At 61.2% G+C, this 57264-nt stretch carries 55 protein-coding genes (1 of these 55 only partly in view); 29 read left to right on the top strand and 26 right to left on the bottom strand.

All coding sequences use genetic code 11. From position 1 onward, the window contains the following. Positions 1-1291 carry the 3' portion of a type I glutamate--ammonia ligase gene (gene glnA / locus ABSB13_RS04550; RefSeq protein WP_428105842.1) on the top strand. It extends 137 nt beyond the left edge of the window, so the window shows 1291 of its 1428 coding nt (coding positions 138-1428); the start codon falls outside the window, past its left edge; its stop codon occupies positions 1289-1291. Between the two features lie 99 nt (positions 1292-1390). On the opposite strand, the gene ABSB13_RS04545 is transcribed toward glnA, so the two are convergent. From ABSB13_RS04545 to ABSB13_RS04515, 7 genes are all read right to left on the bottom strand, one after another. Continuing rightward, a complete protein-coding gene (locus tag ABSB13_RS04545; protein WP_428105839.1) occupies positions 1391-4012 on the bottom strand; it encodes a DUF3458 domain-containing protein in 2622 nt (873 codons plus the stop codon). A gap of 471 nt (positions 4013-4483) precedes the next feature. Beyond that, on the bottom strand, positions 4484-4672 hold the full coding sequence (locus ABSB13_RS04540) for a DUF3459 domain-containing protein (RefSeq protein WP_428105838.1): 189 nt from the start codon (positions 4670-4672) through the stop codon (positions 4484-4486). A 37-nt stretch (positions 4673-4709) separates the two neighbouring features. Next, positions 4710-5006 carry a HigA family addiction module antitoxin gene (locus ABSB13_RS04535; RefSeq protein ID WP_428105841.1) on the bottom strand — a complete coding sequence of 99 codons (297 nt, stop codon included), beginning with the start codon at positions 5004-5006 and terminating at the stop codon, positions 4710-4712. A gap of 11 nt (positions 5007-5017) precedes the next feature. Continuing rightward, entirely contained in the window at positions 5018-5434 is a 417-nt protein-coding gene (locus ABSB13_RS04530) for a type II toxin-antitoxin system RelE/ParE family toxin (protein WP_428105837.1), read from the bottom strand. A 34-nt stretch (positions 5435-5468) separates the two neighbouring features. After that, on the bottom strand, positions 5469-7067 hold the full coding sequence (locus tag ABSB13_RS04525; RefSeq protein WP_428105835.1) for an alpha-amylase family glycosyl hydrolase: 1599 nt from the start codon (positions 7065-7067) through the stop codon (positions 5469-5471). After that, positions 7064-7309, bottom strand: coding sequence for a putative signal transducing protein (locus tag ABSB13_RS04520; RefSeq protein ID WP_428105833.1), 246 nt, complete (start codon positions 7307-7309; stop codon positions 7064-7066). The genes ABSB13_RS04525 and ABSB13_RS04520 overlap by 4 nt, the downstream gene beginning before the upstream one ends. A 27-nt stretch (positions 7310-7336) precedes the next feature. Further along, a complete protein-coding gene (locus ABSB13_RS04515) occupies positions 7337-7972 on the bottom strand; it encodes a DedA family protein (protein WP_428105831.1) in 636 nt (211 codons plus the stop codon). Positions 7973-8187: 215 nt separating this feature from the next. Here ABSB13_RS04515 and ABSB13_RS04510 point away from each other — a divergent pair, with 215 nt between their 5' ends. The 10 genes from ABSB13_RS04510 to ABSB13_RS04465 all read left to right on the top strand — a co-directional run bounded on the left by ABSB13_RS04510 (position 8188) and on the right by ABSB13_RS04465 (position 16487). Then, positions 8188-9519, top strand: a complete 1332-nt coding sequence (locus ABSB13_RS04510) for a citrate synthase (protein WP_428105829.1) — start codon at positions 8188-8190, stop codon at positions 9517-9519. 156 nt (positions 9520-9675) lie between these two features. Then, positions 9676-10836: a PDZ domain-containing protein gene (locus tag ABSB13_RS04505; RefSeq protein ID WP_428105827.1), complete on the top strand. Its 1161-nt coding sequence runs from the start codon at positions 9676-9678 to the stop codon at positions 10834-10836. A gap of 344 nt (positions 10837-11180) precedes the next feature. Continuing rightward, positions 11181-11414 carry a helix-turn-helix domain-containing protein gene (locus ABSB13_RS04500; RefSeq protein ID WP_428105825.1) on the top strand — a complete coding sequence of 78 codons (234 nt, stop codon included), beginning with the start codon at positions 11181-11183 and terminating at the stop codon, positions 11412-11414. A 101-nt stretch (positions 11415-11515) separates the two neighbouring features. After that, the gene (locus tag ABSB13_RS04495) at positions 11516-12340 is read left to right on the top strand and encodes a class I SAM-dependent methyltransferase (protein WP_428105823.1); all 825 of its coding nucleotides are present in this window, start codon (positions 11516-11518) and stop codon (positions 12338-12340) included. Positions 12341-12396: 56 nt separating this feature from the next. Beyond that, positions 12397-13236: an alpha/beta fold hydrolase gene (locus tag ABSB13_RS04490; RefSeq protein WP_428105822.1), complete on the top strand. Its 840-nt coding sequence runs from the start codon at positions 12397-12399 to the stop codon at positions 13234-13236. 14 nt (positions 13237-13250) lie between these two features. Further along, positions 13251-14414: an acetyl-CoA acetyltransferase gene (locus ABSB13_RS04485; protein WP_428105820.1), complete on the top strand. Its 1164-nt coding sequence runs from the start codon at positions 13251-13253 to the stop codon at positions 14412-14414. 22 nt (positions 14415-14436) lie between these two features. Then, on the top strand, positions 14437-14865 hold the full coding sequence (locus tag ABSB13_RS04480) for a Zn-ribbon domain-containing OB-fold protein (RefSeq protein ID WP_428105818.1): 429 nt from the start codon (positions 14437-14439) through the stop codon (positions 14863-14865). A gap of 13 nt (positions 14866-14878) precedes the next feature. Beyond that, positions 14879-15562 carry a PHP-associated domain-containing protein gene (locus ABSB13_RS04475; RefSeq protein WP_428105817.1) on the top strand — a complete coding sequence of 228 codons (684 nt, stop codon included), beginning with the start codon at positions 14879-14881 and terminating at the stop codon, positions 15560-15562. A 30-nt stretch (positions 15563-15592) separates the two neighbouring features. Further along, positions 15593-16039, top strand: coding sequence for an FAS1-like dehydratase domain-containing protein (locus ABSB13_RS04470; protein ID WP_428105816.1), 447 nt, complete (start codon positions 15593-15595; stop codon positions 16037-16039). A gap of 28 nt (positions 16040-16067) precedes the next feature. Beyond that, complete coding sequence (locus tag ABSB13_RS04465; RefSeq protein ID WP_428105814.1) at positions 16068-16487, top strand: MaoC family dehydratase; 420 nt, start codon at positions 16068-16070, stop codon at positions 16485-16487. Between the two features lie 15 nt (positions 16488-16502). On the opposite strand, the gene ABSB13_RS04460 is transcribed toward ABSB13_RS04465, so the two are convergent. Further along, positions 16503-17042, bottom strand: a complete 540-nt coding sequence (locus tag ABSB13_RS04460; protein WP_428105813.1) for a PH domain-containing protein — start codon at positions 17040-17042, stop codon at positions 16503-16505. 251 nt (positions 17043-17293) lie between these two features. Between ABSB13_RS04460 and ABSB13_RS04455 the strand changes: the two genes are divergently transcribed. Continuing rightward, positions 17294-18583 carry an anaerobic sulfatase maturase gene (locus ABSB13_RS04455; protein ID WP_428105811.1) on the top strand — a complete coding sequence of 430 codons (1290 nt, stop codon included), beginning with the start codon at positions 17294-17296 and terminating at the stop codon, positions 18581-18583. A gap of 476 nt (positions 18584-19059) precedes the next feature. Here ABSB13_RS04455 and ABSB13_RS04450 read toward each other — a convergent pair whose 3' ends face one another. The 5 genes from ABSB13_RS04450 to ABSB13_RS04430 all read right to left on the bottom strand — a co-directional run bounded on the left by ABSB13_RS04450 (position 19060) and on the right by ABSB13_RS04430 (position 23491). Beyond that, complete coding sequence (locus tag ABSB13_RS04450) at positions 19060-20205, bottom strand: ABC transporter permease (RefSeq protein WP_428105810.1); 1146 nt, start codon at positions 20203-20205, stop codon at positions 19060-19062. Positions 20206-20450: 245 nt separating this feature from the next. Then, positions 20451-21002 carry a hypothetical protein gene (locus tag ABSB13_RS04445; protein WP_428105808.1) on the bottom strand — a complete coding sequence of 184 codons (552 nt, stop codon included), beginning with the start codon at positions 21000-21002 and terminating at the stop codon, positions 20451-20453. Then, complete coding sequence (locus ABSB13_RS04440) at positions 21002-21526, bottom strand: hypothetical protein (RefSeq protein WP_428105807.1); 525 nt, start codon at positions 21524-21526, stop codon at positions 21002-21004. The genes ABSB13_RS04445 and ABSB13_RS04440 overlap by 1 nt, the downstream gene beginning before the upstream one ends. A 179-nt stretch (positions 21527-21705) precedes the next feature. Then, the gene (locus ABSB13_RS04435; protein ID WP_428105806.1) at positions 21706-22935 is read right to left on the bottom strand and encodes a CaiB/BaiF CoA transferase family protein; all 1230 of its coding nucleotides are present in this window, start codon (positions 22933-22935) and stop codon (positions 21706-21708) included. A 109-nt stretch (positions 22936-23044) separates the two neighbouring features. Beyond that, a complete protein-coding gene (locus tag ABSB13_RS04430; protein ID WP_428105805.1) occupies positions 23045-23491 on the bottom strand; it encodes a hypothetical protein in 447 nt (148 codons plus the stop codon). 431 nt (positions 23492-23922) lie between these two features. Between ABSB13_RS04430 and ispG the strand changes: the two genes are divergently transcribed. After that, the gene (ispG, locus tag ABSB13_RS04425) at positions 23923-25083 is read left to right on the top strand and encodes a (E)-4-hydroxy-3-methylbut-2-enyl-diphosphate synthase (protein WP_428105803.1); all 1161 of its coding nucleotides are present in this window, start codon (positions 23923-23925) and stop codon (positions 25081-25083) included. Positions 25084-25848: 765 nt separating this feature from the next. Here ispG and fsa read toward each other — a convergent pair. Genes fsa through ABSB13_RS04410 form a run of 3 tightly spaced genes read right to left on the bottom strand, consistent with a single transcriptional unit; the run spans position 25849 to position 28228 of the window. Next, on the bottom strand, positions 25849-26499 hold the full coding sequence (fsa, locus tag ABSB13_RS04420) for a fructose-6-phosphate aldolase (protein WP_424673614.1): 651 nt from the start codon (positions 26497-26499) through the stop codon (positions 25849-25851). Then, on the bottom strand, positions 26496-27050 hold the full coding sequence (gene folK / locus ABSB13_RS04415; RefSeq protein WP_428105802.1) for a 2-amino-4-hydroxy-6-hydroxymethyldihydropteridine diphosphokinase: 555 nt from the start codon (positions 27048-27050) through the stop codon (positions 26496-26498). Before folK ends, fsa begins: the two co-directional genes overlap by 4 nt. A gap of 8 nt (positions 27051-27058) precedes the next feature. Then, positions 27059-28228: an LL-diaminopimelate aminotransferase gene (locus ABSB13_RS04410; protein ID WP_428105801.1), complete on the bottom strand. Its 1170-nt coding sequence runs from the start codon at positions 28226-28228 to the stop codon at positions 27059-27061. 251 nt (positions 28229-28479) lie between these two features. Here ABSB13_RS04410 and ABSB13_RS04405 point away from each other — a divergent pair, with 251 nt between their 5' ends. The 9 genes from ABSB13_RS04405 to ABSB13_RS04365 are packed head-to-tail and all read left to right on the top strand — an operon-like array spanning position 28480 to position 39701. Next, complete coding sequence (locus ABSB13_RS04405) at positions 28480-28995, top strand: cytochrome c3 family protein (RefSeq protein ID WP_428105799.1); 516 nt, start codon at positions 28480-28482, stop codon at positions 28993-28995. A 12-nt stretch (positions 28996-29007) separates the two neighbouring features. Beyond that, positions 29008-31926: a molybdopterin-dependent oxidoreductase gene (locus ABSB13_RS04400; RefSeq protein WP_428105798.1), complete on the top strand. Its 2919-nt coding sequence runs from the start codon at positions 29008-29010 to the stop codon at positions 31924-31926. Then, a complete protein-coding gene (gene nrfD / locus ABSB13_RS04395) occupies positions 31927-33285 on the top strand; it encodes an NrfD/PsrC family molybdoenzyme membrane anchor subunit (protein ID WP_428105797.1) in 1359 nt (452 codons plus the stop codon). Next, positions 33282-33803, top strand: a complete 522-nt coding sequence (locus tag ABSB13_RS04390) for a DUF3341 domain-containing protein (RefSeq protein WP_428105796.1) — start codon at positions 33282-33284, stop codon at positions 33801-33803. The genes nrfD and ABSB13_RS04390 overlap by 4 nt, the downstream gene beginning before the upstream one ends. Next, positions 33800-35020 carry a hypothetical protein gene (locus ABSB13_RS04385; protein ID WP_428105794.1) on the top strand — a complete coding sequence of 407 codons (1221 nt, stop codon included), beginning with the start codon at positions 33800-33802 and terminating at the stop codon, positions 35018-35020. The genes ABSB13_RS04390 and ABSB13_RS04385 overlap by 4 nt, the downstream gene beginning before the upstream one ends. 47 nt (positions 35021-35067) lie before the next feature. Continuing rightward, a complete protein-coding gene (gene coxB / locus ABSB13_RS04380) occupies positions 35068-36045 on the top strand; it encodes a cytochrome c oxidase subunit II (RefSeq protein ID WP_428105793.1) in 978 nt (325 codons plus the stop codon). A gap of 10 nt (positions 36046-36055) precedes the next feature. Then, entirely contained in the window at positions 36056-38533 is a 2478-nt protein-coding gene (ctaD, locus tag ABSB13_RS04375; RefSeq protein ID WP_428105792.1) for a cytochrome c oxidase subunit I, read from the top strand. Beyond that, the gene (locus ABSB13_RS04370) at positions 38530-38859 is read left to right on the top strand and encodes a cytochrome C oxidase subunit IV family protein (RefSeq protein WP_428105790.1); all 330 of its coding nucleotides are present in this window, start codon (positions 38530-38532) and stop codon (positions 38857-38859) included. Before ctaD ends, ABSB13_RS04370 begins: the two co-directional genes overlap by 4 nt. A 23-nt stretch (positions 38860-38882) precedes the next feature. Beyond that, on the top strand, positions 38883-39701 hold the full coding sequence (locus ABSB13_RS04365; protein WP_428105789.1) for a cytochrome c oxidase assembly protein: 819 nt from the start codon (positions 38883-38885) through the stop codon (positions 39699-39701). Between the two features lie 303 nt (positions 39702-40004). Here ABSB13_RS04365 and cas2 read toward each other — a convergent pair whose 3' ends face one another. The 4 genes from cas2 to ABSB13_RS04345 form a co-directional block, all read right to left on the bottom strand. Next, entirely contained in the window at positions 40005-40349 is a 345-nt protein-coding gene (cas2, locus tag ABSB13_RS04360) for a CRISPR-associated endonuclease Cas2 (RefSeq protein WP_428105788.1), read from the bottom strand. After that, on the bottom strand, positions 40330-41319 hold the full coding sequence (cas1, locus tag ABSB13_RS04355) for a type II CRISPR-associated endonuclease Cas1 (protein WP_428105786.1): 990 nt from the start codon (positions 41317-41319) through the stop codon (positions 40330-40332). The genes cas2 and cas1 overlap by 20 nt, the downstream gene beginning before the upstream one ends. Next, complete coding sequence (gene cas9 / locus ABSB13_RS04350; protein ID WP_428105785.1) at positions 41279-44218, bottom strand: type II CRISPR RNA-guided endonuclease Cas9; 2940 nt, start codon at positions 44216-44218, stop codon at positions 41279-41281. The genes cas1 and cas9 overlap by 41 nt, the downstream gene beginning before the upstream one ends. Positions 44219-44470: 252 nt before the next feature. Next, the gene (locus tag ABSB13_RS04345) at positions 44471-45862 is read right to left on the bottom strand and encodes a hypothetical protein (protein WP_428105784.1); all 1392 of its coding nucleotides are present in this window, start codon (positions 45860-45862) and stop codon (positions 44471-44473) included. A 197-nt stretch (positions 45863-46059) separates the two neighbouring features. Between ABSB13_RS04345 and ABSB13_RS04340 the strand changes: the two genes are divergently transcribed. Further along, positions 46060-47100: a hypothetical protein gene (locus ABSB13_RS04340; protein WP_428105782.1), complete on the top strand. Its 1041-nt coding sequence runs from the start codon at positions 46060-46062 to the stop codon at positions 47098-47100. An 8-nt stretch (positions 47101-47108) separates the two neighbouring features. On the opposite strand, the gene dapB is transcribed toward ABSB13_RS04340, so the two are convergent. The 5 genes from dapB to ABSB13_RS04315 all read right to left on the bottom strand — a co-directional run bounded on the left by dapB (position 47109) and on the right by ABSB13_RS04315 (position 50505). Beyond that, a complete protein-coding gene (gene dapB / locus ABSB13_RS04335) occupies positions 47109-47906 on the bottom strand; it encodes a 4-hydroxy-tetrahydrodipicolinate reductase (protein ID WP_428105781.1) in 798 nt (265 codons plus the stop codon). Between the two features lie 57 nt (positions 47907-47963). Then, positions 47964-48230 carry a hypothetical protein gene (locus ABSB13_RS04330; protein ID WP_428105780.1) on the bottom strand — a complete coding sequence of 89 codons (267 nt, stop codon included), beginning with the start codon at positions 48228-48230 and terminating at the stop codon, positions 47964-47966. Positions 48231-48373: 143 nt separating this feature from the next. Next, positions 48374-48652, bottom strand: a complete 279-nt coding sequence (locus ABSB13_RS04325) for a hypothetical protein (RefSeq protein ID WP_428105778.1) — start codon at positions 48650-48652, stop codon at positions 48374-48376. A gap of 808 nt (positions 48653-49460) precedes the next feature. Further along, positions 49461-50081 carry a DUF1054 family protein gene (locus tag ABSB13_RS04320; protein ID WP_428105776.1) on the bottom strand — a complete coding sequence of 207 codons (621 nt, stop codon included), beginning with the start codon at positions 50079-50081 and terminating at the stop codon, positions 49461-49463. Positions 50082-50091: 10 nt separating this feature from the next. Beyond that, on the bottom strand, positions 50092-50505 hold the full coding sequence (locus ABSB13_RS04315) for a GFA family protein (protein WP_428105775.1): 414 nt from the start codon (positions 50503-50505) through the stop codon (positions 50092-50094). Between the two features lie 149 nt (positions 50506-50654). Here ABSB13_RS04315 and ABSB13_RS04310 point away from each other — a divergent pair, with 149 nt between their 5' ends. From ABSB13_RS04310 to ABSB13_RS04290, 5 genes are all read left to right on the top strand, one after another. After that, a complete protein-coding gene (locus ABSB13_RS04310) occupies positions 50655-50951 on the top strand; it encodes a hypothetical protein (RefSeq protein WP_428105773.1) in 297 nt (98 codons plus the stop codon). A gap of 143 nt (positions 50952-51094) precedes the next feature. Then, positions 51095-52084: an arsenosugar biosynthesis radical SAM (seleno)protein ArsS gene (gene arsS, locus ABSB13_RS04305; RefSeq protein ID WP_428105771.1), complete on the top strand. Its 990-nt coding sequence runs from the start codon at positions 51095-51097 to the stop codon at positions 52082-52084. Between the two features lie 415 nt (positions 52085-52499). Then, positions 52500-53024: a hypothetical protein gene (locus tag ABSB13_RS04300; protein WP_428105769.1), complete on the top strand. Its 525-nt coding sequence runs from the start codon at positions 52500-52502 to the stop codon at positions 53022-53024. A 20-nt stretch (positions 53025-53044) separates the two neighbouring features. Further along, positions 53045-53575, top strand: coding sequence for a hypothetical protein (locus tag ABSB13_RS04295; RefSeq protein WP_428105768.1), 531 nt, complete (start codon positions 53045-53047; stop codon positions 53573-53575). Positions 53576-53751: 176 nt separating this feature from the next. Further along, positions 53752-54204 (top strand): C2 domain-containing protein, encoded by a 453-nt coding sequence (locus tag ABSB13_RS04290; protein ID WP_428105766.1) that lies wholly within the window; start codon positions 53752-53754, stop codon positions 54202-54204. An 88-nt stretch (positions 54205-54292) separates the two neighbouring features. Here the strand turns inward: ABSB13_RS04290 and ABSB13_RS04285 are convergent, their stop codons facing one another. Next, positions 54293-55117 (bottom strand): ImmA/IrrE family metallo-endopeptidase, encoded by an 825-nt coding sequence (locus tag ABSB13_RS04285; RefSeq protein ID WP_428105765.1) that lies wholly within the window; start codon positions 55115-55117, stop codon positions 54293-54295. Positions 55118-55725: 608 nt separating this feature from the next. On the opposite strand from ABSB13_RS04285, the gene glgX reads away from it, so the two are divergent. After that, the coding region (gene glgX, locus ABSB13_RS04280) for a glycogen debranching protein GlgX (RefSeq protein WP_428105764.1) at positions 55726-57264 on the top strand (1539 nt) is incomplete at its 3' end.

Genomic DNA, 57264 nt, shown 5'->3' with positions numbered 1-57264 from the left:
CGAAGGGCTGGGCTTCGACGGGTCGTCGATTCGCGGCTGGCAGGCGATCGACAACAGCGACATGCTGGTGATTCCCGATCCGGATACGGCAGTGATGGATCCTTTCACCAAGGATCCCACGTTGAGCATCATCGCCAACATCTCCGATCCGATCACCCGCGCCGACTACACGCGCGACCCGCGTAACATCTCGCGCAAGGCCGAAGCCTATCTAAAGACCACCGGCATCGGCGACGCGGCGTTCTTCGGACCCGAGCCGGAGTTTTTCATCTTCGACTCGCTGCGCTACGACACGACGCAGAATTCGAGCTACTACTACATCGACTCGAACGAAGGTAACTGGAACAGCGGGCGCGAGGGCGCGGTCAAGGAAGGCGCGAACCTGGGCTTCAAGGTCAAGAACAAAGCCGGCTACTTCCCGGTACCGCCGGTGGACACCCTGCAGGACATTCGCACCGAGATGGTGCTGGAGATGGAGCGGGTAGGTATCCGCGTCGAGAAACAGCATCACGAAGTCGCCACGGCCGGCCAGGCTGAAATCGACATGCGCTTTCAGACGCTGACCAAAATGGCCGACTGGCTGACCTGGTTCAAATACATCGTCAAGAACGTCGCGGTGCGCCATGGGATGACTGCCACCTTCATGCCCAAGCCGATCTTCGGCGACAACGGCACCGGCATGCACACCCATCAGAGCATCTGGAAGGGCGACACGCCGCTGTTCGCGGGCAACGGCTACGCGGGGATGTCGGAACTCGCGATGCACTACATCGCCGGCATCCTGCATCACGCGCCGACGATCGCGGCCTTCACCAATCCGGGCACGAACTCGTATCGCCGGCTGGTGCCGGGCTTCGAGGCGCCGATCAACCTGGCGTATTCGTCGCGCAACCGCTCGGCCTCGGTGCGAATCCCGATGTACTCGCCGTCGCCGAAGGCCAAGCGAATCGAAGTACGCTTCCCCGACCCGACCTGCAATCCGTACATCGCATTCTCCGCGATGCTGATGGCGGGGATCGACGGAATTCAGCGCCGCCTCGATCCGGGACAGCCGCTCGACAAGGACATCTACGCACTTACCCCGGCCGAGCTGGCCGAGGTGCCGAGCATGCCCGCGTCGCTCGAGGAATCACTGGGCAACCTGAAGAAGGATCACGAGTTCCTGCTCAAGGGCGACGTCTTTACGGAGGACCTGATCGAGACCTGGATCGATTACAAGATGGCGAACGAAGTCAGCGCGATTCGTCTGCGGCCGCATCCGTACGAATTCGCGCTCTACTACGACGCGTAAGCGCGGACCGTCAATCGTAAGATTGAAGGCGGCGGGCCGTTCCGGCCCGCCGCTTTTTTGCGCGCTGGATTGGATTGGTATGGAAGCGGCTATTTCGACTTAGCCTTGATCGACTGGCTTGTCGCGTGCGAGCGCTTCGACTTTTTCGAGCCGCTCCTGCAGCTTCTTATTGTCGTCGCGAAGCTTGTCGAGGTCTTCGCGCAATCTTTGGCCTTCCTCGACGCGGCTGCGGCCCTCGCCGATCGATGCGATCGCGTCGCTGGCATGGCGCTGCACGCGGCCGTCGAGATCGCGATCGGCCAGGCGCCGCAGCGCGGGTAGCGCACGCGGATCGCCGATCTCGGCGAAAGCCGACGGGATGCGCATCCGCACCATGAACTCGCGATCGTCGGCGAGCGGAGTCATGAAATCGAGAATTTCGGCGCGCCGGTTGTCTTTGAGCGCCGCAAATCGCGCCAGCGCGCCCACCGCGGCTACGCGGGCCCGCGGCGGCCGGCCGTAGGCCGAGAACTCGCGGGCGATATCGATCGCGCGTTCGTCGCGTAGCTCGGCCATTCCGGCTATCGCGTGCGTTCGTATCACTTCGAGATACGAGTCGCGCCCAAGAGCCTCGGACAGATGGGCGAAGGCGCGTTCATCGCGCGTCTTGCCAAGCGCGAGGACCGCCTCGGCCTCGACGAAGTAGCTTGCGTCGCCGGTGGCGACGATGCCGGCAAGCGCGGACGCCGCGCGCGCGTCGCCGCGAAAATTGCCGAGCGCGCGCACGACCGCGCGCCGCGCTTTGGGATGCGGCAGCTTGAGTCCTTCGAGCAGCGCGTCGAGGGCGGCGGCGGTGCGAATTGTACCGAGCGCGGCGGCTGCATCGGCCTGCACGCCCCAGAACTTATCGGTGAGCATCGCGTCGCGGATTGCCGCGCTGGCTTGCGGGCTGCCCTCGACGCCGAGCTCGCGAGCGGCTGCGCCACGGCCAATCGCTTCGGGAGCGTGGCGCAGTTCGGTTTCGAGCGCCTCGCGTCCGCGCTTGTGCTTGAGGGTCTTGAGGATGTCGTGTTCGGGATCGAAGCGCACCGCCTTGGGCGCCTTGTCCATGACAAAATTGAAGACCTGCTCGCGGTCCTTTATTTCCACGCGGTGGCGCGTTTCACGGCCCTGCGCGTCCATCAGCGCAATCGTGACGGGAAAGCTGAACGCGGAAGCGATCGTGTCGCCCGTCTTGTGCGTCTGCTTGACCGTGACGCTGAGCAGTTTTTTCTTGTCGTCGAAGGAACTCGAGACTTCGATTTCGGGATGCCCTTCCTTGTACACCCACTGGTCGAAGAAAAAGTCGAGGTTGCGGCCGGTGGTGTCCTCGAACGCGCGCTGCAGATCCTGCGTGATGACGTTGGCGCCGCGATGCCGGGTGCAATAGAGGTTGAGCGACTTGAAGAACAGATCGTCGCCGCTGACCCGGCGGATCATGTGCAGGACCAGGCTGCCTTTTTCGTAGAGATGGCGATCGAACAATTCGATCGGCGTGCGATACCGGTTGCACACGATCGGCCGGCGGTAGTGGTTGGCGTCCTCGTCGAGATAGCCCTCGCGATCCTGCCGGACATTCCACGCGAACTCGTCGGCGCCGAGATTCTCTTCGCACCAGAGCGCCTCGAAATAAGTCGCGAAGCCCTCGTTGAGCCACGCGTGCGCCCAATCGCGGCAGGTCAGCAGGTCGCCCCACCATTGATGAGCGAGCTCGTGCGCGACCAGCGGATCGCTCTTGAAGTCCAGATGCGCGCGCGCGTCGTGAAGCGTGCTGTCGGTTTGCGTGGTCGCCGACGTGTTTTCCATCCCGCCGAAAATAAAATCGCTGACCGCGACCTGCGCATACTTGGCGTAAGGATAGGGAACGCCGATCACGCGCTCGAAAAACTGGATCATCTTCGGCGTGTTGCCAAACGCGCGGCGCGCGTCGTCCTCGCGGCCGGGTGCAACGTAGTAGGTGACGGGGACGCTACCCGCCCGCTCTTCGATCATCGCGAACTCGCCGGCCGCCAGCGTGATCAGATATGCGGAGTGCGGCACGTCATGACGCCAGTGGAAGGTGCGGGTCTTCGCCGTGGCGTCCGAGGATGTGCCGACCAGCGCGCCGTTGGAAATCGCGGTGAATTGTTCGGGTACGGTGGCGACGATTTCGCTGGTGGTTCGATTGTTGGGGTAGTCGTAGCACGGGAACCAGTAGCGCGAGTCCTCGTCTTCGCCCTGCGTCCAGGCTTGCCGGGGCTTGTTCGGATACTCCGGGTCGGGGCCGACAAAATAGAGTCCGCGGCGCGGCTGACCCGCGTAGTCGATCGCGATCTCGATCTCTTCGCCGGTTCCGATAGCGCGCGGCAGCGCGATCCGCAGCTTGCCGTCGCAGCTCTCGAAGCTGGCGGGTTCGCCACCAGCGCGGAAGGCGCTGGCGCGGACGGCGCGAATCTCCAGCTCGGTGGCGTCGAATTCCAGGCGCTCGAGCGGGCCGGCGATCGCGGAGAGCCGATGGGTCGCGGTGCCGGTGATCTTTTTCGCGTCGAAGTCCAGCCGGACTTCGAGCTTGATATGCTTGATGTTGGCGTCGCGATCGCGCGCCCATTTTGGCTCGACGTGCTGCGGCTGAAACGCGCGTCGTCCACGTGCGAAGCCGACGCTGAAGGCGTCGCGATCGCCAAGTTCCATCGCCAATTGATCGAGAAATCGCGGCTTGTGCATGCCGCTGATGTTATGAACCGAACTGGCGGCGCGCAAACGCCAACGTTCAGCGCTGGTTCAGTTTCGATGAAATGGACCAAATCCCTGTGACTCCTGAAGCCGGGTTTCAGGCCGGATTTTGGGGATGAACTAATTCAGCCTGACCCCGCCGGATTTGGCGTGCTATGCGTACGCTATGGTCAACCGCCAGGATGCCCTGTACTCGCCCGGCTCGCCCGAAATCGGACGACGCCTGCTCGCGGCAGAAATAATTTTTGACGGAACAAAACTACCGGTAGAGCCAAGCCGTCCCAAAACTACTACCGATGGTATAAATTCCTCTTTTCCGCCCTTTTTGATCAATCAGAATCGCGGCCTTTATCGCACCCGTCGCAGTCCTCAGGTTGAAAAGCTGAACCAGTACCCTTCTTTTGCGCGCGCTGATTCGGCGCGATCCTGTGAACCGAACTGGCGGCGCGCAAACGGCAACGTTCAGCCGATTTCCACGATGACGGCTTCGTTCGGGGCCAGCCGCAGGGTAGATTTCGTGGACCCGGCCCGGCCAGCCGCGATCGTGCTCAGCAGGATCATCCCGGCGGGCAAATCGATCTCGCGTGGCTCGGCGCTGAAATTCAGCGCGACGACCAGCCAACTATGCGGCGGACTGATTGCCTCAGGCACTCCCCTGGGTGCGTCCGGTCCGGGGATTTTTTGCGCTTCAGGCAGTCGCCGCGGCGGCGTGACGGCGGACGTGGATTTTGCTTTGGCGCTTGCGCGTGCGGGCGATGTCGTAGGACGACTGCATCCGCATCAGCGTTTCCATTTTCGGGCCGAAGGCCTTTTCGATCCGCAGGGCCATGTCGCCGGACAGGTCCGACTTGCCGTTGAGCAGGGTCGACAGCGTCGGGCGCGAAACGCCGAGCGCTTCGGCGGCAGCGGTCACGGAAAGGCCGAGCGGCTCGATAACTTCACAGCGGATAAATTCGCCGGGGTGCGGCGGGTTCAGCATGCGCATGGTTTCCTCCTTCAATGGTAGTCCTCAAGGTTCAAGTCGCAGATTTCGTTTTCTTCGATGCGCAACGTCAGCCGCCAGTTCGGCGTGACGTGCAGGCTCCAGACGCCCCTGCGGCCGCCGGTCAGCCGGTGGGCTTTCCACACCGGGATCGTTCGCAGTTCGTCTTCGCTTTCCATGTCCTGCAGGAAGGCCAGCATCATACGGAGCTTGTTCACGGTTGCGGCCGACACGCCGTTGGGGCTGCCTTCCGTGTAAAGGCGTTTGACGCCCTTGTGAATGATGTTCCGTATCTTCGTGTGATAAGTGTAGCCTAACGGGCTACACTCGTCAACGGCAGTCGCCGGGTACTGGTTCTCGATATCCCGGCTGTTACTGATCGACTGCTCATAATGCCAGCCGGGTCCGCGTAGATAAGCGCAAAGCGGCATTGACGCAGGTGGCGCGGCGCGCAAACGGCAACGTTCAGCCGATTTCCACGATGACGGCTTCGTTCGGGGCCAGCCGCAGGGCGGAGGTCGTGGACCCGGCCCGGCGAGCGGCGATCGTGCTCAGCAGGATTATCCCGGCGGGCAAATCGATCTCGCGTGGCTCGGCGCTGAAATTCAGCGCGACGACAATATGCTGCGCGCGCGTCTCGCGATGGAACACCAGACAATCTTCGGGCGCGCCATCGAAGGCGTGATAGCCGCCCTCGGTCAGCGCCGGCGTTGATTTGCGGATCTGGATCAGCCGGCGATAGAGCGAGAGCATCGAGTGCGGATCGTTCATCTGGCGCGCGACGTTGATCGCCTCGAAGTCTCCGCACGGCAGCCAGGTCCTCGCGCTCGCGGAGAATCCGCCGTTGCGCGCGCCCGACCATTGCATCGGCGAGCGGCAGCCGTCGCGTCCGACCGGATCGAGTTTGCGATCGGCGGGGATTTCCGCGTCGCGCATCCCGATTTCTTCGCCGTAGTAAATGAAGGGCGTGCCGCGCAATGCAATCATCATCACCGCGGCGACGCGAGCGCGCGCATCACCGTCGCCACCGTACGAGTAGCGCGAGATATGACGCGGGAAATCGTGGTTCGAGAGCGTCCAGGTGGGCCATGCGCCGGGTCCGAAGGATTTTTCAGTCAGCTCGATCGCGGCGCGGAAGCGGCGCGCGTCGTAGCGCGCGAGCAGAAAGCGGAAGTTGAACCCGAGCTGAAGTTCGTCGGGCCGCAGATAGTCCGCCAGCCGTTCCTGCTCGCGCGGCCACGTCTCGCCGACCATCATCCGATCTTCGTAACTGTCGGTGACGCGCCGCAGCCCGCGAATGATTTCGTGAACCTCGGGCCGGTCCGAACTGTACAGCGGATCCTGCGTGCCCTCCGCGTACCATGGGATGTCGGGGTCGTGCTTGACGCGCACCGGGTTGTCGCGGAGCTGGTCGTCCTTGATGAGCCCCTGGATTACGTCGATGCGAAAACCGTCAGCGCCGCGATCCAGCCAGAAGCGGACGACGCCGTGGATTGCCTCGACCACTTCCGGATTGCGAAAATTCAGGTCCGGCTGCTGCTCGAGGAACATGTGCAGGTACCATGATGCGGTGGCGGGGTCGTACTTCCACGCATCGCCGCCGAAGTAGCTCTGCCAGTTGCTGGGCGGGCGATCCGGCGTCCCGGGAATCCAGATGTACCAGTCGCGTTTGGGATTGACCCGCGACCCGCGCGACTCGACGAACCATGGATGCTGATTCGAGGTATGGTTGGGCACCAGGTCAACGATCACGCGGATCCCGCGCCGATGCGCCTGTGCGACCAGGCGATCGAAGGCGGCGAGATCACCGAGCTCCGGGTGGACGCCGCAGTAGTCGCTGATGTCGTAGCCCCAATCGTCCAGCGGCGACGGATTGATGGGGTTCAGCCAGATGGCGTCGATGCCGAGCGAGTTCGGCGTGCCGTCATTGAGATAGTCGAGATGCGCGGTGACGCCGTCGAGATCGCCGATGCCGTCTCCGTTCGAATCGGCAAACGAGCGCGGATAGATCTGATAGAAGACGGCGCGCTGCCACCAGCCAGGATTCGGGTTTTGTCCGATCACTTGTCCGTGAAGCCCAGCTCGTTGAGCCGGTCGCGCGCGTCTTTGGCGGCGTCGCGATGAACCATCAGGCGGGTCGGGACCGCTGAGGTCATACCGAGCAGCCGCGACGATCCGGCGTCGAACACGAACGACTCGATGCCGGCTTCGTTCAGGTAGTCATGAGCCATCCGAACCGGTGTCGGATCGATGCTGGCGAATACTTCCTCGAGTTCCGATGGATCGGGTAGTTCTGTTCCGGGCATTTGGTTCCTTTCCGGGTCGCGACGCGCTCAATTGGCGGAAGGCGATGCGGACGTCATTCCCTTCACCCGATTATAGATGAGGGCCGCGCCGCCGACTACCAACAGTATCGCGATCAATGCGTCGAAGCGATGAAAATACGGCGCGAGATCCTTCCAGTGCTGCCCGAGCTTCATCCCGCCGTAGGCCAGCGCGAGACACCATATGTATGACCCAAGCAGCGTGTAGATGGTGAACGGCACGAGCTTCATCCGCGACACGCCCGCCGGAAATGCGATAAAGGTGCGCACCACCGGGATCATCCGGCTCCAGAAGACGGTGTGCGAACCCCATCGCGCGAAAAAGCGGTCGGCGGATTCGAGTTCATGCTGAGCGATGAGGACGTAACGGCCGTAGCGCTCGATGAACGGGCGCCCGCCCCACGAGCCGACGAAATACGCCACGTACGAGCCGAGCAGGCATCCGATGGCGCCCGCTATCGCGACCATGTTCAGACCGAACCGGCCCGTGGCGACCAGGTACCCCGAGAACGGCATGATGATTTCGGAGGGCAGCGGGATGCATGCGCTTTCGATCGCCATCATCAGGACAACCCCGCCGTACCCGAGCGCGGAGATCGTCGCGATGATGAAGATGGAGAGATCGGAAATTATTTTATCGAGCATTTTTCCCAAGCGCGCTTATTGCGAAAGCGCAAGCGCACACAGTGGCACGGCGCGGCAGCGGTTGCGAGGCGCCGGGCAGTCAAAAAGAGCCATCTCGGAGCGCTGGACAACTAATGCTGCATGCTTGTATATATTTATATATCTAATAGATATTTTCATACCTTGAACCAAAATGCCGCGAATGAGAACGTTATAAACTACGTGAGGTCGCACCAATGGCAAACAACTCGTTGACAATTACCGACAATCGAACCGCCAAGAAGTACGAGATACCCATCGAGGAGGGCGGAGTGATTCGCGCGATGGATTTGCGTCAAATCAAGACCGGCGCCGAAGACTTCGGCTTGATGACCTACGATCCGTCGTTCGGCAACACTGCGTCGTGCCGCAGCCGGGTTACCTTCATCGACGGCGACAAGGGAATACTGCGCTATCGCGGTTATCCGATCGAAGAACTCGCCGAGAAAAGCAACTACCTCGAGACCGCGTACCTGATCGTCAAGGGTGAGCTGCCGGACCAGGAGCATTACGAGCGCTGGAAGCACAACATCACGATTCACACGATGGTGCACGAGAATATCAAGATGTTCATGGAGGGCTTCCGCTACGACTCGCATCCGATGGGAATGTTGCTCAGTACCGTCGGCGCGCTCTCGACCTTTTATCCCGACGCCAGCAATATTCACGACCTCGAATCGCGCCGGCTGCAGACCCGCCGCCTCATCGGCAAGATGCCGACCCTGGCGGCGTTCGCGTTTCGCCATACCCGGGGACTTCCTTACGTCTATCCCGACAACGAGCTCAGCTACACCGGCAATCTGCTTGCGATGCTGTTCAAAATGACCGAGCTCAAGTACAAGCCGGACCCGGTGCTCGAGCGCGCGCTCGACGTGCTGTTCATCCTGCACGCGGATCACGAGCAGAACTGCTCCACCAATGCGATGCGCGCGGTCGGAAGCTCGCAGCCCGATCCCTACGCGTGCGCGGCCGCTGCTATCGGAGCGCTTTACGGCCCCCTGCACGGCGGCGCGAACGAAGCTGCTATCCGGATGCTCATGGAAATCGGTTCGGTGTCGGCCATTCCCGCGCTGATCAAGAAGGTCAAGGAGGGCGAGCGCCGGCTGATGGGTTTTGGCCATCGAGTGTACAAAAACTACGATCCGCGCGCGAAAATCCTCAAGCACTTTGCGGCGCAGGTGTTCGAGGTGACCGGCCGCAATCCGCTGATCGACATAGCGGTAGAGCTCGAACGAATCGCGCTCCAGGACGACTATTTCATCTCGCACAAGTTATATCCCAACGTCGATTTCTATTCGGGGATAATCTACCAGGCGATGGGCTTCCCGATGACGATGTTCCCGGTGTTGTTCGCGATCCCGCGCATGTCCGGATGGATGGCGCAGTGGGCCGAGATGGTGCGCGATACCGAACAGAAGATCGCGCGCCCGCGCCAGGTTTATATCGGCGAAGCGACGCGGCACTACACCGGGATACAGTCGCGGCCCAAGCCGACTGTGCACGAGGATGCGGTTAGCGAGGCAATCTAACCTCAGTCGGATGATTTCAAAAACGTCGCCCGGCTGCCGTTGTAGGCAATCGCTGGATCGATGATTGGCCTTGGCCGTAATTCCCTGCTATGGCTGGTAAAGGCACCCCTATGAGGCTCATAGGGGTGCCTAATCCATAAGGATGGCAGGCCTGCGATGGGTAAGAACGGCGGCAAGGCACCTCGCACCCTCTTGACGCTCGAAGAAGCGCTCAGGGAGTTTGCGCGCAAGAGGGATCAAGCTGGCGTAAACACAAAGCAAGCGACCGCTCCGGCCACCAACGTCCGCTTCGATGCCTTTTCGGCCACGGTCAAGCGTGAGGGCGATGCGACTGCGGAACGCGACCTCAAGTCGCCAGATGACGGCGCGAGTGCTTCCGCGCGGCGCAACGCAGCGGACGCGGAGATACCGGTGGGCGCGGAGATCGTCGCGGTGATCGATGGCGATGCGCGTACGCTCAAGCAGCTCGAGCAACTCGACGCCGCTGAGAAAGCCTACCTGGAAGATTTTCCCGCGAGCGCGCCAGACAATGCCGAAGTCGAAGACGGCTCGGAAGTTGGCGAAGCGGCCGCGGTGGCAATCCCGGCCCGCCATTTCCTGGTTAGCAAATTCGCGCTCACCGCGATGGGCGCCGCGCTGACGGGGTTGGCGGCGTTCCTGATTACTCGCGTGCCAATCGGCAATAACCAACCACGATTGGTAGCGCAGACGATCGCGATACCGGCGCTGAAGGCATCCTCGCCGATGAGCGCGGACGACCTGAGAGCGACGCCCGCCATAATCCCGGACACCGGCGTCAAACTGGTCGCGGCTGGATCCAGGCTCAAATCCGACCAACTCGAGGCCCGAATCAAGCACACGCTTAAGTTGCGCGCCTTCCACGATGTCGGCGTATCCGTGTCGAAGATGGGCGATGTGTACCTGGCGGGCGAAGTTTATAGTCTCAATGAAGTGCACAAAATCACGCAAATCGTGCACCGCGTGAACGGCGTGAATCGGGTTCATTTTCTGCATCCCGACCTTCGACCTGCGGATGGTCCCGCATACTTCGGCGTGACGACGGCGTCGGCGCCCGAAGTCTGGGGAGCGAAGGTGCAGGCCGTGTTCATCGGGTCGCCGGCGGATAAGGCCGGGATCAAGCCGGACGATGTGATCAGCGAGTTTGACGGGAAAACGATTCCCGACGCAAAAACATTAAACGATCTCCTCGCGCAGTATTCCCCCGGCCAGCGCGTGCAATTGCGCGCATGGCATGACGGCCGGCCCGAGTATTTGGTGGCGCGCCTGGGCGAGGCGACGACGGTGGCGAGCCGGTAAGCGAGCGGCGCTGCTATAGCCGGTGCTTTAGGGGCGGTTATCGAACCGCCCCTTTTTCTTGGGCGCTACGCGTCGATGAAGCGTCCCGCCTCCCGGAACCGACCGCCAATCCGCAGGATTTTGACGCGCGGCGCTGAGTTCTTCTGCCCGTCTTTCGCTAGCAATAGCGCGATGTGACCCACATTTTTCAAGATTCTCAGTGTTTGACAGGCGCGAATGGTCACTATTGACTTCTTCGTAGCACGGTTAGAGGCTGTATTGTGGGTTTTTGTAGGGCATTGAGCGATACGGCTCGCTTAAAGGGGAACTGACAAGTTTCCCACAGGGGGAGGCTCAGCGTTACGATGGCATCCTCGGAAGATATTCTGACCATCTCGGAGTTGTCGGCGCATCTTCGCGTCCATCCAACTACGATTTATCGCTTGCTGCGCGAAGGGCGAATACCCGGTTTCCGGGTCGGTAGTGCATGGCGATTCAGCCGCGCGGCGATCGAAATTTGGGAGAAAGAGCAAGCCGAACCAATCGGCGGAGAACCCGTGCCCATCCGCAAACCCAAAGGCCGCAAGGGACGAAAGTAGCGGCAAACTATTCTCCGCGCGCCTGCTTTTCTGTCATCCTCAGCGAAGTCGAGTGATCATGCTTCGCTCGGATTGACAAAAGGAAAAAAGGACGGCGCGACGTGGACTCCAGCGAAACCTCCGGGCATCGCTCACCTTCAAATATTGCCGAGTACTTCGGCCGCTTAGCCGCCACTTATGGCGACGGCGAGTACTACGGGAATCGGCGCCGCGCCGTCCTCGAGGCGATCGCCGGGGAACTCGCGGATGCGCGCGACGTGCTCGATGTCGGATGCGGCAATGGCGCCTATCTCGCGAAGTTTGCGGCGGCGCCCGGAAATCGCGTTCGTGGGGTGACCGGCGCCGACTTGTCGATCGAAATGCTGCTGGCCGCACGCCGGCGAGTCGGCCTGGAATGCCGGCTGCTTTGCGCGGACGTGTCACGACTGCCGTTCAAGCCGGCGTCGTTCGATTTCATTTTCGCCAGCCACGTCCTGCAGTTCGTCGCCGATGTCGATCTCGATGGCGTCGTGGCGGAGTTCGCGCGATGCTTGCCGCCCGGCGGATTGCTGGTCGCGACCGGGCGGCGGGACGAAGGTTTTCGCCAGATGCTGAGCGCGATCGTCGGTCCTGACCGATGGCGCGAATATCGCGAGGTGATCTTCCAGCATGTGCCGCGCCGCGCCGCCGATGCGAGTCCCAATGATCGCTACCAGCAGGCGTTCGCCAGGTCCGGTCTGCGCGTCGAGGAACGCGCCGCGCCGTTTACGGTCGGGTGGGCGGATATCGAAGAGCTGATCAACGTCAGATGGATGCCGTTGATACCCGAGGGCGAGCGCGAACAGGCCGGCGCGATGCTGGCGGAAATCGCGGAGCTTGCCAAGGCCGGCCCGTCGCCCCGCTTGACGCTGCGCGAACCGCTGATCCTCGGCAGGCGCGATGGCTGAGCTTGGCGGCGTTTGACAAGCGCGCGGTCAACCTAATAGCTAACCTTCAAAAGCAAATGGCGGAGAGTCTCGCGCCGATGCCGACCAAATACACCGATGTAAAAGGATACGCGACCTACTACCACTACAGCGGCGCGACGACGCTGCCCGACGTGGTGCCGGACTTTTCACGCGGCCGCAGGATTTTATTCGTTCACGGCGCCGGCTCGAACGGCCACACCTGGCATCGCCAGATCGACGCGTTTGGCGCCAAGCACAGTCCGATCGCGCTCGATCTGCCCGGCCATGGCCGCTCGGCGGGCGTCGAGGGGCTGCGCACGGTCGGCGACTACGCCGACTTCGTCGCGGCTTTTCTTGAGATGTTGAAGATCAAATCGGCGGTGATACTGGGGCATTCGATGGGCGGCGCGATTGCGATGGACCTGGCGATCCGGCACGCCACGCGCGTCGAGGCGTTGATCCTCAGTTGCACGGCGCCGAAGTTCAACATCGCGGCCGATCGAATCGAGGCATTGCGCGCAATCATGATGGGCCGGGCGCCGCAGGCCTTCAACACTGACGGCTATTCGCCCCGCACGGTGAAGGAAAACTTCGACGTCGTCCGCGAAGGCTGGATGGAACAAATCAAGACCGATCCGCGGGTGCGCTACACCGACATCCTCGCCTGCTCGCAGGTCGATTTGCGCGACGCGATCGCAAAGATCGACAAGCCGGCGCTGGCGATTGCCGGGGCTGACGACAAGGGCACCACCCCGGCCGACGCGGAGTTTATCGCGGGCAAGATTCGCGGTGCGAGTTGCAAGATTATCGCGGACGCCGGCCACTATATACCGCGCGAGCGTCCCGCCGAGTACAACGCCGCGATCGAACAGTTCGTTTCTTCACTGGCGAGCTGAAGTAGGAATTAGAGATGAGTTTAACCCGCAAAACCGCAGTCGCCGGCGTGTTCGAGCATCCCACCCGCTTCGCGCCGGACAAAAGTCTGTTTCAGATAATGGCGGAGAGCGTGCGTGGCGCGCTGGACGACGCCGGGTTGACGATCAAGGACGTGAACGGGCTGTGCACGACCGGAATCGGGATGAGCGGGATGGGCATCGTCGGTTTTTGCGATTACCTGAACCTGACGCCGAACTTTGTCGACTCGACTTCGATCGGCGGGTCGTCGTTCGTGGCGCACACCGCGCACGCCGCGGCCGCTATCCACGCCGGGCTGTGCGACGTATGCGTGGTGGTCTATGGCTCGACGGCGGCCTCGTCGCGGTTTGCCATTGGCACCGGCGGAGAACGCGGCGGCGCAGGCGATCCCTGCGACCAGTACGAGATTCCGTTCGGGCCGACTACCGTCGGGGCGTACGCGATGATCGCGCAGCGCCATATGCATGACTACGGGACGACCGCCGAGCAGCTCGCCGAAATAGCGGTCACGACGCGCCTGCATGCGTCCATGAATCCGGCCGCCAAGTACCGCGACCCGATCACGGTGCAAGACGTGCTCGCGTCGCGAATCATCTCGTCGCCGCTGCATCTGCTGGATTGCTGCATCATCAGCGACGGCGGCGGCGCGTTGGTGATCACCTCGGCCGAGCGCGCGCGCGATTTGAAGAAAAAGCCGGTTTACATCCTGGGCGTGGGCGAGACGGTGCGCCACGCGGCGCGCGGGCAGCGCGATTTTCTGGAAATCGCGGCGGCGCAATCGGGGCGGCTGGCGTTCGAGCGCGCCGGCGTCGCGCACAAGGACATCGACATGGCGATGATCTACGACTCGTTCACGATCACCGTGCTGGCCACGCTGGAGAATCTCGGCTTTTGCAAGCGCGGCGAAGGCGGCGCGTTCGTGTCGGGCGGACGGCTGCGCTTCGACGGTGAATTTCCGATCAACACCGACGGCGGAGGGTTGTCTTCGAATCATCCGGGGATGCGCGGAATCTTTTTGGTGATCGAGGCGGCCAAACAACTGCGCGGCGAATGCGGTCCGCGGCAGGTCAAGGATTGCAAAATCGCGCTCGTGCACGGCACCGGCGGCGCGCTGGGCACGCGGCATTCGGGCGCGACGCTTATCCTCGGCAACCAGTAAGCTTGGGGGCGGACGAAAAATCATGGCGGAACAGACGCAAGCGAAGAAATACTCGAAGCCACTCCCGCATATCGACGAAGAGAACCGTCCGTGGTGGGAGGCGCTGCAACGGCACGAACTTTACATCCAGAAATGCGCCGAGTGCGGCGAGCTGCGCTACTATCCGCGCGCGCTATGCACGAATTGCATGTCGTCGCAGGTGCAATGGATAAAATGCAGCGGGCGCGGCAAGGTCTATACCTTCACCACCACGTATCAGAACCAGGCGCCCGGGTTTCGCGAGTCGTTGCCGTACATCATGGCCTACGTCGAGTTGGAGGAGGGCGTGAAAATGCTCACCAACCTTGTCGACTGCCAGCCGGAACAGGCTAAAATAGGGATGCCCGTCGAGGTCGTATACGAGGACGTCACGCCCGCAGTGACGCTCGCGAAATTTCGCCCGGCGAGGTGAGGGCTCAATCCTGGTGAGTACAATCCTTGATCTCCATTCGCATAGCGAAGCATCGGAAGACAGCCGCGCACCGGTAGAGGCGTACCTCAACTGGATCAAGCTGCGCCAGGCCGAGCGGCCGATCGATGGAATCGTTCTGACCGAGCATCGCCAGTTCAATCGCGACGCCGACTACCGCAATCTCGAGGACAAATTCGGAACGCTGGTGTTGCGCGCGTCGGAAGTCGAGACCACCTACGGACACATGCTGGTGTTCGGGGTGAACGACGACATGATCGCGCGCTTCGATTTTACCGACGTGCGGCTCGACGCGCAGACTTTGATCGACGAAGTGGCGCGGATGGGCGGAATTGTCGTGCCGTGCCATCCCGGCCGCCCCAATATCGGGCTCTACGAGCATTATCAGTCGAGGCCGCCGCTGCAGAACGTGGTCGCGGTCGAAGCGCTCAACGGCGGCTCGCGCAAGGGCGAGGACGAGCGCAGCGCGGAATTGATCGCGAAGCACGGGTTTGCCGCGACCGGCGGTTCCGACAGCCATCTGGTGAGCCTGATCGGGCTGTGCGCGACGAAATTCAGCGCGTACATCAAGACGATCGACGACCTGGTGCGGGAATTGAAGACCGGCAACTACGAGCCGGTGGATTTCCGGCCGCGGCGCAAAACCGTGCCGCATGCGGTCGCGATGGAAACCCGGTAGCGCCGCATCAGCGATAGCGAGAAAACCACGATGGCAGTGAATTACGATCCGGCGCTGATCAACAAGGTCTTCGAAATCACCGAGCCGGTCGAGGTCAAGGCGGAGAAGATACAGCGCTACTGCGCGGCGCTGGGCGAGACCAATCCGATATACACGGACGAGGAGGCGGCGAAAAAAGGCCCGAACGGCGGGATCGTCGCGCCGCCGTCGTTCGCGGTGACGTTCCGCAACGGGCGGCATTTCTTCGAGAACGTGCCGCGCTTCGGAATGCGCGGCTTCGACGCCGGCAAGGATGTCGAGTTCGTCGCGCCGATCAGGCCCGGCGACAATGTAACGCTCAGCTCGCACGTGAAGGAAATTTACGAGAAAACGGGACGGACGGGCATGATGGTGTTCGTCGTAATCCGCTCGACGCTGAAGAACCAGAAAGGTGAAGTGCTGGCCCATATCGACCATCGCTTCATGAACCGCCCCTGAACGCGGCGGTATCGGGAAGTCGAACCAGGTGAACAGTTTCGAAGAGATTAAAATCGGAGACACGCTCGGCCCGCTCGAGCTGTTCGTGAGCAAGGATCAGTGCCGCGCCTACGCCAAAACGATGGGCATGGGCGACGGCGCGGGACGCTTCACCGACGATGAAGCCGCCAGGAAAGAGGGGCTGCCCGGGATGATCATTCCGGGCAACATGAGCCTCGGATTGCTCTCGAAGCTGGTGACGGATTGGATCGGCACGAGCAACGCGTGGCTGACGCGGATGAGCACGACCTATCGGGTGCCGGTGCAACCCGATCACACGGTGACGATTCACGGTTTTATCACGAACAAGAATGCCGAGAATCGCACGGCCGAGATCGACGTCTGGATGGAGAACGAGGAGTCGGAGCGGCTGGTGACGGGGACGGCGACGGTCGAGTTCCGCAAGTAGCCGGTAGGATTGGCCTCATCCGCATCTTGATAGAATGAAAGTGCTCGCCTCTCGAAACTTAGGAAAGGCAGCACTTGAATTCAAAGATACGCAGTTTTCGCGACGCTCGGGGGCACCCTGGCCGCTTTGCCAATAACTGGTCGGTCGATTCTGTACTCCTCCCGCCGAGAGTTCGAAGTAGCCCGTAATCAAGTGTTTCTTTACCTGAACGCCAGTTATGGTGCGATAGGGGCTCTGAAAAACATTCGAGCCGAACGTCTGACCAGTCATAAAGCCGGCCTTCAGAATGAGGACACGTTTGTCCGTACAAACAAGTGCTTCCTTAAAGGCCCCCTTCAATTTGATCTGAATTCTTTCATTCGGTTCAAGCAGTTCCGACAGCACCTTCTCCAAGCGGCTCGGTAGTTGATCGATAAGATGGGCGACCGGCGCGGCCGGCGCTTGCGGCGTGACCGGCTTTGCGGTAGCTGCACCGGCGGCTGATATTGGATTGCCGCAGTGGCCGCAGAAGTTCCTTGCACCAGTTACAGCCGTCCCACATTTAGTGCAAAACATGTTCCCCTCCCTCTAAGGTTTCCTCGCACGGCGAAAGTCAGCTACCTCGAAGAATCACAGTTGGCGGATAGATATCATCGACGGCACGGTTCGCGAAATAACTGGTGTGTGGGAGGCAAATCGCGCGGGGCGGGTCGCGCGGGCGTGAAACCTCTAATTGGGGCGCCATTGCTTCGCCGATTGCCGCGCGATATGCCAAGTCAGATGCTTCCCTTGCGATAATTCACGCCGGGCGGGGAGCGTATCGAGCAATGCTGACAGCTTCGCGGGTGACAGCTTCACGGGAATTCCAGGTGATGGCAAAGCCGGCGGGTGCGGTCTGCAACCTCGACTGCAGCTACTGCTATTACCTCGACAAGTCGGCCCTGTATCCCAGCGGCGAAGCGCTGCGGATGACCGACGATCTGCTCGAACGCTATATCGCCGAGCATATCGAGGCGTCCCCTAAAGAGCTGATTCTCTTCCAGTGGCACGGCGGCGAGCCCACCATATTGGGGCTGGATTATTTTCGGCGAATCGTCGAGCTCCAGCGCAAGCATCGGCCCGCCGGACGCCAGATCCTCAACGGCATCCAGACCAACGGCACGCTGATCGACGACGATTGGTGCCGCTTCCTCGCCGCGGAACACTTCCAGGTCGGCATCAGTATCGACGGACCCAGGGCGCTCCATGACTGCTATCGGGTGACCAAGGGCGGACGCCCAACCCATAAGCAGGTGATGCAGTCGTGGCGGCTGTTGAAGCGCTACCGGGTTCCATCCGACGTGCTGTGCGTCGTCCATCGTGAGAACGTCCGGCAGCCGACTGCGGTTTACCGCTTTTTCAAGGAGCTGGGCGTCGAGTGCCTGCAATTCCTTCCGCTGGTCGTGCGGCAAGGCGGTAGCGGGGTAAGCGCGGAAACGGTGCCGGTGGAGGCCTACGGAGAGTTCCTGTGCACGATTTTCGACGAGTGGGTCCGCAATGATATCGGCCGTATCGCTATCCAGAACTTCGACGAGGCGCTAAGACCGTTGCTCGGCGTGGAGCATGCTTTGTGCCTGTTCAAGGAGACCTGCGGCAATGTCGTCGTCGTCGAGCATAACGGAGATTTCTACTCCTGCGATCATTTTGTCGACCAAGAGCATCGCGTCGGGAACATCCTCGAAACCCCGCTCGCGGAAATACTGGAGGACCCGGCGCAGCGCGACTTCGGACGTATCAAGCGCGACGGAATCCCCCGATACTGCCGGGAGTGCGAGGTCCTGAGCTCGTGCAATGGCGGATGTCCAAAGGACCGATTTGCCCGCACACCCGACGGCGAATCGGGGCTTAACTATCTTTGCCCGGGTCTGAAAAAGTTTTTCATCCATAGCCGACCACCCCTGCAAAGGATCGCGTCGCTGATGCGGTCGGGCGTGCCGGTGGAACGGCTCATGGATAGTCTGCGCTCCGAAGATGGCGAAGCCGCCGCTCGAGCAGGGCGCAACGATCCTTGCCCCTGTGGCAGCGGCCTGAAGTACAAGAAGTGTTGCCTCGATCCTCGAAAATCGCAGCTTGATTAGGATCGTATTGAATGCGGAACCCACCGTGGGTTTGCAGGGGTGACCCCTGCACTCAATGTTAAGGCCGCGCTCCGTTGTCGCGCGCGGCATGAAGGAAGAATCACCTGCGCGGTGAGCGGCAGGGGCTGCAGCCCCTGCACCCGCAGTGAGAAGACGCGAAAATCTGCGCAGCGCATCTTTTCGCGACTACGCGATGGGCAGGGGTGACCCCTGCACCCAGTGAAAAGAAAAGATGCGGCCTGACGGCCTGCTAGGACTTTTTTTGAGTCATCCTGAGCGAAGCGAAGGAACCCGGATCCGGGATTCTTCGCTTCGCAGACTCCGCTCTAGAATGACACGGGTGGGCGCGGACTGTGCACCCGCAGTGAGAAGACGCGAAAATCTGTGCAAAGCATCTTTTCGCGACTATGCAATGGAAGAGACCGCGCGCGACAACGGAGCGCGGCCTTAATACTGGGTGCAGGGCTCAGGCCCTGCTAGAGGGCGCGGAGTTCGGTTGAAATGTCGCCGCGGGTTGCCAGGGTCGCGGGTATGAACCCGCTGGCTGCTCCTATCAGGGCGGCGATCATGAAGCTGTAGGCAACGACTCGCGGCGACAGCGTCAGCGCCATCGCCAGCGGACCGAGCGCTCCGGAAAGATACGGCAACACTTCGAATCCCAGTATCGCCAGGCCGCATCCGAGCGCACCGCTGGTCACGCCGACGATCAGCCCCTCGACGAGGATTCGCGCAATGATCGAGTTGCGCGTGAATCCAATCGCGCGCATCACCGCCATCTCGTGGCGACGCTCCCGCACCGCCATCGCGGCCGTGTTCACGGCGACCAGCCCGATCGTGAAGATCACGATCACCGCGAGAAATTTTGCGCCGCTAAGCAGCAGGGAAATATTGCTGGCCATCTCGTTCTTGATCAGCTCGACTTCGGTTTCGGTGACCGTCTCGTGCGCCGAATTGGCGAACATCTCGTCGATTGCGCCGATCACCGAGGGCGCCGATTGCGAGCGGTCTATTTTCACCCAGAACAGGTTGACGGTGCCGGGCCGGTGGAGCAGTTCTTCCATGTAGTCGCGCTTGAAAATAATTCGAGGACCCGCGGCTTCCCCGTTCAGCACGCCGACAATTGTCAGCTGCAGATCGACCAGATACACCGTCCCGCGCAGCATCACCGTGTCGCCGACTTTCCATCCGTAATTCTTCATCAAGGTGGTCGAGACCAGGCCCGCCGTGCGCATCCCTTTGAATTCGTGTTCGGCTTGCGCGCTCACTTCCCAATCGGGAAAGATTTCGCGGATATGATCGTCGTCCATGGCGAGGATGCCGATCTGCTCGTTCGGATCGCGATAAGTTCCCATGAAGACGCTGTAGCCCGCCACCGCGTCGACGTGTGGCACGGCTTCGATCTGCCGCCGATACGCTTCGGGCAGCATGTAGAAGAAGCCCGCCTTGCTGTGGCAGATGAGACGCAGCGAGTTGGCGCGATCGCGCAGGACCTGGTCGAGCAGCGCGGGCAGGCTGATCAGGGAGGCGAAGATGAATACCGAGACGGTGATCGACAGCACGGTAAGAATCGTGCGCCGCTTGTTGCGGGTCAGGTTGATGAGCACGAGCGGCAGGTATTTCATGGCGCGAACTTAATTGTAGTGAAACCCACCGTGGGTTACAGGGGTGACCCCTGCACCCAATGTTAAAGCAAAGATGCGGGCTGACGGCCTGTAAGAACTTTTTTGTGTCATCCTGAGCGAAGCGAAGGAACCCGGATCCGGGATTCTTCCCCTTCGAGTACTCAGGGCTTCGGCTCAATCACAGCAGCTTTCGCTCAGAATGACACGCAAGGGCGAGCGGATTGAGTGAAGGGTGTGAAGCTCGGCTAGACCAGCAGGGAGCCGCGGAAGGGCTCGTCACGCGGCGGAGGGAACTGGAGCAGGTTGATCGCCCATTTGCGCGCCTGGCGCAGCGCGTCCTCGGCGCGGCGGAAGATTCGCTCGCGATACATCACCGACCATACGTACGCGTCGACCGACGGCTCCTCGCCGAGCGTGATGTCGAGCATCCAGTCCTCGAGCTGCGGGCCGCATATCAGCAGGCGCACGACGCGCCCGTGATCGATCACGATGCCGCGGGCCTCGCGCGGGATGCGAAACTCGTCCTTGACGCGCTTGATGACATTGGGCGGCGCATGCTGCTCGGTCATCGCGACGTAGGCCCAGTCGCCCTGCGGAGGATTGGCCGCGCGCGCGATGCGCAGGTTGTTGTCGGTCAGGTCTTCCTTGGCGCGATCCTGATCGTAGTCGCGCGCGACCTGGTAAAAGGCCATCGCGACCGGCAACTGCGGCATCTCAGTCTCGGACTTGGCCTGCTTGGGTTTCTTGAAGGTGGTTTCGACCCACCAGCGGTTTTCGACGTTGGGCTTTTGCGGCATCAGGCAACCCGGCGGGATTTGCGAGCGTCGATGCGAGCAGTGCGCCTCGATTTTCGTGCGATCGAAATACGCGGGTGGCGCTTGCGGATCCGATTTGCGGCGCGACGCGTGCTTGAGATCCCCGCCCGGGTGCGCGAGCGCGATGAGCCGCGGCGGACGGGGACTCTAAGCCCGCTCACCATCCGGCGCGAGAACAGGTCGGCTTTGCGCTCGGCGTCGGACCAGAACAGGAAATGACCCATCTCGTGGTAGATCATTTGAATCCACAGGCGCTCGCTGAAATAGACGCGTCCGCGTTTCCAGTTTTCGGGATGCACGAGATGGATGCGGCCGTCTTCGTAGGTGCGGCCTGCCGTCTTGCCCCAATCGATATACTCGAACCATTCGACCCGCGGGCGGCGCAGCTTGAAGTATCGGCACATCGAGGCGATGGCGCGGTTGAAATGCGCGGCGCGATGGCCGCGGAAAAATTCGGCGAGGTTGCGATCAATTTCGCGGCGATGAGCGACAGGCGGAACAATCATTCGCACAACCAGGCGACCTCCGCTGACAGGTGATAACGATCAGATAAAGATCATATGGAGGCGCGTTCGTCAGAGTCAAATCTTTTCAGGAAATCCGAGTTTATACCGTCGTTTGATTTTCACCTCATGGTACAAAACGCTTCGCGGCAGCGGGTTTGGTGAATCGAACGGGCTGAAATCTAACCCAGGGTGCCGGAGGCTTTGAGACTGGCGATCTGGTCCCACGTCAGGCCCATTTCGAGCGCGACTTCCTCGGTATGCTGGCCGAGTTCGGGCGCCGCACGATGGGGGACTGGGTCGGCGCCGCCAAACTCGACGGGGCTGTTCACGACGCGGCATCCGGGAATATTCGGATGGTCCACGGCGGCGAAAGCGCCAATAGCTTCGGCCTGCGGATCGACGAGCACTTCGGCGTCGGTGCGAACGGGCGCCCAGATGAGATTGTGGCGATCGAAAATCGGCGCCCAATCGTCGCAAGTCCTCAGCGCAATCGCGCGATCTATTTCGCCGGTGAGCGCGGCGCAGTTTTGCGCGCGGGCGACTGAATCCTTGAAGCGCGGATCGCCCCGCCAATCCGGTTTGCCGAGCGCGAGGCAGAAATCCGGCCAAAAGCGATCGCTTTGGATCATCACGAAGTAAATCCATCGCGCGTCGGCGCATCGATAGGAACTCCACATCGGATTTATGCGCTCGGTCCGCGACTCGGATTGTGGCGAGTGGCCGGTCATGAGCCCGATGGTAAGATCCGACGCGTTCATCCACAGACCCATCGAGAACAGCGAGATGTCGACCTCGCGGCCGCGGCCGCTGCGCTCGCGTGCGAGCAGGGCGGCTGAGATTGCGCCCGCCAGGCCCAGGCCGACGGCGTGATCGATCATCGCGGGCCGCTGCCCGGGCGGCGACTGTCCCGGCTCGGCGATCGTCGCCATCAGGCCCGAGCGCGCCCACGAGGCGGCGTAGTCATAGGCCGGGCGATTGCGATCGGGTCCGCGATGCCCGTAGCCGTTGATCGACCCGTAGATGAGCCGCGGATTTTTCGCGGACAGCGATGCGTAGTCGAGTTTCATGCGCTCGAGGGCGTCGAGGCGCAGGCTGGTGACGAAGACGTCGGCGCGTTCGATCAGCTTGAGCGCGAAGGCGTGGCCGTCGGGGCGGCGCAAGTCGACGGCGACCGAGCGCTTATTGCGATTGTCGAGTTCAAACGGCGGACGGATGCGCGCATTGGGATCACCCATGGTGCGCGTTACGAAGCCGCGAATCGGGTCTCCGGTGGTCGGGTCTTCGAGCTTGATAACGTCGGCGCCCCAGTCGCCCAGCACGGTGGTGGTGGACGGGCCGGCGACCCACATCGCAACTTCGACAACTCTGACGCCCTTGAGCGGACGGTCCATCGCAAAGGTCTCCTTCATCGGATGAGACCGAATTCGTATCAGGAGTCGGTGGAAGAGTGAAACCGCGCGCGCGGTTTCTCAGTCCGCGTGCGACCTGAATCGGACGACTGAATCGGAGGGTTAGTCGCTAGCGGACGGGAGCGACGCGGCGCAGCCCGCGCCGATCGCGCCGGCGCGTTCGATTAACCGTCAAGCGTTGGATTCGGCTAGCTTCCTTGAGCCGCAGGCGCAGCGGAGCGCCGCCGCGGCCGGCGACCAGTTCGGACAGCCGCCATCGCAAGCCCCGGGTATCCATGCTGAGCGCGTCGCATACGTTGTCAAATGACAACGGAGAAGTTACGCCCTTGGTGAAGATCCAGTTCCACGCCTCGTTAAACGAGTTGCGCTTGCGCAGGCTGGTCGAGCTGCCGCATTCCTGCACGACGTTGATCGCGTCGGCCAGCACCGCGAGCATCAGGCGCTGCTCGCTGGAGAGCGATCTCGTGCCGACCATCTCGAAGAACTGGCTGCGGAGGATAACGTCGGGAAAGGGACGCGAATCAGTGTCAGCGATTGCAAAGGCGACGGCATTCATTGTTCAGCTTTCTCCCTCCTGCGGAAGAGCCTGAGTGCAGAAAATTTGCCGCGGCAAATTAATGAACCCAGCAGCATCTCTTATGCGAATCCTCTTTCCGTCTAATGTTGACGGAGAAAGAAACTTAGTGAGAAATCTAACTCATTGCAAGGGAACAGTGGCAGCAAAAATGGTGGTGGTGGCGAGCCTCAGATTGAGTCAAATTTGCCCAATGATTACGCCGAAATCAGCGAAACGGCGTCGCAGACGCGCACGCGGCGCCGACGGACCGATGCGCTCACCGGCGCGAAGGGCAGTCGTTGTCGATACGAGCGGACGGTCTGCTATAGTTGAATTCTCAGACGCAAGCGCGACGGCGGTGGCTGAAGAACACAACCACTGGAATGGGCGGCGCGCATTCGGCAGCATTGGGAACAATTGAATCGGTGGAAATGGATCAGGCACAAAAACATCGGAAGACACGGCAGGTAACGATCGGCGGCACCAAGCTCGGCGGCGATGCGCCCGTGGTGGTGCAATCGATGTGCGCGACGCGAACGATCGACGTGGATAAGACGGTCGCGCAGGCCCATCAGTTGGCCAACGCGGGCGCGGGAATTGTCCGAATCGCGATGGACAACGAAAAGGAAATCCCGGCGCTCAAGGAAATCCGCGCGCAGACCAGGGGCATCGTGCTGTCGGTCGATTTGCAGGAGAACTACAAGATCGCCGGCCGGGTGGCGCCGCACGTCGACAAGATTCGCTACAACCCCGGCCATCTGCACCATATAGAAAAGTCGAAGACGATCAAGCAGAAGGTGAAATGGCTGGTGGATGTGGCCCGCGACAACAACCTCGCGCTCCGCATCGGGGTTAACTGCGGCTCGGTCGCGCCGGCGTTTATCGACAAGTATCCGGGCGATCAACTGGCCGCGATCGTCGAGTCGGCGGCGTACCATTGCGAGCTGATGGACGAGCTGGGCTTCACCCGTTTCGTCGTGTCGCTCAAGGATTCCGATCCCAACAAGGTGATGGACGCGAATCGGCGCTTCTCGAAGCGCCGGCCCGACGTGCCTCTTCATCTTGGCGTCACGGAGGCGGGGTTGCCGCCCGACGGAATCATCAAGACCCGGATCGCGTTCGAAAAACTGCTCGCGCAGGGTATCGGCGATACGATCCGCGTCTCGCTGACGCTGCCCAACGAGCGCAAGCACGAGGAAGTGACAGTAGGGCACAAGATTATCGAGGACGTCGCCGCAGGCAGGTTCATCTCGGTGCCGGAGTTCGGCGCGGGGCTCAACATCATCTCGTGCCCGTCGTGCTCGCGGGTCGAGAACGAGAAGTTCGTCGAGCTGGCGCAGCAGGTCAAGGAACTCACGACTTACGCGCAGAAGTACAAGATCACGATTGCGGTGATGGGATGTCGAGTTAACGGGCCGGGCGAGACCGATGACGCCGACCTCGGGTTGTGGTGCGGTCCGACCACGGTGAATCTCAAGAAGAAAGATAAAAAGATCGGTTATTTCGGCTACGAGGAAGTGCTGCCCAAGCTGCGCGCCGAGCTGGATCGGTTGATCGCCGAGCGCTCGCCAGCCGCCGCCGCTACGAATTAGGCGAGACGCGCTTGCGCGCGAGATCCTTCGGCTGCGCTCAGGATGACGGAAAAAGAGGGCGCACGGGCAAGGCAAATAAAGATCCGGGATTCTTCGCTGCGCTCAAGAATGACACAAAAAGGTGAGCCGGCGGCCTTTTGTGATGCGCCGCGGAACCCTCACCTACCGACCGTCGAGCGGCGGCTGCGCACAAGGTAGCTAAACAATTATGATGAGAAAGAACATGATGCTCAGCGAAGTCCGAATCGGCGATGGTCTGCGCGACGATGGTGTGTCCTTCATGAAAACCCCTCCCGTTGAATTTTGCGCTCCAGTTTCGCGCGATCCAGTGCCTGGCAGGCGGTTGCTGCGCGGGAGCGCGTTTGAGTACCTTTCGCGGCTCGCCATATTCTCCGTCGTCCCTGTGTTGGCCGTTGGGATCTGGGCCTGTTCGAGCAAACCCCACATGGAAGGCGCTATCGTTGCGCCGAACTCTGGCGTCATCGTACGCGGCCCCACTTCGGTATCGCCGACCGCAACTCCAACCGCTGCCGCTACGAATTAAGCGCGGCGCGCTTGCGCGCGAGATCCTTCGGCTTCGCTCAGGATGACGGAAAAGGAAGGCGCGCGGGCTCCTTCTTGATCAATCCCTTCTAACAGGGCGAAGCCCGGCCGTGGCGACGGTGGCGCAGTATTACGCCGTTGGCAGTGGCCGCGCGCGACAACGGAACGCGGCCTTAACGGTGGGTGCAGGGCTCAGCCCTGCGGTGCAGGGGTCACCCCTGCTCAGATCTTCTGATTGGTCTTGCGCCAGTCGGCCAGGAAGCGCTCGAGCCCGAGATCCGTCAGCGGATGATGCAGCGTCTGCTTGAGCACGGCGAACGGCACCGTCGCGATATCGGCGCCGACCGCAGCCGCACGCAACAGATGCGTGGTGTTGCGCACCGACGCGACCAGCACCTCGGCCGGGTAGTCGTAGTTCGACAGTATCTGCACCATATCCTCGACGATCGCGAATCCGTCCTGTCCGATGTCATCGAGCCGTCCGATAAACGGCGACAGAAACGAGGCGCCGACTTTGGCCGCCGCGAGCGCCTGGAGCGGAGTGAAGATCAGCGTGACGTTGACGCGGATGCCGCGTTTGGCGAGCGCGTGGGTCGCCTTGAGGCCTTCGATGATCATCGGGCACTTGACGACGATGTTCTTGTGGACCTTGGCGAGCTTTTCGCCCTCTTCGATCATCGCGGACGCTTCGGTCGAGATGACTTCGGCGCTGATCGGTCCGTCGACGATTTCGCAAATCTCGCGCAGCACGTCGTGATACGGGCGCCCGGTTTTCGCCATCAAGGACGGATTGGTGGTGACTCCGTCGATGATTCCCCAACTGGCGGCCTCGCGAATCTCGGCGACCTCCGCGGTATCGATAAAATACTTCATCTGGTGAATGCCTCGCGTTTTGACGATTGCGGCCTGAGCAGGTCCGCTCGCGCAAGCGTAACACGAAACGGCGACTTAAGTCCCGCGAGCATTTCGGAAATCGACGCGTTGAGTTTCGGATGGATCAGCGCGGGCGCCAGCTCGCTCATGGGGGCGAGCACGAAGCGGCGCTCATGAAGGCGCGGATGCGGAACTTTGAGGATCCGCGTGTCGATGGTCTCCTTGTTGAAGAACAGCAAATCAAGGTCGATGATTCGCGGCCGGTACTTGCCGCGGGATTGCTTGCGTCCCTTGACGCGCTTGCGGCCCATGATTCGCTCGAGCGCGAGCAGCCGGCGCATCAGCACTTCGGCGGCCAGTTCAGTCTCGATTTCGATGACGCCGTTTAGAAACGCGCCCTTGAGATCGCCCATCGGCTCGGTCTCGTAGATCGAGGATTGGCGCACGATCCTCGTGTCCGGGATCGCGGCGATCCGGGCAATCGCCTCGCGATAATTGGCGGCACGATCGCCTAGATTACTGCCTATTCCGATGAAAGCCCGATTGGGCATCCTCGCCGTTAAAACCGCAGCGCCTTTAATCGGTCCACCGCCTCGACCAACCGTTCGCTCGACACCGTAAGCGCGAAGCGAACGTATCCCTCACCACCCTTGCCGAATCCGGAGCCGGGCGTAATCGCGACGCCGGCTTCCTTCAACACGCGCTCGGTAAATGAAACCGAGGTGTAACCACGCGGAACTTTGCTCCAGACGTAAAAGGTCGCCCGCGGCTTCTCGCATTCCAGCCCGAGCGCGCGGATCGATTCGATCAGCAGATCGCGGCGTTGCTTGTAGATTGCGCAATATTCGGCGAGCTGGTCGCCGTCTCCCCCTTCCAGGCCCGTGATCGCGGCTTCCTGCACCGCCTGGAAAACGCCGGAATCCATGTTGGTCTTGACCTTGCCGAGCGCGCCGATCAATTGGGCATTGCCAATCGCGAAGCCGACGCGCCATCCGGTCATCGAAAAAGTCTTCGATAGCGAGTGGAACTCGATTGCGCATTCGCGCGAGCCTTGCGCCTGGAAAACGCTCGGGGCTCGATAGCCGTCGTAGGCAATTTCGGAGTAGGCGCTGTCGTGGGCGAGGATGATGTCGTGCTTGAGGCAGAATTTGACCGCATCTTCGAAAAAGGAGAGGTCCACAGTCGCCGCGGTTGGATTGTTCGGATAGTTCAGCCACAGCATCCGGGCGCGGCGCGCCACTTCGGCGGGAATCGAGGCTAGATCGGGAACGAATCCGTTTTCTTTTCTGAGCGGCAGAAAATACGGCTCGCCGCCGTTGAAGACGCATCCCGAGTAGTACACCGGGTATCCGGGGTCGGGAATCAGCACGATGTCGCCGGGATCGACGACGGCGGTCGAGAAGTTTGCGATGCCTTCCTTGGAGCCGATCAGGGCGCAGACCTCGCGCTGATGGTCGAAGCTGACGCCGAAACGCCGCCGGTACCAATCCGCAGCCGCATTGCGAAATCGCGGCAAGCCTTCGTAGTCGGGATAGCGGTGATTTGCCGGGTCGTCGGCGGCGCGCTTGAGCGTCTCGACGATGTGGCGCGGAGTGGGCAGGTCGGGGTCGCCGATCGAGAGGCTGATAACGTCAACACCCTTGCTTGCCACTTCCTTCTTCAGGCGGTCAAGCTCGGCAAAAAGGTAGGGCGGTAAAAGACCCAGTCGAGAAGCAGTCTTGATTTGCACCTGTTGAAAAGCCTCAGACCACAAGGCTTGGTCATAAGTAACATACTTTGCGGACCGTCGAAACTACCTGGCGCAATAAATCAGCGTTCTCGCCCGTCGCCAATCCACAGGTGCGCGCGTCGATTGGACGATCCAATTCAGCGGGAATCATTAACTATCTTTACTTGGAGCGACGGTACTGTTAGAAACTTTACCTGCCGAACAGTGTCGCGGCTGCGCTTTTTGCCCTATTTACAAGCCTGATTGTGAGTATGAACCGGATCGTGCTGGTGCTCGCCCTGTCGATGCTTGCCCTGGGAGGGGCAGTGATCGCGCTGTCGCAGCGGCCATGGGCGCCCCGGGCAGATGTAGTTCAGCCGATACCATTTAGCCATCGAGTACACGCCGGGGTGAACCAAATTCCCTGTATGTATTGCCATGCCGATGCAGGCCGATCGTCCGAGCCGGGTATCCCGGCGGTAGCCAAATGCGTGGGATGCCACGGCAACCGGATTGCGGGAGGCGCAGTCCAGCCGGTGACGCGGGCGTGGACGGACGACACGCCGGCGGCGTTCGAGATTCAGTGGAATCGCGTGTACGCGCTGCCCGACTTCGTGCGCTTCACCCATCGGCCGCATATTCATGCCGGCCTGCCATGCCAGACCTGTCACGGCCCGGTGCAAACGATGGATCGCGTGGTGCCGGCGTTTGAAATCAACATGGGCTTCTGCGTGGACTGTCACACGGAGAAGAAAGCGACGCTCGACTGCGTTGGCTGTCATCACTGAGTGAGTAGGTAGATGCGCGAGCGACCGTCGATATCCAGGCGATCATTCATCAAGCTGGCCGCGACTGCGGGTGCGGCGGCGGCGATCCCTGGCTGCGAGCCGGCGGCGAGGAAGCTGATCCCGTACGTCGTGCCCGATGAGAACGTAATTCCCGGCGTGCCGAGTTTCTTTGCCACGACGTGTTCGGAGTGCCCTGCCGGATGCGGCATGGTGGCGCGAATCCGGGAAGGGCGCGTCGTCAAGCTGGAGGGCAATCCGGCCGATCCCATCGGCCAGGGTTCTTTGTGCGCCCGGGGACAGGCGGCGCTGCAAGGTCTGTACAATCCCGATCGGCTTGCGCGTCCGCAGGTTCGCGGCGGCGACGGCGCGCTGCGGAGCGTTTCGTGGGACGACGCGGGCAAAATGCTCGGCGACCGGCTGGCGGCGGCGTCGCAGGCGGGCAGGGATCGCGTGGCGTTCTTCGGTTCGCCGCCGGGCCCGACGTTGAGAAAAATCGCGCTCGCGTTCGTCGGCGCTTATGGCTCGTCGCGCGCGATATTTTACGAGGCTATCAACCAGGAACCGGCGCGGGTTGCGGCGAAAACGCTCTTCGGAAAGCGCGACCTGCCTTCGTATCGAATCGATCAGGCCGAAGTGCTGATATCCTTCGGCGCGGACTTCCTCGAGACCTGGCAATCTCCGGTGGAACTCGCGCGCCAGTACTCGCTGTTTCGCACGCCGCGTGAGCGCCACGGCCGGCTGGCCATTGGCCGCGCCACCTATGTCGGCCCGCGGCTGGGCATGACGGCGTCGAAGTGCGACGACTGGATCGCGACTGCTCCGGGCGCGGAGGCCGACGTTGCGTGGAGCGTGCTCAACGTGCTCATCAAGCAGCGCTGGGTTTCGCAGAACTCGGGTCTCGATCTCGCGGCACTGACCCGGGCGGTCGCGAATTTCGATCCGGCTGCCACCAGCGCGCGCACCGGCGTGCCGGTGGAAACCATTACCAGGCTTGGCGAGACGTTCGGCAAGGCGGACGGCGCGCTGGCAATCGCGGGCACGGACGATTCGTCGGCTCATCTTGCGGCGATGATTCTCAACGCGGTCACCGGCAATTTCGGCAAGACCGTGATGTTCCTCGAAGGCTCGCCGGCCGAGGAGACCAGCACGCCGGATGAAGTGGACGCGGCGGTTGACGCGATGCGCGGCGGCAAGATCGATGCGCTGTTCATCGCGGGCGGAAATCCGGTCTTCACGATGCCGGCGTCGGCGCAAGTCGCCGAGGCGATCCGGAGAGTTCCGTTCGTCGTGTGGGCGGGAGGCGTGCCGGACGAGTCCGCCACGATGGCGAATCTGCTCCTGCCGGCGCATCATCCGCTCGAATCGTGGCGTGACACGGCGCCGCGCGCGGGAATCCGCGGACTGGGACAGCCGGTCATGCAGCCGGTGTTCGAGAGCAAGCCGGTGGGCGATATCCTGCTTGCGGCAGCCGCGGGATCGTCGAGCGCGAAACTTCCGTGGGCGAGCGCGGCGGATGCCGTCAAGGCTGAATGGCTGGCGCTGGCTCCCAAAGCAGACAGCGCTGATCCGGAAGATTTTTGGATACGCGTCCGCCGCGAAGGCGGATTGTTCGAGGAACAGCATCTCGCGGCGCTCAACTTCGACACGTCTGCGCTCAAGGCGCCCGCACCAGCCGCGGCTCAGCCGGAACTTTCCGTTTACGCCTACCCGCACCTGTTTCTTTACGACGGCCGCGGCGCCGACAAGCCGTGGCTGCAGGAATTGCCCGAGCCGGTCACGCAAATCGTGTGGGACAGCTGGGCCGAGATACATCCCGAGACGGCGCGCAAGCTCGGCGTCGCCCGGGACGACATCATCGAGATCAAAACGGAGCACGGCGCAATCGAGGCGCCGGTCCTGGTCCAGAGCACGGTTCGTCCGGGTGTGATCGCGGTTCCTTTGGGGCAGGGGCACCGCGCGTACGGCCGTTATGCGAAAGACGTCGGCGCAAATGCGTGGGCGATATTGGCGGCGGGCGCGACCAGCGCGGCCGCGACCGCGCGCGCGACCGGCAAGACTCGCACGCTGGTTTCACCGCTGGGCAAGAGCGACATGATGGGCCGATCGATCGTCGAGGCGGTGAGCATCGATCAGTTGGCGCGCGGCGTGGTTCCCAAAAGCGAGGCCGAACAAGTCACCGGGCCGTTCGAAATGTACCCGCCCTGGAAATATTCCGGGCACAAATGGGGCATGACGATCGACGTCAATGCGTGCACCGGATGCAGCGCGTGCGTCACCGCGTGCTACGCGGAGAACAATGTCCCGACGGTGGGCAGGGACGGAGTCGATAACGGCCGAATCATGTCGTGGATTCGCATCGAGCGTTATTTCCCGCCGGCCGCGGAAGCGGCGGATGCGCCGCAGCTCTACCTCGCGCCGATGCTGTGTCAGCAGTGCGATCACGCGCCGTGCGAGCCGGTCTGCCCGGTGTTTGCGTCCTATCACACCGAAGAAGGCCTCAACGGCCAGGTTTACAATCGATGCGTCGGCACGCGCTATTGCGAAAACAACTGTCCGTACAAGGTGCGCCGATTCAACTGGTTCGTGCCCGAGTGGCCCGCGCCGCTCAATCTGCAACTCAACCCGGACGTGACGGTGCGCGGCGCCGGCGTGATGGAGAAATGCACGTTCTGCGTGCAGCGAATCCAGTTCGCCGAGCTCAACGCCAGGACTGAAGATCGCGAGTTGCGCGACGGCGAGATCGTCACGGCCTGCCAGCAGGCGTGCCCGACGCGCGCAATCACGTTTGGCGACAGCAACGATCCCGCCAGCGCGATGATGCGCCGGCGCGAGGACAACAAGCTGCGCAACTATCGCGCGCTCGAAGAACTCAACACGCAACCGGCTATCACGTATCTGCGCGATCTCTATCGCGAGAAAGGAAAGGCCTGAGTGGCTGCGGCGCCGAAGATAACAGCAGAGCCGAGTTACCGCGACATCGACCGCAGCGTGCTGCGGGTGATGGAACCGGCCGGCCGCGCGTACTGGGCGTGGATCGGTTTCTGCTTCACGCTGGTGGCGATCGCCGCCGCGATGTGGCTTCGCCAGATCTACTCGGGACTGGGCGTGACGGGACTTCGCCAGCCCGTGATGTGGGCAATCTACATTACTAACTTCGTTTTCTGGGTCGGCATCGCGCACTCGGGGACGTTGATCTCCGCGATTCTGTTTTTGTTCCGCACCAAGTGGCGCACCGCGGTTTATCGCGCCGCGGAGACGATGACTATATTTGCGGTCGCGACGGCGGGACTGTATCCGCTGATCCATCTTGGCCGCGTATGGTTTTTCTACTGGCTATTGCCATACCCTAATCAGCGATACTTACAGCCCGACTTCCGCTCGCCGCTGGTGTGGGACGCTTTCGCAGTGAGTACTTATCTGACTATTAGCGCGCTGTTCTGGACGATGGGACTGATTCCCGACGTTGCCAACGCGCGCGAGGCCGCGACCGGATGGCGCAAGAAGTTCTACACGGCGCTCGCCATGGGATGGCAGGGCACCGATCGCCAGTGGCGGCATTACTCAATGGCGTACCTGCTGATGGCGGGCCTGGCGACTCCGCTGGTGCTTTCGGTGCATTCGGTGGTGTCGTGGGATTTCGCGATGGCGATAAATCCGGGCTGGCACAGCACGCTTTTCGCGCCATACTTCGTCGCCGGCGCGATCTTTTCCGGCGTCGCGATGGTCATCACGCTGCTAATCCCGATGCGCAAGCTGCTCGGCATCGAGGACCTGCTGACGGAGTGGCATTTCGACAATCTCGCCAAAGTCGTGCTGCTGACCTCGCTGGTCGTCTCGTACGCGTACCTCACGGAAGCTTTTATGACCTGGTACGCGGGCGATCCGGTAGAGCAAATGACCTTCCACATGCGCTACTTCGGGCCGTGGGGATGGATGTACTGGATAATGGTCTTGTGCAACTGCGTAATACCATTGTTGCTATTTTCCCCGCGCATCCGGGTCAACATGAGGGCGCTCTGGATAATCACAATTTTCGTGAACATCGGGATGTGGTTCGAGCGTTTCGTGATTATCGCGGGTTCGCTGACGGCAAACTTCGAGCCTTCGCAGTGGGCCGGCTACCGTCCGTCGATCACGGAAATCATGATCACGATCGGCAGCTTCGCGTGGTTCCTGGGGCTGTTCTCGTTGTTTTCCAGGTTCCTGCCGATCATCTCGATGACGGAGCTTAAAGAGGGAATCGTCTGGCTTCGCAAGGCGATCAAGATGGATCGCGTCAGAGCCGAATGAGCACGATAGCGATCATAAGTTCGTTTGCGGATGACACTCGATGCGCGCAAGCGATCGAGGAGCTCCGCGCGGCGCAGGTCGGCACTTTCAATACCTTCTCGCCGATCCCGAGCCACAAAATCGAACATGCAATCGGCCGCTCGAAGAGCCCGGTGCGATGGCTGGTGCTGGCAGGCGGAATTTCGGGCGTGCTTACCGGGCTCGCGATAACGATTGGAACAACTTACGAGTGGCATCTCAACGCGGGCGGCAAGCCGCTCTTGTCATGGCCGCCGTTCATCGTGATCTGCTTCGAGTTGATGGTCCTGCTGGGCGGAATTTTCGGCTTCTTCGGGGTGCTGATGTTGTCGGGTGTGCCCACGACCGTGAGCGCGCCGGGGTACGACGGGCGCTTCGGCGAGGATCGATTCGGGATCGTGGTTCGATGCGAGGAGGCGGAAGCGGCGCGGGTCGAGTCGATGCTGAAAGAATCGGGCGCGGAAGAAGTCGTTCGCGAAGACGAGGCGCAGCCGCGATGAGCACCAATCTTCAACGGGCGCATCGCGAGCATCCGGCGACGAAGCCGCGCGCCGTCGAGTCGGTGGCCGGCGCGACGCTGAGCACGGTGGCCGGCGCGATGATCGTGCTCGGCGCGATCGCGTTCGGGTTAGCGCTGATCCGGGGCGAAGCCGCGATCGCATGGGAAGCCTATCTCGTCAACCTGCTGTTCTTCCTTGGCATCGCGCAAGGCGCGCTGGTCGCGTCGGCGGCGTTTTATCTGACGCAGGCAAAGTGGGGTGGTTCGACGCCGTATCGGCTCGGCGAGGCGTTCGCGCCATTTCTGTGGGTGGGATTTTTTCTGTTCTTTGGGCTGTACTTCGGCCGCAGTTTGATTTTCCCGTGGGTAACGCATCCGATCGCGCAGAAGGCTGCGTGGCTGAATACTCCGTTTCTTTTTGCGCGCGATGGAATCGGGCTCGGCGTGATGGCTGCGGCGAGCTTCGCGTTTATTCGCGTCTCGCGTCGGGATGACGCACGGGCGTGGACGATTGCCACCGACGAGATCGAGTTGCCGCCGCATTCGATACGAGTATTGGCTCCGCTGGTTGCGGTTCTGTTCGCGGCGGTCTATTCGCTGATCGCATTCGATTTGGTCATGTCGCTGGCGCCGGTGTGGCGCAGCACGCTTTTCGGCTGGTATTTCTTCGCCGGGTGCTTCTGGAGCGGATTGACCGCGATGGCTCTCACAGCGACCGTGCTGCGCGGCCGTTTGGGCGGGAACAACCTGTTCACCAATCCCACCGTCATGCACGACTTTGGCAAGATGGTCTTCGCGTTCTCGGTATTCTGGATATATCTGCTGTTCTCGCAGTACATCGTGATCTGGTACGGCGATCTGCCGGTGGAAACTTTCTTTATCGTTCAACGGGTGCATCACATGCCATGGTCGCCGCTATCGGTGGCGTGCCTGGTTTTGATCTGGCTGATTCCATTCACGGCGCTGATGAGCGTGCGGGCCAAAAGGACGCCGGTGATTCTCGGTACGGTGGCGGTACTGGGGCTGGCCGGGATGTGGCTCGAGCGTTACGTGCTGGTGGTTCCGTCGCTGTCGCTCGACGCGATCCCGTTTGGCGTCACGCAACTTCTGATATCGATCGGTTTCCTGGGCGCATTTCTGCTGTCGGCGGTGCCGGGACTGAACCGCGTCGCGCAGGCCGCGACCTCCGGAGAACCGGTTGGAGACGATGCGCAATGATCGGGAGCGGTTCAAATAGGTATTCGATCGCGACGATAGTTTTACAAGTGGCTACTGCACTGGCTATTGCGGGATGCTCGGCGGCGGGCCATCCGATGACGACGCTCGCGCCGAAGTCGGATCTGGCGCAGTGGATTCAAGCTCTCTTCATCGACGTGACGGTGTGGGACGCGATCATTTTGGCGATCGTGGTCATCGCGTTTATCCTGGCGGTGTTCGTCTTCTCGTCGCGGGTAGGCGAAGCGGCGCCAGCGTCGACCGCGTCGTCCGATCTGGGTCTGGAAATTGCCTGGACGCTTGGACCCACGCTGGTGTTGGTGATGATCTCGGTGCCGACGATACGGACGATCTTTCGCTCGCAGCCGGCGGTCGCACCCGCGGGAGCCCTGGAGATCAAAGTAGTAGCGCATCAATGGTGGTGGGAGTTCGATTACCCCGACGGTGCCAAGACCAGCAACGAACCGCATATTCCCGTCGACCGGCCGATTCGCCTGTCACTGGAGTCGGCCGACATCATACATAGCTTCTGGGTCCCGCAACTCGGCGGCAAACGTGACGTGGTGCCCGGCCAAATCAATGAGCTGACATTCATGGCGACGGTGCCGGGAATGTATCCGGGGCAATGCGCGGAGTTTTGCGGCCTGTCGCACGCGAACATGCGCTTTCGAGTGTTCGTCGATTCGCCCGATGATTTCGCCAAGTGGGATAGGGCGCAGCTGGCCGGGCCGGCCGCAATCCCGGCGAGCGATCTGTTGGCGTCAGACGGCGCAAAGGTTTTCGCCAACAGTCCGTGCACGACCTGCCACATGATCCAGGGCATCTCGAAGGGCTATATCGGACCTGACCTGACGCATTTCGCCAGCCGCACGACGCTGGCCGCCGGGGTGCTGAAGAACACCCCGGAAAACGTCGCGAAGTGGATCGTGAATCCACAGGAAACCAAGCCGGGCGCCAACATGCCGGCGCTGCTGCTGCCGGGGCCGAAAATGAACGCCCTGGTCGCGTATCTCGAGGGTCTGAAATAGGGAGCATCGAATGGCTGCCCAGCCGAAACCATTGCCAGCGCATCAGCCGAGCTACCTTGAAGGTGGCGGGATACTCGGATGGCTGACGACGATCGATCACAAGCGTGTCGCCGTGATGTACCTCGTCAGCGCGCTGTTTTTCCTGGCGCTCGGCGGATTCGAAGCGATGGCGATTCGCGTACAGCTGTGGCGTCCCGACAATCACGCGCTGTCGGCGGCTATCTACAACGCGTTTTTCACGATGCACGGGACGACGATGGTCTTCCTGGTGGTGATGCCGCTGCTGCTCGGATTTTTCGGTAACTTCCTGATCCCGCTGCAGATCGGCGCCCGCGACGTCGCGTTTCCGCGGCTCAATGCACTGAGCTTCTGGCTGGCGCTGGTCGCGGGAATCCTGCTCCATCTCGGCTGGATTCGCGGCGGACTTCCCGATGCGGGATGGTTCGGTTACGCGAACCTGACCGAGCGGTACTTCACGCCAGGCCTCGCGATCGATTGGTGGGTGATCGGACTGCTCGTGTCAGGCACTTCGACGGTGCTCACCGGCCTGAACTTCCTGACCACGATCGTCGCGATGCGCGCGCCGGGCATGACGTATATGCGCATGCCGATGTTCATGTGGTCGCTGATGGTGACGTCGATCCTGATTCTGATCGCGTTTCCGGCGCTCACCATCGGACTGATCTTTCTGCTCTTCGATCGTTTCTTCGGCACGCATTTCTACATCGCGTCGGCCGGCGCTACCCCGATTCTGTGGCAGCACCTGTTCTGGCTGTTCGGTCATCCGGAAGTGTACATCATGGCGCTGCCGGCCTTCGGGATCATCTCGGAAGTCATCCCGACGTTCTCGCGCAAGCCGCTGTTCGGCTACCCGATGATGGCGTATTCGATCTGCCTGATCGCATTCCTGTCGTACGGCGTGTGGGGACATCATATGTTCGCGACGGGGATGGGCCCGGTGGCGGACTCGGCGTTTGCGGTCACCTCGATGCTGATCGCAATTCCCACCGGGGTGAAGATTTTCAGCTGGATCGCGACTATCTGGGGCGGCTCGTTGCGCATGACGACCGCATTCTATTTCGCGCTTGGGATGCTGCTTGAGTTCACGCTCGGCGGACTCAGCGGCATCATGCACGCATCGGCGCCGATCGATCTTCAGCAGACGGACTCGTACTTCGTCGTCGCGCACTTTCACTACGTGCTGTTCGGCGGCGTGATGTTCACGATCATGGCGGCATTCTATTACTGGTGGCCGAAGATCACCGGCCGCATGCTCGGTGAGCGGCTTGGCAAGTGGCACTTTTGGGTGACCGTCATCGGATTCAACCTCACGTTTTTCCCGATGCATTTTCTCGGGATGTGGGGAATGCCGCGGCGCACTTACACCTACGGCGCTGACATGGGCTGGACGAATCTCAACCAGCTCGAAACGATCGGCGCATTCATTCTCGGCGTCGGGTTCCTGCTTTTCTACGTCAACATTTTCAAAAGTCTCTCCAGCCGCGGAGAGCGCGCTCCCGCTGATCCATGGGACGGACGCAGCCTCGAATGGTCCACGGCGTCGCCGCCGCCCGCGTACAATTTCGCGACGATCCCGCAAATCCGCGGCCGCGACGCGTGGTGGATTCTGAAATACGGGCGCGCCGGTTCGCGCGGCGTCGCAGCCTACATGGCGGGCCAGGCGCCTGCGCAACCGCAGCCCGGTCAGCCGGTATCCGTCGAGGACATCCACATGCCGGCGCCTTCGATCTTCCCGCTGGTGTTGAGTCTTGGCGTGGGAGTGATCGGTCTCGGTCTCATCATCGACTGGTATCGCATCATCCTCATCGGCGCGGCGGTCGCGGTCCTGTCGATTGTCGGGATGGGATTCGAGTACGCGGACTTTGGCGAACAGTCGCACGATCCGGAGCACGCGCCGTCGTCGGGCGGAGTCGACGTGCGCAAAATCGGCCTGTGGTCGTTCATCGGCTCGGAATGCGTGTTCTTCGCCAGCTTGATATCGACGTTCATCGTTTACAAATCGCGCAGCCTGGGCGGACCCGGCCCGAAAATCTTCAATATCCCGCTGACCTCGTTCAGCACTTTCATTTTGCTGATGAGTTCGTTGCTGATGGTGCTGGCGCTGGCGGCCACGCAACGCGGCGACAAGCGATGGGAGCGAATCTGGCTCGCCGGCGTAGTCACCTTCGGGCTGATCTTTCTTGGCGGCCAGGTTTACGAGTTCACCAGCTTCTACAACGAGGGCATGGGACTCACCACCAACCTGTTCTCGCAATCGTTCTTCGTGCTGGTCGGATTTCACGGCGCGCACGTTGCGATCGGAGTGCTGTGGCTGTCGGTGCTGTGGGTGGCTGCCATGACGGGCAAGCTCGGCAAGTCGCGCGCGCTGTCGGTCGAGCTCGCGGGACTCTACTGGCATTTCGTCGACGTAGTGTGGATCATAATCTTCACCCTCGTATATTTGATGCAGGCGGTGCCTGGAGCATGAGCGACATCGCAGACGCCCACGACGGGCAGACTCGTCATCCCGGCGCGGCGACCTATCTGATCATCGCCGCGTTCCTCGGCGTATTGACGGCGATGGAGGTCACGGTCTTTTACGTGCATGCGCTCCATCCCGTGCTGGTGCCGTTGTTGATCGTACTGGCCGGCGCCAAGTTCGCGCTGGTCGCGATGTTCTACATGCATTTGAAGTACGATCAATGGCTGCTGACCGGCGTCTTCATCTTCCCGTTGATAATCGCGACGCTGTTGCTGGTCTCGCTGATTTTGCTGTTCGCATATCTGTCCAATCACATGGCGCCGATCGGGTAGCCGCCGCGCGCGCGTCTTTGACGATGGACATCTTCGGAGAACATCCGAGCATACCGATAGGCATCGCGATCCTGATCGCGATTTACCTCGGCGCGTGCCGCGTGGCCGGCCGCAAGCCGACGCGGCGTCAGGCGATGTGGTTCGCGATCGCGATGGGCGCGATTTTATTCACCCACACCGAGCTCGATGAACTCGCCGACGCGCGGCTGTTTTCGATGCACATGCTGCAACATCTGATGCAGACTTTCGTGATTCCGCCGCTGCTCCTGATGGGGACGCCGGGCTGGATGCTGGCGCCGTGGATTCTCAGAGCGCCGATCAAACCCATCGCGCGCGTGCTCACCAATCCGGTGATCGCGTTCCTGATTTTTTCGGCGGTCTTCGTCACCGCGCACTTTCCGCCGGTCTTCGATCTGATGTGTCGCGACGAGAATTTTCACATTTTCCTGCACCTGCTCTTCATGGCGGCCGGCATCCTGATGTGGTGGCCAATTCTGAGCCCCGTCCCCGAGCTGCCGCGGCTCTCGTACCCCGCGCAGATCCTTTATCTGTTCCTGCTGATGATCCCGATGACCGCGGTGGCCGCGCCGATCACGCTGGCAACGAGCGTGATTTATCCGTGGTACACCGAGGGCGCGCATGGATGGGGCCTCAAGCCGATCGACGACCAGGTGCTGGGCGGGCTGATCATGTGGGTCGGGCAGGGCACCTACCTGATGATCGTTTTCACATTCATCTTCTATAAGTGGTCGCAGCGCGAGGACCGCGACGTTTCGGTTCCGCCCGCGACGACGGCTCCGGAGCTTCGCGTGCTGCGTTCGCGGCGCGTCGCCGGCTCGTAGAGCCGCGGCTACGAAGGAACGGTTGCGGTTTGCGGCCGAACCGGTATTCGCTACACTGCGTTCGATGGTGCCAGTGTGAGAGAAGGGGTTGCGGTTTGCGGCCGAACCGGTATTCGCTACACTAGGAACGTGGCGAGCCAAGCGGGCTTGAAGTTGCGGTTTGCGGCCGAACCGGTATTCGCTACACTCGTGAGGCGGCGGGCAAGCCGGAGGGCGGAGTTGCGGTTTGCGGCCGAACCGGTATTCGCTACACTTCGACCGGCGCAAGGGCTTGGAAAGTCTTACTTTCCGAGCCCTTGCGCTTTAAAAAAACTCTAGCTGGGCGGGCGAAGGCACCGCCGCCTTGCGTTTTTTCCCGACGAAGGTAACGATTTTTTCGAACTGCTTGTCGGTGATTGTCATGAACCGGACCTCGCCCTCCGCCGGCACCCGCGCCCCCAACCTGGTCATGTGCACGGTCGAATTCTCCGGGCTGGCGCAATGGCGCTGGTAAACCGAGTACTGCATCATCGTAAAGCCGTCGTTGAGCAGTTCCTTTCGAAAGCGCGTGTAGGCCCGGCGCTGGTGAGCGGTCATCACCGGCAGATCAAAGAGCGCGATTACCCACACGGTTCGCCATCCCAGCGGCTCAAATCTCGGCTGGGCCACTTGTGGATCCTCCGTCGTCCGCTTCCGCGTCCTCGGCAATGGCCGAGGGCAGGCCTTCAGGGAAGAGCAACTGCGCGCGTTGCTCGGCGAAGGAGCGGGCAAGGGAGGCGGCTGTGGTGTGGAGCGCGAGCAGAATCGGGGTCCGGCGGCCGCCTATCAGCACGCTATGGTTGAACAAGCCAAGCAGATGCGCCTTTTCCTCGCGCCCGAGCATTCGCGGTGCAACGCTTTCACGCGCCAGTTCGACCACCTTCCAATCGACCAGCGGCCGGTAGGGCTCCATCAGGTCGTCGGCAAGGCAGAAGGCGTTGTAGCGGTTGCGATGGTGGATGCCCAGTGTGGGCAGCAGCCCCGCCGCGCACAGTGCCCGCGCCATCGCCGCCCGCATCGCCATATAGCCGTAGTTAAGCAGGTTGTTGGGCGGATCGCCTTCGCGGTCGCGGCGGAAGCTCCGTCCCAGCAGGCGGGGCCAATAACGTCGTGCGCCCTGTGCCTCAAGGTTTTCCGGATCGCCCGAGCGCACCTTGGCCGCCATCGCGCCGATCCCCGCGTCGCTTCCAGAGGCCGCTTCAAGAACCCCGGCCTGGTTGGCTAGCTTCGCAGCCACGCTCTGGCGCCAGAGCTGTTTCTTAAGCGGTGCCCCGGCGGCGATCTGGGCGCTGAAGCGCTCGGTCTGCACCGTGTTGGCGGCGATCGGCATGAGCATCGAGTCGGGCAGATGCGTCCCGCCGCAAATCACGACCGCCGCGCCCATCTCCGCCAGGATGGTGAAGACCGAATGGGTGTAGGTGACGGCCTGATGGTCCACCAGCAGCAGCCCGATGTCTTCGGCGGGGACGGTGGCCGTCTCCTGGCCCTCGCGATCGATAACCAGTTGGCGGTTTCGGATCGAGAGCCGGGTGGGGCCGCTTGAGATTTCGATTGTGCGCTTAATCATTGGCCGGAAACACACGCCCAATCGGATCGACAACCACCTTGCGCGCGCCTTCCCTGAAGAGCTTGGCGGTGGTCGGTGAATACTTATCCACCTCACGGGCGGCGTTGTGCGGCTGGATCGTTGTTTGTTTTCCGTTGGGCCAAAGTGCCTTTATCACCCAATAGCTTTTCTTGTCGTCGGTTTGGCGCTCGATCATATCCCCGATGCACAGCGACCTGACCTCGGTTGCACCCGGTTCAGGAGCGCGGTTCACGATCGGTTCCCGCCTCGCGACTCGCATCGCGGCGTCGAACATCGCGACAACCTGGTACTTGAGCTTGCCGGCAGCGTCCCTGTAGATGACCATGTGGTGATTCGAATTAGTGGGGACGAACGCGGAACGATCCGGGCCGATCGCTCTCATCAGCGCAGGCTGTATCCGCTGCCGGACTGCCTTTCCGTCCTTGCGCTGCGAGTACAACCGGTAGGCAATTTTTCCGCTAACCACATCCTCGCCCGTGTCGCCCCACGGCAAATCGTCGTGGAGCGCACCAGAAACTTTGCGCTGGGCGCGATGGGAAACGATGATTTCCTCCGCGGCACGTTCCGCGTCGGCGTGTATCGCCTTCCACGGCTCCGCGAACCGTTTTTTCAAATGTTCGGTTTGTTCCTTCGACCTGTTCTCGTCCGTCAGCCAACGGCCGGCGGCGTAGAATTCGCTCGCGCGCTTGACGAAGGCGGGGCTGGTAAGGGCCACTACCAGCGCGTCGATCGCGTGGTGGCGGTGGTCGTCGCGGTTTTTCTCGGGCGAATCGGATAAAATTTCGTTCAGGCCCCACAGGTGGCGAAGCGTCCAAGTGGCGCGGCCATTTGCCGGCTCGACTTTAACTCCGAGAGCGGATAAGTATTCGCGCGCCTCTCTCGATGCGTAGGCGTTATCGACAAGCTGGCGGTTGGTGAAGTCCTCCGAGCCGGCCGCGGGATAGTCCAGCGTTTTGATCCGCGCGGATTTGCCGCGGGTGAAGGGGCGGGCGTTTTTCTGGGTGTATTTCTCGATATCGTCGAGAAATTTCAGTATCTCCACCCACTTGTCCGGGGCTTTTCCCCATGCCTCGTAAGGTGTCCGCTTGTCCTTCTCCTTGTTGGCATCGCGATCGCATACGACCTTGTTCCCGAACGAATTGTCGAATGAACGGGAGCGCGGCAAAATGTGATCGACCTCGAACAGGCCGGTCCTGAACAGTCCATCCCACGAAATCGACTTGCCGGTGTATGGGCATCGCCATCCCTGTTGCTCGGCGAGCAGCCACTTTTCCAGGTTAAGCCCGTTTGGCGGGAGATTATGCTCAGCGAGGGCCGCCTTGGCCTTTTCGCGCTCGGCCTCGTTGCCCCTTTGTTCGTAGATCAGCTTGATCCGTTTCTCGCGCGGCATTTTGAGATCGCGCCCAAGTTCCACCCGGATCAAGTCCGGGCGGCCATACACGCGGAGCAGGTTGTTGGCGACGTTCCTCAGCTCATTCAGGGTGCGCATCACGGTTGGATTGCGGATCTCGCGCGGCGGCGGGAGCCGCTCCGCCGGAGCGCCGGCGGGCGGTGGCTGCGGATAGGCTTTTGCCTTGGCTTCGTCGTAGCGCAGGCCCTGTTCGAGATACGGCAGCATATTGAGAATCGCGCGCTTGGAGTGCATCGCGTGTCCGTCGGGAAGGCTGAGTTCTGAAAGCGCCTTTGCCTGCTCGGCGGCGATGCTCCAGTCGCGCTCGGCCTCTTTGGCGAACTTTTCGCGCTGAGCGGCGATCTCTTTCCAGTCGCGGATTTCGGCGCGCTTGTTGCCGACAAGGCGATACTCGACCTGCCACAGCCGCCGGGCGATTTCGTCGCGGATTTTGTCGCGCGCCGGGAGATCCTTCCAGGCATCGCCAAATACGCCGGCGAGTTTCTGTTCGGTGGCATTGCCGAGCATGTCCTTCTTTCCGCCGATTTCGAAGTTAAAGAGTTCATTTTGCAGCCCCAGGACCTTTACCTTTCTGAGACTCGCGAACGAAACCTTGCCCTTGCATTCGGCGCGGCTGAGGATCGTGCCGCGCTGATCGCTGGTGAGCCGACGATCCCCGGAAAAGCGGATGCTGTTAAGCATTTGCAGCATAACGGCGCGCTGTGCGTGCCAGTCAGCCTTGAGGCAGCGATCCTCGCTGGGCTCCAGATCGCATTTGCCGACCGTCTTCATCCGGAAGAAGGTGGGACGCTGGAAAAAGATGATTTGATCGAGCCGCTTTTTGATTTCAGCATTCAAAAGCGCAGGATGGAACTTGCTCTGCGTATCCCAGATGCGGGCGAATTCGTCCTCGACCATTTTGCGGTGGAAATGGTGGCCGCGCTTTGGATTGGGCGCCTTAAAATCTTGTTGCATGTATTCGCCGAGCGAACGGGCGCCCATTTTTTCTTTGTGCGATTTTATTTCCTGCTCGATTCCTTTTTCTTCCCTTTCCTGTTTCTTATCGCCCGCCTTGGAAGAATCGAACTTCCGGCTTCCTGCGAACGCGCGATGCTTGGACAGGTGGAAGAGCGCGCGGCCAATTTCATAAGGCTCAAGTTTCTCGTGCACGCCCTTCGCGCGGAGTTCATAGGGATCGCGTCCCTTCTCGCTGCTCAGGAAGAAATCACCGCGCGTTTGGTGTGGCCGCGGCTCGCGCTCCGACTCGGGCAAAAGTCCGGCATCGACAAGCGTGGCGCGTAGCGCCCGCTTGCGCCATCGCCGTCGCCTGAATTGGCGGCGGGCAAGGCGGGCGTTGCGTCGCTCCCAATTGCGAGGTTCCTTGGTTTTTTCCGTGACGCCTTCGGGAAAGACCCGCACGCCGATTTTCAGGATTTTTCCTTCGCCCTTCGGTTCGTCGTGCTCGATCACGGCGAAGCCGACCGAAGCAGTTCCAAGGTCGAATCCCCATATGCGTTTCATTGTGTGTTTCCCCCAAGGGCGCGGACGCGCCTTGAAATAAGCACTGCTCCGGCGTATGAACAAGCGCTGTAGCGAGTACCGGTTCGGTCGCAATCCGTAATAAAACTTAAGCGTCCGAGCGGTGAAGGCTGGGCGACCTTAAGGACGCATCCGCCCAATTTAGACCTCCGCAACGCGGAGGTCTTGTTTTTTCAAAGATGCGTCGGATGAGTACCGGGCCTGCGCTTGGGAATCGCGGCTATGAAGGCGCAGCTACGAGGGAAGGATGCGCAAATCCGTTCGCGCCGCGGCCGGCATCGCCGCCCGGTAGGCGAAGCTGAGCGTCCAAAGCGTCACCGCCGAGTACACGATTCCGCCGGCCGCGATGCATACCGAGCCTGCCACCGCGAGATCGACTGACCCGGCCAGCAGCCCGCCGGCAACCATCGCGACCCCGAGGTTGTACGCGATGAATACCAACGGCCGCGTCCGCCGAATCGATAGTTCCGCGATCGTAACCGCCGGCCATCCAAGCCCGGTCCGCGCACGTGCAACGAATCCCGGAAAGAGCTGATACGACATTCCGATGATGAAATTCGAAATCCATCCGAGCAGACCCATCACGCCGTAAGCCGACGCGATGCGGCTGCCGTATTCGCCGTCGGCGCCGGTGACAGTGAGCGTGAGACCCATCGCGATCGCAATCACCAGCCACGAGACTCCGCAGATCGCATGACGCGACGTCCAATCCAGCGGCATCCGCCGCGTGAGCACCAGCCTTCCGATGGTGAAGATGTACGCGAGCAGCGACGCCGCGATCACGCTGCTCCATAGAGTCACCCCGGCGACCCCGCTCAGCAGGGTCACTCCGAGTCCGATGATTCCGATCGTCAGCGCGTAGAGTTGCCAGATCGCGGCCGCGGGGAGTTCGATCTTCGGCAGCAAAAACGCGGGCAGCATCCGGTAGGACACCGCGCAGATGGTCAGCGTTACCCATCCGAGCGCGGCGAAATGTACGTGACTGGAAAGATTCGTCAGCACGCTGCCGGGAAGGAAATCGTAAGTCTTGTCGAGGCCGAGCGTGAGTCCGATTGCGGCCGCGAGCACCAGGAAGCACACGCCCATGAACATTCCCGTTTCCGCAACGCCGCGTCCGACCTGCGCCCACAGACACGGGATGATCTCAGCGGCGAACATCGCAACGCTTATCACCACCGCGATCGCCGCGAGCCACAGTCCAAGCCAGATTCCGATCTCGAAATGCGCGATCATCCCCGAAACGCCGATCACGTAGATCGCGAGTTGCACCAACGCCATGCGCGGGTATGGAACCGGATGGTGCGTGAGCGCCGGAACGTAGCGATACATCACGCCCATCATTGCCGCCGTGATCCACCCGAGCGTGAACGTATGCACCAGCGCCAGCGGCGTCATTTGATAGAAAAACCCGGCCACGTCCGTGATTACCAATGGCATCGCGGCAACGCCAACCGCGAAGAACGCCACCGCGACCGCAAAAAAATGGATCGGTGTGCGGCCGATCCGGAGCAGGTCGGGATGATTCAGATACGCGTGATGATCAGCCTCCCGCGCGGCTTTGGGAGCCGATGCCGGCGCCGCGTGCGAGGCTTCAGCTCGCTCGGTTGTTTCAAGTCTGTCGGCCATGGCGCGAAAACCGTTTCATATTATCCTGCCGCCGGCCGCCGGGCTAAGTCCGCGACGAGCGGAAAAAATCCCCGAAACGGGTTCGCGATGCTTGCTGCTTGCGGAGCTTGACGTTAATAATGCTAATAGAGACCTTGTGCATTGCTAATGGGCGAGTTCATCCCGGCGTGAATCGCCCGCGCGCGTGACGGAGGAAGATGGCACATTCGAGGGCGCGGATCATCATCGATGGGGCGGTCGCGGGAATCATCGGCGCGATTGTTGTTGCCGTCTGGTTTCTAATCTTCGACGTAATTCGTGGCCACGCGCTTGAAACGCCGGCTTTGCTCGCGGCGACGCTTCTGCACGGCTCGCATGCTCACGACCTTCATCACGGGCTGAAGCTGCTGGCGCTGGAATACTCGCTGCTCCACTTCGGCGCATTCATCGCGTTCGGCATCACTGGAGGATTGCTGCTCGAAGCCTGCGAGGCCGAGTCGTCGCTGGTTTTTTCGCTGGCGATTTTTTTCGTCGCATTCGAAGTTTTCTTCATCGCGGTGGTTCTGTTCCTCGGCCCCAATGTCGCGGCGGAGCTGACCTGGTGGGGCATCATCGTCGGCAATCTGCTCGCCACGGCCGCGATGCTTTCATATTTCCTGTGGCGCCATCCTGCGCTTGCGCGCCATCTGCTCGGTGGCTGGATCGCGGTCGCGCGCGAAGGCCTGATGGCCGGACTGGTGGGCGCGATCGTCGTCGCCATCTGGTTCATGGGCTACGACCTCGCCTCGGGCAATTTGTTTCACACCCCGGCGATTCTCGGCGCGATGGTATTTGGCAACGCGAACGTGACCGACGGCATTCAGGTGACGTTGCCGCTGGTGCTCGGCTACTCGATTCTGCATTTCTTCGCGTTCATCATGTTCGGAATGGCGCTGGCGACGTTGCTTGCGTCGTCGGAATCGGAACCGTTCATGGTGCTCGCTGCGCTGCTACTGCTCGCGGTCTTCGAGGTTTTCTTTGTCGGATTTGTTTCGTTGATCGATCAGTCGGCGCTCGAAGTCCTCGGATGGTGGAAGATCGTCGCGGGAAATATCCTCGCGCTGATCGCGATGGCGATGTACTTCATCCGCGGCCATCGTGGACTTGGCGTCAAGCTGGTCGAGCGGTGGGCGATGCTCGATCACGAGGGCGCCGAGATGGGCGATCTGCCGCCCGCGCCGCCCACCCGCGCGCCCGGCGGTCATCCGACACATCTTTAAGGGTCCGGCTAAATTCCGAGCACGTCGCGCATCGTGTAGAGCCCCGGCTTGCGATCTATCAGCCAGCCGGCCGCACGAATCGCGCCGCGCGCGAGCGAGTCGCGGCTCTGCGCGCGATGAATCAGCTCGAGGCGCTCGCCATCCCCGCCGAAAATCACCGTGTGATCGCCGATCGCATCGCCCGCGCGTATCGCGAGCACCGCGATCTTGCCGGCGGGCCGCACCCCGGTGTTTCCTTCGCGGCCGAACACCGCGTTGGTAGCGAAATCCACGCCGCGCGCCGATGCGATCGCCTTGCCCAGCGATAGCGCAGTGCCGCTGGGCGCGTCGATTTTGGTGCGATGATGAATCTCGATAATTTCCGCGTCGAAGTCGGGCAGGATCGCGGCGACTTCGGCGACGATCTTGGCGAGCACGTTGACCCCGATACTCATGTTGGGTGCGATCACGGTGCGCGTCTTGCCCGCCAGTTCGCGCGCGCGCTTTTCCATTTCGGGGGTGAAGCCGGTCGAGCCGATTACGATCGCGGCGCCGGCTTTCGACGCGGCTTCGAGATGCTCCATCGAGGCGGCGGCCGTCGTGAAGTCCAGCGTGACGGTATCGGGCCGCACCAGCGACGCGTAGTCGTCGGTGATTTTCACGCCGAGCGCGCCGACGCCCGCCAGCTCGCCCGCGTCGGATCCGATCGCGCGGTTGCCGCGCGCTTCGATCGCGCCGGCGATTTTGTGCGCCGGATCGCGCGACGCCAGCGCGATCAGCAGCCGGCCCATCCGGCCCGCTGCTCCAGCCACGATTAGATTAGCCATAGCAGTTCACTTTGCCCGCGTGACGCGGGCGGGGAGGCGCAAGCCGCCGTCGCGGCGTCAGGATGCCGCAGCCGCGGCGGGCGCCGCTTCGGCCGCAGGCGCAGCCGCTGCTTCTGCCGGCTTGCCGTGCTTGGCCTTGAAGTGTTCGTCGCACAGGCTGCTGGTGCCGTGGCGATGCTTGCGGCATTTCTCGAAGGTGCAGGTTTTGTAGCGCGCCTTGGGCATCTCACCGGCTTTCCAGAGCCGAAAATGCTGCCGGCAGTAGCCCCTGCCGACCGCCTCACGCGCGCAATCTTTCGCTTTGCATTTTCCTTTGTTCGCCATGAATCCCTTCTTGGAGGCCGCTTTCCCGACGCAGGCGCGGAAATTCGCGGCTGAGCAATTCATCTACAATAGTGTTTGCCGCCCCCGCTTCATAGAGGCCGTGAATTGGCGGGCGCGTGCGTCAGTTTGAAACTGCGAAATAATTAGCTCTCGTCGTCTGGCATTCTGCCAATAGTTGGCAGTCTTTCCAGCCAGGCGAGATGTACGAGCCAACCGGGCCATCGAATCATTGTTGAGCCGAGCACGACGGTGAATAGCCCATAACTCAGGGTCGGAACCGCGAGTGCTAGCCCCCAGCCGGGAATGTTAATGGGTGGCAATGCCCATTGTACGAAAACGAGCCAAAACGTCCGCAGCCCCTCAAGGAAAACGATGATACCCACCGCGCGAACAAGAACGCTGAACAGCTGTTTTTCGTTCATCTTGTTTACCCTCCCTTGGCGATTCTCCACCTTCTCAATGGCATCCCATTCATCCACGATCCCGACCATATCCTCGACCGACCATACCCGATCTGCGACGCCGACGCTTCATAGAGGCCGCGCTTCGCCGGCACTGCCCGTGGCGACGGCAGCGCAGTATTAAGCCTTTGGCAGAGGCCGCCCGTGTCATTCAGAGCGGAGTCTGCGAAGCGAAGAATCCCGGATCCGGGTTCCTTCGCTGCGCTCAGGATGACACAAAAAAGTTCTAACCGGCCGTCAGGCCGCATCTTTTCTATTCACCGGGTGCAGGGCTCACCCCCGCAGCCCCTGGCCGTTGGCACGACGGGCCAATGTGAATCGGAAAATATGCGCGACGCATCTTTCCCTCTCGACCCTGAGAGCGAAAGACCGTCCGCGGGATTTCGCGATGGACACTGGGTGCAGGGGTCAGCCCCTGCCGCCCGCCGCGCAGGCGATTCTTCCTTCGTTCTGGGTGTCCTAGTTCAGCCTGACCCCGTCGGATTTGGCGTGCTATGTGTACGCTATGGTCAACCGCCAGGATGTCCCGTACTCGCCCGCCTCGCCCGAAATCCGGCGACCCCGGCTCGCAGCTGAAATTATTTTTGACGGAACAAAGCTAGCCCTAGCGCAGAGCCGTCCCAAAACCACTACAGGTGGTAGAATTTGCTGTTTCCAGCTCTGATCGATGAGTCAGAATCGCGCCGACGGCAGTGGCCGCGCGCGACAACGGCGGGCGGCCTGAACACTGGGTGCAGGGGTCACCCCTGCCGCACGCATCGAAGCGCGATCACACGACCGAGCGGATCACCCGGTAGAGCGGCTCGAGCTCGCGATACGCGTCGAGTACTTCCGCGCGATCGACCTTCAGCGCGTCGCGCACCGGCCATCCGAAGCCGACGTCGATGCCGCCGGTTTTCTTCGCGAGCGCATCCCCGAGTCCGTCGAAGAAGTCCGCGCCGGCCGCGCTCGAGTCCGGCAATGTCCTGCCGTCCCACTTCTGGTACTGCTGGATCCTGGCGCCGCGAAATGCTTTCCCCAGCTCAGCCGACTTCGACTTGACGAGCCGCGCCATCTCGGGGCGCTTGTCGGCCTCGGATTTCACGATCGCGCGCGCGTGGATGCCCGCGCCGGAGATGCATAGTGCCAGATATGCGTAGCGCTTGTATCCCCTCGCCGACGGTCCGAATGCCACCCACGTCTCATCGGGAGGATTCACCGTGCGCCGCATATGCTTGGCGACGTGCGGAAAAAACTCCACGTGCAGTTTCCGCGACAGTTCCGGCGCCAGTTCGATCCCCAGCCGGACCAGCCGGGGCCTGATGTGCTCGTAGATCTTCGTCATGCGAGCGCTGAAACCCTCGATCGCGAACACCTCAAAATCGCGGCGCAAAAACCCCAGCGTCGCCATCAGCGCGGCCTCACTTTGCGGCCCGCCCGCGCTCGAGTCCCTTGTGCCCCGCGATGCTCTGCTCCCAGCTGCGTCCGTCGAAATGGTCGCACTCGAGCCGGCTCAAGTTCACACCCTCGAGGCATCGCACATTGACGTCGATGCCGTCGGGATCGGAGCGCGGAATATAGAACGATGCGACGCCGCAATTCGGGCAGAAGAGATGCTTGGCGACTTTCGTGTTGAAGGTGTAAGCCGCGATGTTATCGGGCGGCGTGATCAGCCGGAACGCGGCCCGCTCAACGATCCAATGGAGGTAGCCCTTCTTCGTGCAGATCGAGCAGTTGCACTCCGAGACGCGCTCGAGCTTGCCCTTCACTTCGAAGCGGATGCGACCGCAATGGCATCCGCCGCGGTAGGTTCGTTCGTTTGGTTTTTTGCTCATGAACGCTCCTTGGATTCCAGAAAAACAGGCACCGCCAGTGGCATGGCATGCAAATCGCTTCTGCTATAATACCCAACGGGGATTGAAACCAGATACGACCAGAGTCGTATTAACCTAGCGGGCGGAGGCCCATGAAGATGAAGCGAGGAATGACGATATTATCGGCAGCGGTACTGACCTTTGCGATGGCGGGTCCCGTGATGGCGCAGCCCATGATGGGCGGAGGCGGAGCAGCGAACGCGGACTACGCGTTCTTTGATTCGCATCCTAACGTTGCGCGGGCTCTCGAGAAAGATCCGACACTGATCGACAATCAGGCGTGGGTGGACCAGCATCCGGCCCTCCACGAGTATCTGAAAACCCATCCGTACATACGCAAGGAATTCAAAGATCACCCGTACAACTTCATGCATCGCGCGGAAAAGATCCAAAAACATCACAACTAGAAATGTCGCGAGCAGTTGATCTTCCCGTATCGCAGGAGGCCGGCCTTCCGGTCTCCTGCTTTTTTTGAGTGATGGGTTCGCGGTCTGCGGACGCCACGGCTATCCCGGTGACGATCGCGTGACGCGCGTGTTAGAATGCTTCGATGGCCGCGAGATCCGAGTCACTCTCCAGTCCGGACTTCGACGCTACGCTGGCGCGCGATGGAATTCGCGCGCTCAGCCGTAAATCGCCCGCGACCATCCAGGTGAATGTCGGCAAGCTGTGCAACCAGGCGTGCCATCACTGTCACGTCGATGCGGGCCCGCGGCGTACCGAACAGATGACGCGGGCGACGGCGGCGCGAGTGATCGAAGTGCTCGCGGCGAGTCCGCGCGTCGCAACCCTGGACATCACCGGCGGCGCGCCGGAGCTGAACCCGAACTTCGCGATGATTGTGGAACGGGCGCGTGCGCTTGGCCGCAAGGTGATCGTGCGATGCAATCTGACGGTGACGCAGGAACCCGGGATGGAATGGCTGGTGGATTTCTACCGGCGGTCGGCTGTCGAGCTGGTTTGCTCGCTCCCATGCTACACGGCGGAGAACACCGATCGTCAGCGCGGCGCGGGAGTCTTTGACAAGAGCATCGCGGCGTTGAATCAACTCAATGCGGTCGGATTCGGGAGCGGCGAGCTGCGGCTGGATCTCGTGTACAACCCGGTGGGAGCGTCGCTGCCGCCGCCGCAGGCCGGGCTTGAAGCGCAATACCGGGACGAACTCGCGCGCAATTTCGGAATCGTTTTCGATTCCCTGCTGACCATCACCAACATGCCGATCGCCCGCTTCGCCAACCAGTTGAGAACTGCCGGGATTCACTCAGCGTACATGAGCTTGCTGGTGAATCACTTCAACCCCGCGACCGTGGATGGGCTGATGTGCCGCAGCCTCGTGAGCGTCGGATGGGACGGGCGGCTCTACGACTGCGATTTCAATCAGATGCTGGAAATTCCGCTCGCTGACGGTGCGGCATCGACGATCTGGGACCTCAACGATAACGATGTCGGCAAACTTGCAGGCGCGCGCATCGCGACCGGGTCGCATTGCTTCGGATGCACGGCGGGCGCGGGATCGAGCTGCGGCGGCGCGATCGCATGAGGCGGCGGGCGTCAGTGCGATTCTTTTCAACGCGATGAATGCGGAACCCGCCGTGGGTTCCGCACCTCCTTGGGCAGGGGTGACCCCTGCACCCAGTGAAAAGTGAAAAGTGAAGATGCGGGACTTCGTCCCTGTTAGAAGGGTAAGGGGGAAGACGCGTGTATGGCTGACGGCGCATCGCGATTTGCGCATCGGCGGGCGGCGAGATTGCAGTCCCGCAGACTCATCGCGGCTGACGACGCGGCTGGCCCTGGCAAACGTGGTCGATGAGGCCGTCGGTTCGCGAGCGGCAGTGTATGGATCCGCTCCTGCGATTGGAACCTTGGTAAACCGTTGGCTGGAGGTTACTTGGTGGTGATTTAGATGGCGTTTTATGTCGAGGATCGATCGCGCCATGATAAAAGGAGGGATTGAAATGGCGGTGACGTATAAAGACTTCCAACGACGCATCGCGAAAGGCTCGATAACTTCAAGCGCTCTCAGAAATCAGGGCGCAAAGGGGATAATAAAGAAGACCCGCGAATTTCTCGCTGAAATGGAAATAGAGCGATTCGCGGAGGCACCAGGCGAGAGTGGTTTTCAAACAGAGTTGAATCGCCAGACCGAATTACTCATACAGAAGACCGGAAGCTGGGGAGCAGCACGAAAAGCGCTCAACATCTTTTTGTGCGAGGCATTCTTCAATCGCGTTTTGCATAGTCATTACCGATTAGAACGTATTGGTCCATTTCTTGAGGTCGCCTTGGACGGTCTAGTTGCCGAACAGCTACGGCAAGACGCGAAGAAATCTGGTCACTCGCTGCCACGGTTTGACGGCGTAAAATATCTATGCCCTGACGCGAGTCGGCAATATCAGGAATTCGCACTCAGGTACGCGCAGGATTCTGGTCTCGATCTTCGAGTTCATTTGGAGATTCTGTACTGGCGAGAATCTGTTTAGCCGATGCAAGGAGCGATGACATGGCGTCACAGACCGCACTTTTAGGAGCCGCAGGCGAGCATTTTGTGATGTCGGAACTCCTTCGCCGCGAGTATGTAGCTGCTCTAGCCCCGGCGGGCGTACCGACTGCCGACATCGTTGTGACAGATGTTGAAGGACAACGGCTTTGCTCGATTCAGGTAAAGACCCGTCGAGACATCGGATCAGATGGCGGGTGGCACATGAAGTCAAAGCATGAAGGCTTCAGAGGAACGCGCCTTTTCTATTGCTTCGTGGACTTCGGCAAATCGACTGAAGATCGCCCGAAGGTTTTCGTGATGCCCAGCACAATCGTCGCGGAAGCTTTGCAGCGGTCACACCAAAAGTGGTTGGCTACGCTAGGAGCCAAGGGCCAGAAACACAAGGACACTGTGATGCGCCGGCTTCTTCCTGACTACACGCGAGTCTTTGGAAAAAGTGGAACGAATCCTTACCCATTAGGCTGGATGGAAAAGTTTCGAGATGCTTGGCACCTTCTGGGCCTTCAAACAGCCAAGTCAGAAGCGCGGTAAGGCGAACCATCTGCAAGTCGCAGGTTCACATAATCAGAGCACTGCCGGCGTTCGACGACATTGGCAAACCGTCCGCTGGCCGGAGCTTGGTGACGATCCCGATTGCGTGGTATGTGGAGGGTCGCGCCGGTGAAGCCGGTTAACGCTTCTCGCCCACAGGCTGAGGGTGCAAGCTGATGAAGATCAAAACGAGCATTAACCTGGTCGTGGCGTCGGCGGTTTTCTGGATCGCGCTGATCGGTGCGGCTTGCGCCGCGGACAACCCCGTTCCCGGATGGGATCCGAATGCATTCCGCGACCAGAGCACGCTCCAGATAATGACGATCGGGCCCGAGGAGGGCGAGCACTGGTCGAATCTGTGGCTGGTCGTTATCGACGGGCAACTATACGTCCGGCTGGGCGATCGAGCGTTCGGGAGAGTTCAGAAAAACACGGCGAATCCCTACGTGAAGGTGAAGGTTGGCGACCAGGAGTTCGACAAGGTCCGATTGGAGCCGACGCCTGATATGGCGGACAAGGTCGCAGCCGCGATGGCCGACAAGTACTGGTTGGACATTCTGATTCGCCACGAGTCGCATCCGATGGCGGCGCGCCTGGTTGCGGAGCCGGCGCCCTCGCCGGCGAAATGAGCGGCGAGGTAAATTATGGGGTGGCAGATAAAGCGATGCCGCCCGTCTGACTTCGACGAGCGGCCGCCTTGTCCCCTTTTCGTGAAGGTCAGACTCCGGCCGACTTGTAGAGCGCGCAGCGCAGCTTGAAGAAGTGAGCCATCGAGGTGAGGTAGCGGACGCGCCACGCCGCCGCCATCTTGCCCGTGCTGAGATCGAGGCCATAACGCGGACCGATCAACTCGTAGGCGGACTTTATCCGGTTGAATAGATCGTCGGAGAAACCCGGCCTGAGTTGCGCAAGGCCACCAATCTTTTTGATCAATTCCGGGCTGTAGGCTGCGAGCGCGACCAGACTGTCGGCAAACAGTTCATCCTCTTCGAGCAGATGATTGGCGAACGCGCCTTCCATGAAGGCTGTGTGGGCTGCCCGCTCTCCGACCAACGAGCCGTAGATGTAGTGGCCGAGTTCATGGCCGAGTGTCGCGGCGACCGCGCCGGGATGATGCGCGGTGTTGACGAAGATCACGAACTTGCTTTTGGTGCCAAGCATCGCACGGCAGTAAAATCCGCGCAGCGCCAGTCCGGCGCCGGTGCGATATGGTTCTGCCCGCAGTTCGACTTCGCGCGGACCGAACAATTTGCCCAGGTAACCGAGCAATTGCGGGCTGCCAAGATCCGCCAGGCCGGCGTAAGCCGAGGTGTATCGCTTGATGTCGTTCTCGACTATTTTCGCCAACTCCTGGAGCAGAGGCTTGGATGGAAGCGCGGGCACGTCCGCGTAGTCGGCGGAGAGAACCTTTTTAAGATCAGAAAGCTGATTGAGGACCCGGGTCCCGATCGAGTCGAACGGAACGTTGATCTCGGCGAGCAGCCTGGAAACGAGATGGTCAACTTCACGAGTCTCCAGCGCCGCAGGTTCTCGCGACGGCATTCGTTCCGCCGTGGTTGACGATGAGATCAGGGCTGCACTCATAAAACGACCACGAAATCGAACTTCCAGCCTAACTGGCGTGACAGGAAGTTTATTCTTAAGGACCCGCGGTGCTTTTCAAAACTCATTTATATCGGGCCAAAAAGAGCAAATCGTGTGCCAGACTACCTATAGGTAGTGCAACCAGATCGCGTACTAATCATAGTGTGGAGGTGCACGGCTGCAACTTTGCAAGTGCGCTTTTGAGTCAATTACCTGACGCCGTGAGCAGTCAGATGTGTCCAAAAGGCCCAGCTGACCGCGATGGCGCCGACACGCGTCGGGTGCGATGCGTAGGCGGACTTCGACGGCGCCAGGGTCCAATCCGGCGCCAACGAGGTCAGCAGATTCTCTCGCATCGCTGCGCTCGAGCTTCGCAGCGCGATATCGCTATACCCGACGCTGTCGCGGGCTGTACTGTTTAACATTGTTTACAATAAGTCAAGCCCTCCATCATGAATCTAGAGCAGTCTTGATATTGGTTGGCATGCCCAGGCCCGTCTCGCCGCTGCGAAATACCGCAACGGTTGCGATCATCGGTACGGCTTGCCATTAGTGTCATTTTCAAAATGTCGAAAACCAAATTTGAAATTCTGCCCGGCACGCCTTATCCGCTTGGCGCGACCTGCGACGGTGCGGGTGTGAACTTTTCGATATTTTCCGAGTACGCGACTGGCGCGACGCTGTGCCTGTTTGGCGGCTCTGCGGTCGGTGGTAACGCCGAGATCGCGCGAATCCCGATGGTCGAGCGCACCGAACACATCTGGCACGTATATGTTCGCGGCGTTCGGGCCGGGCAGCGTTATGGCTATCGCGTCAGCGGTCCCTACGATCCCCCGGCGGGACATCGCTTCAACTCCGCCAAGCTGTTGCTCGATCCGTATGCGCGGATGCTCGATCGCACGCCTCAATGGCACGATTCGATGCTCGGCTATCGCGCGACCGCCGTGGACGCTGCGCCTCGTCTGGATCTGCGCAATAGCGCGCCCGCAATGCCCAAGTGCGTGGTGGTCGATTCGGCGCACGACTGGGATGGCGATCGCAAGCCCGCAATTGCGTGGGAGGATCTCATCATCTACGAGGCGCACGTGAAGGGGATGACCGCGCTGCATCCCGAAGTGCCGCACCGGATTCGAGGCAAATTTGCGGCGCTCGCGTCGCCGGCGGTTATCCGGCACCTGACCTCGCTCGGCGTGAACGCGGTTGAATTAATGCCGGTGCATCAGGCCGCCCCCGAACACCGGCTATTCAAAACCGGCCTGACTAACTATTGGGGATACAATTCGATTGGCTATTTCGCGCCGGACATCCGCTTCGCATCCGGCGGTGCGCCCGGCGGTTGCGTCACGGAATTCAAGGCGATGGTGAAGGCATTGCACCGCGCGGGAATCGAGGTGATCCTCGACGTCGTTTACAACCATTCCGGCGAGGGCAATGAGTGCGGACCGACGATTTGTTTTCGCGGAATCGACAACGCGACTTACTATCGGCTGCGCACCGACGGCAGCGGCCGATGCGAGGATTACACCGGCACCGGGAACTCACTGGACCTGACACATTCGCGGGTTCTGCAAATGGTCATGGACAGCCTGCGCTACTGGATACTCGAGATGCACGTGGACGGATTCCGTTTCGACCTTGCGACCACGCTTGCGCGCGGACCGCGCGGCGAATTCGCTGCCAGCAGCCCGTTTTTTGCGGCGATTGCGCAGGACCCGGTGATCTCGACCGCCAAGTTGATCGCGGAGCCGTGGGATGTCGGCGATGGCGGCTACCGGGTCGCCGGGTTTCCGGTCAACTGGAAGGAATGGAATGCCAGATACCGCGACAGCGTGCGCGATTTCTGGCGCGGCGCGGGCTATTCGATGGGCGAGTTTGCATCGCGCGTCACCGGCAGTTCGGATCTGTACCGCGCCGGCGGCCGCACGCCGCTCGCCAGCATCAACTTTGTCACCGCGCACGACGGCTTCACGCTCGCCGACCTCGTTTCGTACAACGAAAAGCACAACGAGGCGAACGGCGAGGATAGCCGCGACGGCGACAGTCAGAATCGGTCGTGGAATTGCGGCGTCGAAGGACCGAGCGAGGATCCCGCAATTCGTGCGCTT

Source organism: Binatus sp. (SeqCode) (assembly GCF_050013435.1).
In the GTDB taxonomy this organism is placed as follows: domain Bacteria; phylum Desulfobacterota; class Binatia; order Binatales; family Binataceae; genus Binatus.
Note: the sequence above shows the minus strand (reverse complement) of the source record. Positions and strands in the feature narration are given on the sequence as shown.

Excerpts from the sequence above, each read along its gene's own strand:
- ABSB13_RS04545 (WP_428105839.1), bottom strand. The coding sequence starts at position 4,012 with ATGCACAAGCCGCGATTTCTCGATCAATTGGCGATGGAACTTGGCGAT.
- ABSB13_RS04535 (WP_428105841.1), bottom strand. The coding sequence starts at position 5,006 with ATGCGCATGCTGAACCCGCCGCACCCCGGCGAATTTATCCGCTGTGAA.
- ABSB13_RS04530 (WP_428105837.1), bottom strand. The coding sequence starts at position 5,434 with ATGCCGCTTTGCGCTTATCTACGCGGACCCGGCTGGCATTATGAGCAG.
- ABSB13_RS04520 (WP_428105833.1), bottom strand. The coding sequence starts at position 7,309 with ATGCCCGGAACAGAACTACCCGATCCATCGGAACTCGAGGAAGTATTC.
- ABSB13_RS04515 (WP_428105831.1), bottom strand. The coding sequence starts at position 7,972 with ATGCTCGATAAAATAATTTCCGATCTCTCCATCTTCATCATCGCGACG.
- ABSB13_RS04510 (WP_428105829.1), top strand. The coding sequence starts at position 8,188 with ATGGCAAACAACTCGTTGACAATTACCGACAATCGAACCGCCAAGAAG.
- ABSB13_RS04505 (WP_428105827.1), top strand. The coding sequence starts at position 9,676 with ATGGGTAAGAACGGCGGCAAGGCACCTCGCACCCTCTTGACGCTCGAA.
- ABSB13_RS04500 (WP_428105825.1), top strand. The coding sequence starts at position 11,181 with ATGGCATCCTCGGAAGATATTCTGACCATCTCGGAGTTGTCGGCGCAT.
- ABSB13_RS04490 (WP_428105822.1), top strand. The coding sequence starts at position 12,397 with ATGGCGGAGAGTCTCGCGCCGATGCCGACCAAATACACCGATGTAAAA.
- ABSB13_RS04485 (WP_428105820.1), top strand. The coding sequence starts at position 13,251 with ATGAGTTTAACCCGCAAAACCGCAGTCGCCGGCGTGTTCGAGCATCCC.
- ABSB13_RS04480 (WP_428105818.1), top strand. The coding sequence starts at position 14,437 with ATGGCGGAACAGACGCAAGCGAAGAAATACTCGAAGCCACTCCCGCAT.
- ABSB13_RS04470 (WP_428105816.1), top strand. The coding sequence starts at position 15,593 with ATGGCAGTGAATTACGATCCGGCGCTGATCAACAAGGTCTTCGAAATC.
- ABSB13_RS04460 (WP_428105813.1), bottom strand. The coding sequence starts at position 17,042 with ATGTTTTGCACTAAATGTGGGACGGCTGTAACTGGTGCAAGGAACTTC.
- ABSB13_RS04455 (WP_428105811.1), top strand. The coding sequence starts at position 17,294 with ATGCTGACAGCTTCGCGGGTGACAGCTTCACGGGAATTCCAGGTGATG.
- ABSB13_RS04450 (WP_428105810.1), bottom strand. The coding sequence starts at position 20,205 with ATGAAATACCTGCCGCTCGTGCTCATCAACCTGACCCGCAACAAGCGG.
- ABSB13_RS04445 (WP_428105808.1), bottom strand. The coding sequence starts at position 21,002 with ATGCCGCAAAAGCCCAACGTCGAAAACCGCTGGTGGGTCGAAACCACC.
- ABSB13_RS04440 (WP_428105807.1), bottom strand. The coding sequence starts at position 21,526 with ATGATTGTTCCGCCTGTCGCTCATCGCCGCGAAATTGATCGCAACCTC.
- ABSB13_RS04435 (WP_428105806.1), bottom strand. The coding sequence starts at position 22,935 with ATGAAGGAGACCTTTGCGATGGACCGTCCGCTCAAGGGCGTCAGAGTT.
- ABSB13_RS04430 (WP_428105805.1), bottom strand. The coding sequence starts at position 23,491 with ATGAATGCCGTCGCCTTTGCAATCGCTGACACTGATTCGCGTCCCTTT.
- ispG (WP_428105803.1), top strand. The coding sequence starts at position 23,923 with ATGGATCAGGCACAAAAACATCGGAAGACACGGCAGGTAACGATCGGC.
- fsa (WP_424673614.1), bottom strand. The coding sequence starts at position 26,499 with ATGAAGTATTTTATCGATACCGCGGAGGTCGCCGAGATTCGCGAGGCC.
- folK (WP_428105802.1), bottom strand. The coding sequence starts at position 27,050 with ATGCCCAATCGGGCTTTCATCGGAATAGGCAGTAATCTAGGCGATCGT.
- ABSB13_RS04405 (WP_428105799.1), top strand. The coding sequence starts at position 28,480 with ATGAACCGGATCGTGCTGGTGCTCGCCCTGTCGATGCTTGCCCTGGGA.
- ABSB13_RS04400 (WP_428105798.1), top strand. The coding sequence starts at position 29,008 with ATGCGCGAGCGACCGTCGATATCCAGGCGATCATTCATCAAGCTGGCC.
- ABSB13_RS04390 (WP_428105796.1), top strand. The coding sequence starts at position 33,282 with ATGAGCACGATAGCGATCATAAGTTCGTTTGCGGATGACACTCGATGC.
- ABSB13_RS04385 (WP_428105794.1), top strand. The coding sequence starts at position 33,800 with ATGAGCACCAATCTTCAACGGGCGCATCGCGAGCATCCGGCGACGAAG.
- ctaD (WP_428105792.1), top strand. The coding sequence starts at position 36,056 with ATGGCTGCCCAGCCGAAACCATTGCCAGCGCATCAGCCGAGCTACCTT.
- ABSB13_RS04370 (WP_428105790.1), top strand. The coding sequence starts at position 38,530 with ATGAGCGACATCGCAGACGCCCACGACGGGCAGACTCGTCATCCCGGC.
- ABSB13_RS04365 (WP_428105789.1), top strand. The coding sequence starts at position 38,883 with ATGGACATCTTCGGAGAACATCCGAGCATACCGATAGGCATCGCGATC.
- cas9 (WP_428105785.1), bottom strand. The coding sequence starts at position 44,218 with ATGAAACGCATATGGGGATTCGACCTTGGAACTGCTTCGGTCGGCTTC.
- ABSB13_RS04345 (WP_428105784.1), bottom strand. The coding sequence starts at position 45,862 with ATGGCCGACAGACTTGAAACAACCGAGCGAGCTGAAGCCTCGCACGCG.
- ABSB13_RS04340 (WP_428105782.1), top strand. The coding sequence starts at position 46,060 with ATGGCACATTCGAGGGCGCGGATCATCATCGATGGGGCGGTCGCGGGA.
- dapB (WP_428105781.1), bottom strand. The coding sequence starts at position 47,906 with ATGGCTAATCTAATCGTGGCTGGAGCAGCGGGCCGGATGGGCCGGCTG.
- ABSB13_RS04330 (WP_428105780.1), bottom strand. The coding sequence starts at position 48,230 with ATGGCGAACAAAGGAAAATGCAAAGCGAAAGATTGCGCGCGTGAGGCG.
- ABSB13_RS04325 (WP_428105778.1), bottom strand. The coding sequence starts at position 48,652 with ATGAACGAAAAACAGCTGTTCAGCGTTCTTGTTCGCGCGGTGGGTATC.
- ABSB13_RS04320 (WP_428105776.1), bottom strand. The coding sequence starts at position 50,081 with ATGGCGACGCTGGGGTTTTTGCGCCGCGATTTTGAGGTGTTCGCGATC.
- ABSB13_RS04315 (WP_428105775.1), bottom strand. The coding sequence starts at position 50,505 with ATGAGCAAAAAACCAAACGAACGAACCTACCGCGGCGGATGCCATTGC.
- ABSB13_RS04310 (WP_428105773.1), top strand. The coding sequence starts at position 50,655 with ATGACGATATTATCGGCAGCGGTACTGACCTTTGCGATGGCGGGTCCC.
- arsS (WP_428105771.1), top strand. The coding sequence starts at position 51,095 with ATGGCCGCGAGATCCGAGTCACTCTCCAGTCCGGACTTCGACGCTACG.
- ABSB13_RS04300 (WP_428105769.1), top strand. The coding sequence starts at position 52,500 with ATGGCGGTGACGTATAAAGACTTCCAACGACGCATCGCGAAAGGCTCG.
- ABSB13_RS04295 (WP_428105768.1), top strand. The coding sequence starts at position 53,045 with ATGGCGTCACAGACCGCACTTTTAGGAGCCGCAGGCGAGCATTTTGTG.
- ABSB13_RS04290 (WP_428105766.1), top strand. The coding sequence starts at position 53,752 with ATGAAGATCAAAACGAGCATTAACCTGGTCGTGGCGTCGGCGGTTTTC.
- ABSB13_RS04285 (WP_428105765.1), bottom strand. The coding sequence starts at position 55,117 with ATGCCGTCGCGAGAACCTGCGGCGCTGGAGACTCGTGAAGTTGACCAT.